Here is a 57,671-nt window from a genome sequence, read left to right as displayed (position 1 = left end):
CAAATTAGTTTGTACACATATAACCCCCGGTAAACGGATAGCGGCTTTGTTGCTGACCTCGTCTGGTTTGTTTTGTAAAAACAATAAATTAACTAACTTTACTGTTTCACGTATCGCATCATGACCAACTAATGTTTGTACTGAGATTTGTTCTATCTCATTATTCTCTTCACCTTTAATTACTGAAGGTAACTGGAAGACATGAGCTGTAAATGGAACTTGTTTTGATTGTTCCAATAACAACAGGCTAAATTGGTTTATTTGTGATTCCAATTCATTGAACGTATTAATTAAATCTTGTTTTTTCATAGCTTAGTTACAACATTCAAATGGATAATAAACAATAAATAACATAAACTCTCGTGTTTATCTATAAGAAAATCAGAGTCAAAAAGGGCAAGTGGGGCATTTTAACACTTGCCCCTTTCTTATATAAGCTTTCCTTTGACGTTAATTTATTTCTGTATCAATAACTTGATAAAACGCATTTTGCGTATCATCTATCGTCCAAATGGCTAAAATGACATGGTAACCTTTTTGCTTTTTTGGTAATACACACTTGTGCTCAACAGTCTCTTCTGGAAACTCTACGCGTTCAAATTTACAAAATGGCGTTAGTGTAAATTGATTACGAGATAGCAAGGCGTTTGGCTGCCAGTCTGGCTTAGTTATGAAATATTCCCATTTTGTCGTTTTATGTTTTGCCGTGATGCGCCATTTAAACCTAACATCAGGTGAATTTAAGATAACCCGTTGCCATCGATTCGCAGTTTGTATGTCTAAGGGAGAAAAAGCAGCAATACCGGCGCTAGCAATTTTTCCATCAACTGGGCCATATTGAGGAAAACCTTTTTGGCCTTCAATAGATTGCGGTTCATATTGCACAGCTCCGCAGTGGGTATTTACCCCTTGCTTGCAGTAATATGAACGACTTTCAGGGGATTCGACATAGCCATGGGACCAAACAAAAGAACTACAGCATAGGAGTAATGGGGCAATTAAAAATGGTTTTATAGAGAATGGTTTCATTGGGTTTCCTCGTAATTAATAGACTTTTTTATCATCTACTAATCACGAGAAGGTATGGTAGTTTAACCTTTATTAGTTCCTAATCTACTGGTTATAACAAATTGATTTCAAACGGTAAGCAATGACTATGCCGATAAATAATATTCCAGCAATAAATAGCGCAACGCCATTCCAGCCAAAGTGTTGCCAAAATAAGCCACCAACCGTACCTGCAATACTTGACCCAGCGTAATAACTAAATAAATACAGAGAAGACGCTTGTCCACGTGCTCGTTTAGCTCTGCGTCCCACCCAGCTACTCGCTACAGAGTGCGCTGCAAAAAAGCCCGTTGTTAGTATTGTCATTCCTAGCAGCACTAACCAAACATTTGAATATAGTGTGATTAAAATACCAACTAACATCATAGTAATAGACGCTATGAGCACTCGTCCAAGTCCATACTTGTGAATTAAACTTCCCGTTTTAGTCGCACTGTAAGTCCCTGTTAAATAAATAACGGATAACAAGCCAACAATAGACTGAGAAAAAGAGTAAGGCGCTTCAAGTAAACGATATCCAATGTAGTTGTACATTGTGACAAAACCACCCATCAAAACAAAGCCTTCAATAAATAGAAAAGGTAAGCCTTTGTCTCTAAAGTGTAGATGCAAATTAACCCATAGATTCTTAGGTTTTAAAGAACTCGCACGAAAATGCTGAGAAGGGGGCAATAAGCGCCAAAAACCAATAGCCGCGATCAAAGCTAACGAACCTAAAATCACAACGGCAACACGCCATGAATAAAAATCAGCAATCACTCCCGTCACCAAACGGCCGCTCATTCCACCCAATGAATTACCACTAATATATAACCCCATGGATAACGCAACATAACTTGGATGGATCTCTTCACTCAAATAAGTCATAGCGACAGCAGCAACGCCACTTAGCGATAAACCGACTAATGCCCTCGCAATTAAGATCCCTTGCCAACTCTGCATGACTGAACTGAGCAGAGTAAATAGTGCAGCACAAGCCAATGCAATAACCATCACATTTTTGCGGCCTATTGCATCTGAAATTGGCCCGGTAATCAGTAAACCTAATGCCATCAAGCCAGTACTCAGTGATAATGATAAGCTTGCAGTTGCAGGGGAAATATTAAAATCCTCTGACAGCATAGGTAATATTGGCTGAACAAAATATAGCAAAGCGAATGTGGCAAAGCCCACCGTAAAAAAAGATAAGGTTACACGTAAGTACAGCGCATCATCTCTTTGTATATAATGTTTTTTGGGTGTGGTATTTCCCTGCAAGGGTGTTCTTATTCCTTCATTAGGCCGCTCAGATGTGAGGCTATTTTGTGAGTGTTCCATGTTTATTCCTTGTCATACCAACACGTTTGATTTCGATCAAAGAATAGAAACTTTCTAGTTTTTTGTCTAATATATTAATTATTAATAATAATACTTTAAACATATTAATGGGTATTAACCAAAAGATGAGTATAGAACTTAGACATCTTCGATACTTTATTGCTGTCGCTGAAGAGCTTCATTTTGGCAAGGCAGCTGAACGTCTGCATATTTCACAGCCCCCTTTAAGCCAGCAAATACAAATGCTTGAAGAGAAAGTTAATGCAAAATTGTTAGAAAGGAATAATCGAAACGTTGCGTTAACGCCTGCGGGGGCAATGTTCTTAAAAGAGGCATATCAAATTTTAGCTCAAGTCGATGCGGCTGCGACAAAAGCAGCTCGCATGGAAAAAGGCGAACTTGGGGAGTTATCTATTGGATTTACGTCAACTACGCCATTTATGCACAAAGTTACCATGAGTTTACGGCAGTATCGGGAAGCTTACCCTGAAGTTTCTATTCATATGCATCAGATGAATACCAAACAACAGATAGCGCCATTAATTACGGGGCGAATTGATATTGGTATTATGAGAAATACGGTGTTACCAGAACAATTGGATTACCAACTATTATTTAAAGAACCATTTATGGTTGCCGTCTATGAAGGCCATCCATTATTAGAATTTATTGATGTTGGTGTTGATATTCAACAACTTGCTGATTATCCATTCATTTTCTTTGAACGTGATGTTGGTACCGCACTATATGATGAAATAAATCAATTGTTAACATCTGCGGGAGTGGTACCCACCATTTCTCAAGAAGCGGGGGAAGCCATGACCATTTTAGGATTAGTTTCCGCGGGAATGGGAATTTCTGTGATTACAGAATCATTCACACGAATGAAAATTGATGGTGTAAAATACTTAAAACTCACTAATATTAATGCTTCATCTGAAGTTTGGTTAGTCTACAATACTCGTAGAACATTACCTGCCGTAGCCAAAAAATTGACAAATCTTTTGATGGCCAACATTGTTGGCAACCAAGAGTGAGCTAGTTCACATTTTCAATGTAAACGAAATCATTCATACACAGATTAAGGCATAATAACTCATTGCTTTATAAAGGAATTGAATTATTACCATGGTGAATCAAACTGGTCACATTGACCAAATCAAACAGTTAAATACGGGTATTGTATATCGTATCATTGATCAACATGGTCCAATTTCGCGTATTGCCTTGTCAAAACAGGCTCAGCTTGCGCCTGCCAGTATCACTAAAATTACACGTGAACTTATGGATGCTCACTTAATCAAAGAGTTAGAGTTTCCAGTGCTTGGTTTACGTGGGCGTCCAGCTGTAGGGCTGGTAATTGAAAGTGAAGGGTGGCAATTTCTAGCGATCCGTATTGAAGGCCAGAAACTGATTATTTCCTTGAAAGAAATTAACGCAGTTACCTTGGCTCAAACAGAATATCCATTCACACCGTTAGGCAATAGTGAATTCATGGATTCGCTTACTGAATTAATCAGTCAATTTTTTGCTAGCAATCAAAAAATATTAGAAAGAGTCACTGCAATTAGCATTCTTATTGATGGTATATTAGATCCTCATACAGGTGTTATTTATCAGCATCCATCTTTTAAAATCCACCAACTGGCCATAGCGGAATCTCTTACCAAGCAAACCGGTTTACCAGTTTATTTACACCCTCCTGTGGATGCTTTAGCGTTAATGGATCATTTCTCTCATCAAGAGAAAAGAAAAGAAAAAAATATTATTTACTTACAGCTACAAGATGTTGTTAATGTCATGGTGCTAAGCCATGGAACAACATTAGATACAAATACCCATCGGCCTATTTTGTTCGGCCATACCCAATGTGAACCTTGTAACCATAACTTTTGCTATTGTGGTAGCGATGGTTGCTTGGAAACCCAAACTTCTATTCCTGCAATATTACACCTAGCTGAAAGTTTGCTAATAAACTACCCTGATTCGCATTTACATCAGAAAAATATCTCAATTGATAACATTTGCTCTGGAGCAATATCAAACGATAGCCTTTGTGTTTATCTTATTAATCAGGTTGCTCAACGGTTGGCAAAACCATTAGGATTGATGGTGAATTTATTGGGGAGCGAGCTAATTTTGGTAAACTCCCCATTGAATCAAGATTCTGAGTTATTTTTAGAATGTTTACATAATCATATAAACAAACATACGATCCCTCTATATTCATCTAATTTAGTAATAGAAAAATCCATATTTACCGTTAAGGATAGTGAAACGTCATTAATACAGAGAGCGTTATATGATGGTTCTCTACTACTACAACTATTACAAGGCTAAAACAATTCGATAATATTTATACTATCGTACACAAAATTGAGCTAACGCAAACTTCTCACTTACCCATTCCAATAAACTGAATCCATATCATTTTTGCAGCTTATTGCTGTATAAGTCTGTCACTTCAGGATAGAAAAAGACCATGATCAATCTATTTGTTACCGGGACAGATACAGATGTCGGGAAGACAGTATCGACGCTTGCCATCCTGCAAGCACTAAATAGCCAAGGAATTAAAGCCGTGGGCTATAAACCTATTGCGGATCAATGCATTGATACCCCTGAAGGAATCAGAAATAAAGATGCATTGCTAATCCACAGTGTTTCTCAAGACCTTGTTTCCTATGATGAAGTTAATCCTGTGCGTATCACAGATAATTACAGTCATGAAAATAGCATTGATTTTAATAAAATAAAGCATGGGTTAGACCATTTACATCATCAATGCGATATGGTTGTTATCGAAGGTAATGGGGGATGGCGCTATCTACTTGATGATAATACTTTTTATGTGGACTGGTTAAAAGATCAGCCGGTCGGTGTTATCTTAGTCGTCGGTATTCAACATGGCTGTGTTAATCATGCATTATTAACCGCTGATGCAATTCGAGCCGATGGGTTACCATTAATAGGTTGGATGGCAAACCGCATCAACCCAGGGTTGGCACACTACGCCCAAATAATTGACCGGTTGCAACATCATATTAAGGCTCCATTAATTGGAGAAATTCCATATTTATTGCGCCCTGAAGAAAAAGAGTTAGGGCATTACCTCAATACAGATAAACTGCAAGAACTTATCGCTATTCCTAACTAATTACTTAATAAGCAATAAAAGAAAAAGGGCGCCATCATCAAATAGCGCCCTTGATTCTATCTAAATTGTAACCTAGTGACGAGTATAAATGATTTTATAAGAATCATTTTGGCAGTGCCCGACAACTTGGCCTTTAGACGAGTCAACTTCATCATTAGGCACTGCAACCAAACTAAAGTTATCAGCAGGAACGCCATTATTGATAATCTTTTGTTTGATTTCCTCAATCACACTTTCACATGAAGCTTGGGCAAAAACTGGCACTAGCACCAGTGCAAATAAGGGTAACAACAATTTCTTTTTCATCTTCTCTCCTTGATCAACAGCTCCATAAGACAACCTATTATAAGGTTATGGATTATTAATTGGACGGCCATTACTTACATCAAGGCAACGTTTAGTGCTCGGTTCCCAGTAAGCATTTAGATTGAGGCTTTTTTCGCATTTATCTTTTGCATCAAAAGCCTGATCTACTTTATCAAACTCTTTTTCGGTACGAGTATTAACCTTTTTGCGCAACATACGGGTATCATCCCATTGTTCCTTTTCTTGACGCGCTTGCTCTTTATTAAGAGAGTCATCGCCTTTGCCCACAGAAACGCAAGTACTGCCTGCAGTGCATGATGTCGTGGATTGTGCCGCAGAAGACGATGTAGCCCAAAGTAAAGGGAGACATAAACAAATCGCAGTTAAGCCAGTTTTCAACATTTTGAGTGAACTCATGTAAATTCCTTACTAAACAGGACAGATAACCTGAGTATAGCTAAAAAAGTGTCAGTGCGTCTGTATAGAATAGTACTAAAAATTAAATCTGTTTATGTACTGTTAAACCTGCAAAAGTTTGGCAAACAGGCATCAATTCTAATGTATTTACATTCATATGTGCAGGTAATGTGGCAACCCAGTATACCGTTTCCGCGATATCTTCAGGGGTTAGAGCGTCAGCGCCTTGATAAGTACTAGCCGCTTTATCATCATCTCCTTTAAAGCGAATATTTGAAAATTCTGTTCCACCGACTAGGCCTGGTTCAATATCAGTCACTCGGATTTTTTTCCCCTGTAAATCAGCACGTAAACCAAGTGAAAACTGTTTAACAAAGGCTTTGGTTGCACCGTAAACATTGCCACCTTTGTAAGGCCAGCTCGCCGCCGTAGAGCCAATATTAATAATATGACCGTGATTGTTGGCAACCATGCCTTGCAATACTTCGTAGGTCATATTGATTAAACCTTTGGTATTCGTATTAATCATAACATCCCAATCATCAGGATTGGCGTCAAATGCAGGTTCTAAACCTAATGCTAAACCTGCATTATTCACTAAAACATCGATTTTTTTGAGGTGTGCAGGTAAATTTGCAATCGAATCATGGATGGCTTTTCTATCTTGGATATCTAAAGTTAACGGATAAAATTTATCACCTAACTCTTTATGGAGGGCTTCTAAACGTTCTGTTCTACGTCCTGTACCAATAACAGTGTAATTATGTTTGATAAATCGACGGGCAATTGATTCACCAAAACCAGAAGAAGCACCCGTTACTAAAATAATCATTGAAAACCTCATAGTTGTTATTGTCGTGTTAGCGTGATTTCATTTTAACGCTATCTATTGGGAACCACAAAAATTGTTACAACCCCAATATTTGTTTGTCTTTTGGGTAGCTCAATGTATAACTGAATGAGATTTGCTTTTCTTCATTAGGTTCTAAGGTAATATCCCATGTTACTTCACCGGTGCTTTTGTTGGTGACCGCATTTTTATCCTCTATTGCAGACACTTTTATATCGCTATCCTCACTCACTGGAATTTGGTCATAAACTGTTACTTCAACGGGTTTCGTATGCATATTCTTTACTTTAACCAAGTAACTTTCTGTTTGTTGGATTGTTGACCCCATAAAACTCGGTTTTTTCTTTATTTTTTCATTTGGTTCACGGGAAACCTGAATATTCTTATCGACCCCAAAAGGTACTACCAATGAGTCAACCAATTGATTAGCATTGACCATGAAATTGCCTATATAAGTATTTCCATAATATATATTAGCATTACCATTCAATAGGTTAAGTGATTGCCAATCTTCAATATTCGCTTGTAAGAACACTTCTTCAGTTAATTTTGGCGTGGCGGTATATTTATATTTAACATCAATATGTTGTTGTTTGATGGTGAGCGAATTCGGCTTGATCGTACTTTTTAGCGAGTAAGGCAGGGCGATTTGGTAATTTAAATTGATACCGTTATTAGACGTTGTAACAAAGTCTGCTATTCCTGAATTGATTGTCTTCTTTTTCTCACTAACATGACTTTCTTCATACATTGCTACTGGAGCTGCTGGCATTCTCATTCGAGCCTGACTCGCTATTTGAGCATTATTATCATAAACGGACAAACGCCAAGGTTGTAAGACAGAAGGCATGATATTTTTAGAGGGGTTAATCGTTGAAAGTGTTAAGTTAATTTTATCCCAATCAATGCCTGTATTTTGCACTATATCCGCTTTGTACGTTAAAACAATAGGGGATTGCGAATTTAAGCTACGGAGATCATAACTCGGAGACCAAGCAGCATCAGGTGTTAAATAAGAAACTTGCAACTCTGTGGTAACTGGCTTTTTCGCATCGATAGATAAGACAATTTGGCTTTGTTCGCCAATTGAAGAGGGCATATTTTCATCAATTTTTGCCTGCAATAACGCGGCTTTTTCTTGCAGTTCAACTAATTCCAACTGGTGTTCTTGTTGATCTTGTAAAATATTAGACATCTGCTGACGCATAAAATTTAATTTTTGGGCGGATTCTTCTAGTGTTTGCTCTGTATTTTCCCCAAAAAAGCGGTGATCTTTCAATAAGCTTAATTGTTCTTCACCTACTTTAATTGCAATATTCAATGTTTCTATTTGCTGACTTAATAGTTTTTTCTGTTCCAAAAGTTCAACAATAGCAATTGGATAATTAGCTTCAGTTGCTATTTTTTGAAGATTAACGGAGCGAATAACCACATCATCATGTTTAAGATTAATCGATAATGTACGCGGGTCAATATTATTCGCAATATTAGTGAGAACAACGGAACTCTCACCCTTATTAAGTGACAGTGTCACGGTGTTATCTAATTCGGCGCCACGTAAGAATACAGTTGCGTGGTTAAGTTCAACAGGTTGATTTAATAAGGTTTCTGCAAAAATATAATGAGAATTAAATAATGTAGCAACCAGCAGGCTACTTGCTAATCGAGCAGGTATCTTCATAGTTGAGCTCCAAGAACCAATTATTGGTATAAAATTGAAAATTGAGTTAAGTGGCATGGTATTGCATTTTAATATTTGTTGATAACAGATAAAGCTTAAAGTCGCTTTAAAAAATAGTCCCGTATATCCATTGGCTACTGCAGTTGATGACATTAGGGAATTTAGCCAGAAAACGGTGTCCGTTCATTACGTCAGCGGGGGCGGATATCGTTAAAAGGGTTTTGATTGCATATAACCTAAGTGAAATTTATAATGCATTAACAACTAAAAAATAAATCAAAAGGAAACAAAAATGGCAATGGAAGATTTTGATGAAGGATGGATATATCGCTCTAAAAATACTGAACAATGGATGCAGCTTACTGATGATGCGGCAGAATTAGGAGCAAGTGTTGTAAATGATATATATCAAGGTGTAAGTAGAGCATCGTTGAGAGAGTTCTCTATGAATCCATCTAAATTAAATCCCTTTCATTCTCGTTATTTTGAACATAATTTAATTCCGTTAAGAACAGCCCTAAGGCAGACAATGAATGAAGAAGAATTACAAATACTAATAATTTTATATCGAATTGTAACTTCACCATTTAAATATTATGATGTAATATCCGATTTAGTATCAACTATTTTTAATTCAATTATTGATATTTCATCCAATGAGAAATTAGAAGTCATATTAAAAGTTTTGGTAGATAATGGGCTAATTGAAGATAAAACCATATCACAGGAAATAAAGAATTATTTTAGAAGCAAGTTGTATTCAACTTTGTCAGGATTTATAAATAATGCAACAAATTTCAGCCCTTACTTTAATTATAAAAGTCCACAGAATATTTTAGAAAGATTTTCAGCAAAAATGCTAGTTAAAGATATATTGGTATATACACTATCTAATCTTATTGCAATTATTATTCTAAATAACTTATCTAAAGCGGCAGTCATTAGAGGTTCCTTAGGTACTCCTATTTTAGTTCTATCTGGGTATGGAATTGTTGAAAAAATGTCCGCTTCATCCAGAAGGCTGTATAGAAATCATCCGGTTGTTTTTAATAAGTTAAAAGAAAAAAACATTAATATGTTATATTATTTTGCTGAACCATTCTTTGAAAAGATATTAAATTTAATTTCTTCAGGGGATAACAAGCTGGTTTTAGATAATTTATACTTGGCTTTTAATGAGTTAATTAATAATGCTAGAACAGGTAAATAACATGCGTGATTTTCTTAGTGGTATTTTAGATTTGATTTTTTTAGAGTTATTTATTTGGGTAAACTTGTTTTTTTCAGCTACCATATCTGTATCGATCTATTTTTTCCTAAAAGATCTAGGGATTGAAAGTGAGGGGGGTACTTTAATTATTTTTCTGATTTTATTTATCGGGATGTTCATTCTGAAAAATATCATTTATAATAAGCTAAAATAAAGAAAAAGCTAATTTAAATAATAGGTTTTTATCTTTCAAAATTTCATGATGATAAAAACCTTATTACTATTAAAGGCTTTGTTCACAAATGCTATAACCTGATGTTCCTGCAGTTATATGATTATATGTAATATCCCTATATATAATTGAAAATGATTCTTCTGGTTGCATATCATTGCTATTGATTGAATGAGGTATTCTAACATTGCGATTGATAATGTAGGCTTCATTAATTTTAACAACTAAATACTTTTCTATGGTTCCATTTGTTGTCGTTTTATAAATACTCAATTCTAATTGAAGCTTTTCATTATTAGAGTTTGCCACTAAAAGCAGTGGGGTTGATTTATCAATCATCTTAATAAAATCAACAGGATGGTGAGTCATATTTTGCATACGCGATGTTGATTCAGAATACTGAGTAATAAATATTTCATCTTGATGATTTAATTGAAATTTATTCCCTATAGAATCCTCAGTTCCACAGCCTCTTGAAATTAAACCTTGTCGTTCACCAGTTAGCTTTAAATAAATTATATTAGACATTTATTTCAATAACCTATGTTGTTTTATGTAGACAGAATAGTAGCATATTGGTTAATCTTAAATCAAATTTCTCAACTTTTATGTCGATAGATATGTGAGGCGACACGCCGATTTTTCAAAGGAAATTAAATACCAATTCGCCGATACAATGGGGGGACATATTAAGTGCCACGAAACCGCGCTTGCGCCACTGGTTGACAGGGTTTTAATTGTTCGATCTAATAGCAATTTAATAGTTTAATGGTCGAAGACGAAAGAATCTTTCAGCGATAATTTATAGGGAATGAATTAGGTGAAAACTGTTTGGATTAGTGAAAAATCATTTTTGGCAATGGCTAAGTTCATGAACGACTATAACGAAGCTAAAAAGAACCAACACGGAATTAACCAGCCAAAACGCTGTATTTCTTCGTTTCACACTTATGTCAAGGCTAAGTTAAAATGTCCGCCTTTCAGCAAAGTTGAAATATCCTTTTTCTTTCCCCACGTCGAATAGACATTAGCATTGAGCCTCTACAACTTAGGTTCGCATAATGCATATTATGTTAAATAGAATATAGTGACTCAATAATGCCATAACATGGCTTACTCCAAGTACACATCTTCATCCCTATCGGTCCGATAGCCTATTTTAAAAATTGAATAACTTAATCTTCACAAATGTATCCTTGGCATCTAAAACCTTTCCATCTTTACTTACTGGTAATATCAATCCAATTTCTGAATGCGTCTCCTTATCTACTAATATGGAACGTGGCTTATTAGACTCAAAAATAGATAAAAGCGGCTAACAAAATTGTTGCCGCTTGGTCATGTAAAAATCTTTAATTCTCTATAAGAAAGTCTTTTCTCATCGGGACAAATATATCTAATATTTCCCCGCTCTCTAAACATTCACATTGGTGTTTTTCATTAGATGGAATATAAATAACATCACCACTATTAACTCTATTTTCTATTAAACCAACACGATAATTAAATGAGCCGGATATGATATAACTCATCTGTTCGTGTGGATGTTCGTGAAGTTCACCAATTGTTCCTGTAGTTAATGACACCTTTGCTATCGTCATGTTTTCACTGCCAAAAAATACCTTCCGTAATGTTCCAGGCGAAATATTCTTGGCATTTATAGTCTTATCGAAAATAAACATTATTTAAAATCCAATATTTTTGTTCTGCGGTTATTTATTTTATATTAACGCACTTGTTCTTCATTGTTTTCGATGGGTACAATTGGCTTAATATCTCTTAACATAATTAAATAAACCAATGCGCCTATAGCACAAGCAATTCCTGAAACAATTAAAGCCCATATAAATGATCCCGTTGCTGCAATAATATACCCTGTTACTATTGGGCCTAATATTCCACCGCAGTTAGATACAGCACTTTGCATGCCACCTAATACTGAAGTCATATTGCGTGGGGCGACATCTCCCGGTAAAGACCAAATAGCAGATGCGGCAAATGCAAGAGCAGCGTAAGATAAACATAATAATGTCATCATTAACGTCACTGATTCAACTAAGCCTGAAAATGCAATACTCGTAGCAATTAACATTCCTCCTACAATCGGGATTTTGCGAGCGAGGCTGACATTATTATATTTGATAAACAAATAGTCAGTAACCCAACCGCCCAACCACTGCCCAGCAATACCACATAGTGGAGGGAGCATTGCTGCAAACCCCATTTCTTCAAGGCTCATCCCCCGCTCCATCATTAAATAAGCAGGAAACCAAGTAATAAAGAAATAAATAGCATAATCCAACATGAAAAAACCAATACACATTGCTTGAACATTACGATAGCGAATTAACTGGTACCATTTCATTGGTTGGATATTATCGATGCCTTCTTTTTTAACTTGCCCTTCTCGAATATAAGCAAGTTCTTCGGCACTAATTTTAGGATGTTGTTCAGGATCGTGATAAACCTTAAGCCAAGCAAATACCCAAATAACGCCTAGGGCTCCACAAATAATAAATGCCGCTTCCCAGCCCCATTTAGCAATAATCCACACCACTAATGGCATAGCAAAAGCAGTACCAAATTTTGAGCCACTATCAAATAATGCAGTGATCCTACCGCGTTCTCTATCCGGGAACCATTTTGCTGCAATACCACTATTACACGGATAAGCCCCAGCCTCTCCCATTCCCATTAAAATACGCGTTGAAATAAAACTCAATGGTGTTTTAGCTAATGCTGTTGCTGCGGTAGCTAGTGACCACCATAATACAGACCCTGCCAATGTTCTTCTTTGTCCATATTTGTCTGCAATAAAGCCAGCAGGAATTTGGCAAAGAGCATAACTAAGAAAAAAGGCAGACATAATCCACCCCATCATCTCTGGGGATATTTGTAACTCTGCTGAGATCGTTGGTGCTGCTGCTGACATCACCGTTCTATCTAGATAATTAATAACAATTGCGAGTGTCATTAAAATTGCTATCGAAAATCTGACTTTTGTACCTTTATTTTTATATTTCATAGTAACCAGACCTTTATATAAATGGATGCCAGAAAGAGGCTTCTTTCTGGCTAATAACTTTAGTTACTTAAATAAACGTTCAGGATTTATCGTGAATTTAGCGAGCTTCTCGATATCCAACTCAATACCCAGACCTGGTGTATTTGGTATTGTAAGGTAACCTTGTTCGTCAACCTTGAAAGGCGTTTTAACGATGCCATCAATATATTGGCTACCACCAATAAATTCGACATAATCCACTTGTGGGAAAGCGGCTGCCATTTGTAAGTCAGCAGCAAGCCCCATTGCCGTATTCCAGCCATGGCCGACATATTTCACGCCAAACTCATCCGCTAGCCATGCGATTCGGCGTTGCTCAGAAATTCCACCGACTTTAGTCACATCCGGCTGAACAATATCAAATGCTCCTTGCGATAACCATGGCAAGAAAGCTTGACGGCGAGTTAACACTTCACCTCCTGCAATGGCTACAGGGCTCTCTTTACGCAGCACTTTGAAGTCTTCAATATCATCAGGTCGTAAAGCTTCTTCAAACCAACCTACCTGATATTCAGCTAACATGTGTGAGGTTTGGATTGCCCATTTTAAGCCATTCGGCCAATATGCATCGCTCGCTCCTGCATCAACAAATAGTTGGGAATCTTGCCCTGCTGCATCCCTTGCAGCTTCAACAATTGCGCGGTCTAATTGTTGGTCATTACAGCGGCCAAAAGGTCCCCAACCAATTTTGAATGCTTTAAATCCTAATGACTTATATTCTAGGATCACCTTGTGCATAACATCTGGCTTTTCCATCAGCAACGAACAATAAGGTTGAACTTTTGACCGGTAGTTCCCTCCTAATAGAGTGCTTACTGGTAGCCCTGTTGCTTTACCTAGAATATCCCACAGTGCAATGTCGATCCCACTAATTGTGTGTGTTAGTGTACCTCCACGTCCCATCCAAAAAGTATTTTGTCTTAACTTTTCAGATACTCGCTCCGGCTGCAATGCACTTTCACCAAGACACAAAGACGCTAATACTGGGATAGCAGCTTCAACCAAACGACCATCAGTAAATACACTGCCATAGCCTGTAATACCCGCATCAGTATGAACTGCAATGATGGCATGAATAGGATCTTCTGGCTTTATTTCATTTGACCAGCCCCCCTTAGGGCTTTCTCCAAATAGTGGAACGGCAACAATCTCAGTAATTTTTATCTCTTCCAATCGTTTATCCATCATTTTTTCCTTCACTCTTTCTTTCAATAACAGCTTATTAATTGGGTGCATTAAACTAGATTGTAAGATTGTATACAATATTCAATTGCTTTAATTGTGATCTAAATCGAGTTTGTTCGATATAGCTTCTGACTGCCATTCTTATGTTTTTGTGGTCTATGATTTGATGATGTGGTAGTTTTATTAGAGCAAATTTTGAATAACTAAAATCATTACTACTTGATTAATAAAAATTTTATAGGCATTCACGATGACTGATAGTAAAAAAAATCTTTTTTTAGATAAAACGGCAAAAGACGATTACTGGCAGCCTATTAAAGCAAGAACACTGACTGACGATGTAGTTGACAGGTTGGTTGAAGCTGCCACTCGTGGTTATATTTTGCCCGGTGATCGTATTGTTGAAAAAGAAATAGCTGAAAAAATGAACGTAAGCCGCGTTCCAGTTAGAGAAGCTCTTCGCGTTCTCGAAAGCCAAGGTATTGTTATCAACGAGCCTTTTAAAGGTATTCGCATGGCTCCCGTTTCTGAAGCGCGTCTTGATGAGCTTATAGAGGTAAGAGTTCTATTAGAATTACATGCCGTTAGACGATTTATTTATCAGAAAAAGCATTTAGATACGCAATGTGTCACTGAGTTAACAGAATGCATTAATCAAATGACCAAAGCGGCAACACTCGAAGATAGCTATCTTTTTTCTTTAAGCGATGTCCATTTTCATCGTACATTATGTGAACTAAGCGGTAATAAGACATTAACGTCTTTATGGGAAAATGTGGCAAAACAACTCACTATTATTATTGGAATATCAACATTCACTAAGCCAATGGAAGAAATTATCCAAGAACACCATGTGCTATTAGATAAAATTCGTACGGGTGATTTACCGCTATTAGAGAAAGAAATTAAAGAACATATCCGTAATCAGAATAAAAAAGTTAATTTCAATCTAGCCGTCAATAAAAAAAGAGAACAATAGAGCCACCAGCAATAACAATCGACAACTTATACTACCATGCTCTGTTTTTTTAGATGTTGAAGAAAGGGAAATGTGAATTATCCTATCAGGGTGATGAGGTTATTGAATAGAACCTCTTCACCCTCCCGAAGATAAATATCTTTTTCACGAATAACTTAAACAATTGTTTCTTAAAGAGTCCATTATTAATATTTAATGTCGTTTCATAATTTTGATTGAGCGAGTTTTTTGGCTATATCCTAGCGTATTGTGCGAACCGCCCATCTCTGTATGGTATTTTCCTGTATAATTATCGCCTTCGTAAAAACGGACAATCCAGCCGTCAGGGATAGTATAAGAGGCTATTTTATCTGAGAAATGGTGACGGGAAAGATACGGAATATCGTCAAATACTTCGATATAATCGCCCTTTTGCCACGATTTAGCGTAAACAATTAGGCTTTCTTCAATATATTGATCACCAAACGATAATTTACTGGTGCTGCATTTCGCATCTTGAGCTTTACAGAAAATACTGCCTTGCCCTTGCCCTAATTCACAGCGTCGAGAGGTTTTGTGTCGCGCTGTTTGTTCAGACATTGCAGCTTCTGCATAGAAATTAGAAAAAGGAGATAAAGCGCAAACATGCACAACAACAGAATCATTACGGGATGGTTTCCCATGATAATTAGATTTTGCGACAGTAAAACTACTGAATAACAATAATAATAACGCAATCTTTTTCATTTTTGAGGTCTTTTAATGATTTGAATAGCGTAAAATTACAATTACTTAATGCAAATCACTAGCGGAACACTCTGATTAAAAATTAGCGATACCCTCTTTTATGATTTTGAGAAGACCAACTGTAACTTGCATCGCTGGGAACTAACTTATCTTTTTTCTTTTCTGCACGTAATTTTTTCGTTTGCTTTTCGACTTCTTGAGATATTTCGGTAATGATTTGTTTTCTTACTTTGCTCTGCTCGGAATTTGTTAATTCACGGCCAAGTTTTTTCCTTTCTTGAGCAAGCCTTGTACGCACTTGGATTTTTTGAGTTTCGGTCATTTCTTGAATCGTTAACATCTTCATTGTATTACCCCTTACTCATATTAAAATACCTAACAACAATATATCATTATTAGGCAATAAAACACTAACCATTGTTTTAAGCCTAACATTAATGCCAAGCAATAGGATTAAGAGTATAGTAACCTCATTGCAACTTTAAAGAATCTCGCTGTTATTATGGAATTAACCTCGTCTTCGCAAAATATTCGCCAAATCTTAACTACTGACACACCACTCATCGATGTCAGAGCTCCTATCGAATTTCAACAAGGGTCGATGCCTAATGCGATTAACCTTCCGTTGATGAATGATGATGAACGTGCTGCCGTTGGTACATGCTATAAACAACAAGGTTCTACTAAAGCCGTTGAGTTAGGCCACCAACTTGTCAGTGGTGATATTAAAATTGCGCGGATCACAGCGTGGAAAGAAGCCTGCCAACAAAATACCCATGGTTATATTTGCTGTGCGCGTGGTGGAATGCGCTCCCATATCGTGCAATCGTGGCTAAAAGAGGTGGGAATTGAATACCCTCTTATTAACGGTGGTTATAAAGCATTGCGACAAACTGCAATTGATGCCGTCAATGAGCTGGTTCAGCGGCCTATCGTTTTAGTGGGCGGTTGTACCGGTAATGGTAAAACCACTTTAGTCCATCAACTCGCGAACGGAATTGATTTAGAAGGTCTCGCACATCACCGAGGTTCTTCTTTTGGCCGTACATTACAACAACAACACTCCCAAGCCACGTTTGAAAATTACTTAGCGGTCGCTTTATTGAAGAAAGCCCAATACTGTCAACATTGGGTACTGGAAGATGAGGGACGTGCCATTGGTGCAAATAGCCTACCTCTTGAACTACGCACACAAATGGAAAAAGCGCCAATCGCTATTATTGAAGACCCCTTTGAGCTACGTCTTGAGCGTTTAAAATATGAATATTTTGATCGTATGACGCAAGATTTTTTAGCAACTTTTGGTTTTGAGCGAGGCTGGCAGGAATATAGTGACTATCTGCACCATGGCCTATTAGCCATTCGCAAACGTTTAGGCTCACAGCGGACAATCGAATTAACCCATTTACTTGATCTTGCTTTAGCAGACCAAAAAACAACCGGTGATACCCAAACACATTTTTCGTGGTTAATTCCATTGTTGAATGAATACTATGACCCAATGTATTGCTATCAATTAAGTAAAAAGCAGCATCGCATCATTTTCCGTGGTAATTATAAAGAAGTTGAACATTGGCTAACTGATCAACAATGATGCATTTTCTTTCACCACAAATAGCCTCATCGTATGGAGTCTGAGGCTATTTTATATCGTAATGGCTTGAACATGATTATAAAACCTAGAATGGTGATTTTTTTACTACCAGCTCGCTAACCCCTTGGTAAATCAACCTTGTAGCCAATCCTCCAAGAATTAGCCCGACGCCTTTGCCGACAACTTTATGAACGCGTGAATAAGTTCTACGCACAGAGGTTAAAGAGAATGTTTGGCATAAAATTATCCGCCAAATTAGTGATGCAACAACAATTCCCATCCAAATAACTAACTTAGTCCATAATGGTGTTGATGGGGAAATAGTCGTTGAAAAAATACTCATAAAAAATAAAACGGTTTGTGGGTTTGATAAATCAGAAATCAAACCCCGCCTAAAGTAGACACCTGATGGAAAACTTTCCATGGTATTTTCGGTGGACAGATTGAGTTGTGTTTTGTTATTGAAAACACTCACTGCGTAATAAAGCAAATATAAACCACCCAGAATTTTAATGAGTGAGAATAATGAGCCGAATTCCGCCATTAATGTGACCAAACCAAATAAACCGAGACCTGAATAAATGGCATTGCCTAATACCACGCCATAGCCACAGGTTAACCCCGCTTTTTTACCTGAGCTTAATGTGGTTTGCACCACAATAAACAAATTTGCCCCAGGATTAAAAAAGGTCAGTATAAATAAGAATAGCGTGATGATAATGCTGTGTAATGGATCCATTATTTTTCTTCAAAAATTTAAGGTTAACCATTATAGTCACGGCATAGAGAGTAATTCTGTTTTACTATGCACATTTTCTGAGCTTAAATCAGAAAATGTGCTGGCTTATGATGACGCTAATGATTTTTTACGTTGCAACAACCATTTATCTAATTCATTAGCAAATTGCTGCCTGTCTTTCTGGTTTAAACTTGCAGGCCCACCCGTTTGGATGCCACTGGCTCTCATGGTATCCATAAAATCACGAATATTAAGGCGCTCACGAATGGTAGCTTCGCTATAGCGTTCTCCTCGAGGGTTTAATGCATTCGCGCCCTTTTCTATAACCTCTGCGGCTAATGGAATATCTGCTGTGATCACTAAATCATCTTTTTGGGCTCGCAACACAATTTCATTATCAGCCACATCAAACCCTGCAGGTACCTGTAAAGTTTTTAAAAAAGGTGAAGGAGGTACCGTTAAACGCTGGTTTGCAACAAATGTTATTTGCACTTTTTCTCTATCTGCTGCACGGTATAAAACCTCTTTAATTACTTTTGGACATGCATCCGCATCTACCCAAATTATCATTATGATTTCCCAAATAGTGATTATATATAATGAGATATGATACCAGACAACAAAATCACAGGCTTAAGAAAATACATTTTACAATTTCATCACCATTTCATGCCACGTCATTCCACCATGATCGGATTCTGACGGTTTAACATATTGGTAGCCAAAGTGCTTATACAGGTCAATATGGCGTTCTTTGCACATAAGATGAATTGTTTCTTTATTCTTCTCCTTCATGGAATTAATAAATGTTTTCATCAGTAAGGACGAATAACCTTTACCTTGATATTTGGGATGCACGACCACTGACATAATAACGACATTCGGTGCTTTTGGGTCATGTCCAATGAGCTCTTTAAATTCCTCATCAGACATCACAACCTCCCATGCACAACCCGCATTAATAAAACCAACCACTTCTCCAGCTAATTCCATACATAAAAAACCGTCTGGATATTGTTGGATACGCGTGGCTATTTTTTCTCTTGTTGCCGCTTCATCCCCTTCATAGGATTCGACTTCAATCGCATAACAGGAGTCAACATCACCGAGTGTGGCCGCTCGAAATACTGGAGAGTACATTAAGGTTACCTCATTAAATTATTTTTTATGATTTTATCACTACATGGTTTATTTTTTCGTTGTTTTTAATGGCCATTTTCGCATTCAACTGCTACTTTTTGTTGGGTTTTATCGCGTAAGTAACTCAACCATGTTGAAATTAAAACTAAAACACCGCCAGAGATAGCAACGGCGTAGCCTGCGTAAGAGCCGTAGGTATCCACCATTTTACCCGTTAACATTGCACCAATTGCAACACCGATATTTAACCCAGCAAGTAACCAGGTCATTCCTTCTGTTAATTTATTTTGTGGAACAATTTTCTCAACTAATGTCATCGCAATGATCATCGTCGGTGCAAAGAACAACCCGGAAATAAACACCACCACAGATAAAGAATAAACCCCTACGACCCACCACATTGGCACAATAGAAAGAAACGTCATTAAGCCGCTGAGGAAGAGTAAGCGTGGCAAAGGTGTGTTAAAGGTTAACCCTCCAAATACGATCCCCATTGCACATGAACCGACTGCATAGGCCGATAACACTAAACTGGCCATCGCCGGTTGCTGTTGTAATTGAGCCAAAGTGACACTCAAGATATCCACACTGCCAACAATCACACCTAAAGCAATCATCAAAACAATCAATAACTGCAATCCAACCATTGAAATAATTGATTTATTCGGGATTACAAGATAATCAGATACAACTACTTTAGGTTCAGTGCTGCGTTGTGAAATAAACAAAGCCATCCCCACAGCGAGTAGAATTGCTGCAACCAGTAAACCCGCTTGAGGAAATAAAGCAACACTGATCCCGACAGATAACGGTGGGCCAACAATAAAAGTCGCATCATCAAATACGGTTTCTAATGAATACGCCGTTTGTAATACGGGCTGATCTTTATACTGTGCTGTCCACCTTGCCCTTACCATGGCAGACATACTTGGCATTGCTCCCGTTAACAGTGCCCCGATAAATAAGCCGATATCGGGTAATGATAACCACGTAGTGATGATGATAATAAAAACACCGAGTACACTGACAGCAGTTACCACCGGCAAGACGCGAAATTGACCAAATTTATCCACTAAGCGGGAGACTTGTGGAGATAGCAACGCATAAGTTAATACAAAAGTTGCAGAAACAAGCCCTGCCAAGGTATAGCTCCCTTTCAATTGTGCTAACAGGGTAATGATCCCGATCCCCATCATTGGTAACGCTAAACGTGCCAATAACCCTGCTATCACAAAGTGCTGGTTTTCTTTTGCCTGAAATAACTGCTGATAGCGACCTATCATATGAACTCCAAAATGAAATTTAATTATACATACGATACGTATGTATAATTATGATATAATCATACACATTGAATGTAAATAATTATACGCCATGTATGTAAGAGGTTTTTAATGGCAAGAAGAACACAAGCGCAAATGGCGGAAACACGTGCAAATTTGCTAACTACAGCACGAGAGCACTTTAGCCGACTCGGCTATGCAGAAACTTCAATGGATGAAATTGCAGCAAGCGTTAATCTCACACGCGGTGCCCTTTACCACCACTTTGGCGACAAACAAGGCTTATTTACTGCCGTTGTTGAGCAAATCGACTCACAAATGAACGCACGGTTACAAGGAATTACTCGCCATACTGAAGACTTATGGAACAGTTTCTGTCAACGCTGTCATGCTTACTTAGAAATGGCATTAGAGCCCGAATACCAACAAATTATTTTGCGTGACGCGAAAGCTGTATTAGGCGATTTTTTAGCTAAATCAAACTTACAGTGTACCGAACAGATTGAACGCTTACTTTATGAGCTTGCCAAAAAAGGCATTATTAAAGATATTGATACCCATGCATTGGCTTTTTTAATTAATGGCGGTCTCGCTGAAGCAGCATATTGGATTTCACAAAGTGATAGTCAACAGCGATTAAAGAAAAGTATCGCTGCCATCGATATCATGTTATCAGGGTTGTTACTCACAAAAGGCTAACTTTGCGTGGCCTTTCGCTGGCGCTGATATTTTATCAGTGCAAACAATATACTTGCTGTAAAAAAAACAGGAACTAGTAGTGTTAGTTCTAAATATACAAAGCGATTGAAACTAAATACATCCCCTTTCATGGCTAATTTATAGGCAAATGGTAAGGAAATACATCCTGAAACAATGGCAATCTTGAGTAATGCCATTAACTTTTTCGCATACTCTTGCTGCTGAATTGCAGATTGCCGACGGTAGTACTGCGTGTATTTTATCAACAAGTACAACGCTCCCAATAAAGAGCCAAGGTGTTGCAGTAATTTATAAATAGCAATTTCTTGGCTATCCGTCATGTTAAATACGACAAGCTGCAAAAACTCAGCGTGCCGAACAAAAGCCCCTGACTGATGAGTAAAAGCATCCCAGATAATATGGCTTGCCGCACCGATATAAAAGGAAAGCACGACAATACAAAATTGTCGAAATGAACCTACACTCCTGTTTTTCAAGGGAAATGGCACAGCATAGTGGAGATAAAAAACACTTTTTTGTACAAAAATAGTGATGAGTAAACATAATGGTAAGCCAGTATATAACCAGCCTATCAAGTCATGAGCCGTAGTGGCTGCCGAGTACCACATCATTGAATAAAATAGATCTGGGCTTAGGCTACCTAAAATTAAGGCAGGTAAGCTTAAAAAATGCCCAAATCGACTTTGTTTTATCGGAAAAACGACTGCAGGATGGGAAAAAGTCCAAGGCATGGTAAATTGCTCATTAACGTCATCAATAAGCCACTATCATGATAAATAAAACCCAATAAATATAGGCGAAATATCGGAAATATTTACTGGGATGATAATTACCTAAAGTAAAGCTTGGAAAGTCTGCTTTAATTTGTCTACATCTTGCTGAGTTGTTGACCACGAGGTACAAAAACGAATACACGTGGTTTCCGGTGTCGGCTTACAAATTAAGCTTAACTGATAGTGTGTTAATAATTTATTCGCCAGTGCATTTGGGAAAATAACGAAAACTTGGTTTGACTCTACGGGCGCAAGAAATTGGAATCCCTTTTCAGCAAAAAATGAAGCGAGTTGTGATGCCATCTCATTAAGATGACTTCCCAATTTAAAATACAAATCATCATTAAACAGTGGTTCGAACTGGGCGGCGAGCAGCCAACCTTTTGCTTGTAGCCCACCTTTTTGCTTAATACTAAAACGGAAATCTGATTGCAATGCAGGGTTTACAAGCACCAAAATCTCCCCAGTTAATGCACCTATTTTCGTTCCACCGATGTAAAAAATATCGGTCAACTTCGCGACATCTTCAATGGTTAAATCACTATATTTCGACATTAAACCAGAAGACAAGCGAGCACCATCCATAAATAACAGTAAGTTATGAGCGTCACAAACCTCGCGTAGCGCAACTAACTCTTGTTTACGGTAAACAGTGCCAATTTCGGTTGAATTACTGATATAAACAAGCTTAGGCTGGACAGTATGTTCATCATTATGTTCAGACAGCACCTTGATGATATGCTCTGGTGCGAGTTTTCCTGATGGTGAGTCAACAGTAATAACTTTATGTCCTGTCGCTTCAATTGCCCCCGTTTCATGAACGGCGATATGCCCACTATCTACGGTGATAACCGCTTGGTGAGGTCGTAAAACGTGGGAAATCGTTGTCAGATTAGTAATTGTACCGCCATTAAAGAAATGAATATCAGCACTAGGTTGGCCAATTCTCAATCTAATTTGAGCTGCAACCCTGCTACAAACCTCATCAGTGCCATAACCTTTGAAACGTTTCCCTGATAAATCATTTAAAGTCTGCATAACTGCAGGGTGAGCTATTTCATTATAATCATTTAAAAAGCTATACATTCACTTACCTACCAATACCTAGTTATATTAATTTATAACCATCATTTATAGGTGCATCTAATTTATTATTCAATGATATTTTTTCTATATAAATACTAAATTTAACGATTAGTATTATTTAATCTACTGAGATGAAATATTAAGTCATTCATGGTCTATTTAATTGATAAATTGGAATATTGTAAAAGGCGAATTTAAGGTTGAGAACGCCTAAACGTCAAGTTATAGCGGTAAGGCCCTAACAACGGGTGTACACCTGATTTAATACGACGTACTCCATGATAATTTAACCGTGACCGACCGCCCCATACCAAGACATCCCCATGTTCTAAATAAACAGCGATTTTAGGCGCATCACGGGTTGCCCCACCAAAATCAAATATTGTGGGTAGCCCTAAAGAAAAAGAAACAATTGGATGAGTGAAATCAGCTTCGTCTTTGTCTTGGTGCAATGACATTGCAGCGCCAACTGCATACCGGTTAATTAAGCAAGCATCAGGGATAAAATGTTCGAAGCCAGCGGTACTCGCTGCTGAAGTTGCCAATTGAACAAACGAAATAGGCATAGGTTGCCACGGCTGATTCGTGACAGGGTCACGCTGACTGTAACGATAACCCTTTTTATCTGTCACCCAACCCCAGTCGCCGCAGTTAGTCATTGCTGCCGACATTTGATAACCATTGGGTGTTGCCATATGCCTTAATGGATTAGCAGTAATAACGTTGCTTAATGACTGCAATAATGCATCACTTTGCCCCAGTAAAAAACCTTTGAGTAAAAAAGCCTCTGGTGCAATTTGTACGATATTATCTTCATCAGGAAATAACATATTAGTCACTAGTCACTTTTTTATAATCCAAGTGAATACTCTAATGGATATTAACACAGGAAAAAAGGTTGCTTAGCACAACAAATAAGCAACCATCAAAATACCTTTAACGTTGATAAGCTAAAGTGACTTTTCTTGTTTCCGCTCGTTGGCTCGCCCACACACTGAGCAAAATGACAACCATACCAATAAATTGCAAGGTGCTAAGTTGTTGATTGAGATAAAACCACCCCAAAACCACTGCACTCACAGGGCTTAAGAAACCCAGTGACGCAACTGAACTTGGGCCTAATATTGCAAGCCCACGGAACCATAAGGCGTAAGTCAATGCTCCCCCAATAAGCGTTAGATACCCCAACCCGATTAAGTTTAAAGGGCTCAACGCTGGCAAAGCTGGTTCAAACATAATGGCAAATGGTAATAAAACTAAGCCTCCCGCCGTTAATTGCCATGAAGTAAAGGTTAAAGCGCTCACTGGTGGCTGCCAGCGGCGACTCAAAACCGTCCCTGCGGCCATTGAAAATGCGCCTGCTAACCCTGCAACGATGCCTAGAGGGTCTAAGGCGGCATTCGGTGTTAAAAGTAATATTGCCACCCCGAATACCCCCGCTATTGATGCGATAATGGATACTGCAGATAAGCGGTTATTTAACAACCAGCGGCTTAAAAATAGGACAATTAATGGCTGTACGGCGCCAACCGTTGCAGCTACACCACCAGGTAAGCGATACGCAGCAATAAACAGTAACCACCAAAATAAAGAAAAATTTAAAACACCTAATATCACCACACGTAACCACCAAATACCCTCGGGAAGTTTTCGCAGCACGAGTATCAATAGTAACCCTGCGGGTAAAGCGCGCAATACCGCCAATGTTAATGGTATCCCTGCGGGTAACATTTCCGTTGTCACTAAGTATGTGCTTCCCCATACAATCGGTGCCAATGCTGTCAATCCTAAAACTGTTATACGCCCCATATTTCTCTTCTCTTAATTTATCTTGACCTCAAGATATGTGCATTTTACCTTGACGTCAAGATAAATAGCCGCCATTATTTACCTATGGATAGAATAGATAAAATCACTCAACAGTGGGAAAGAGAACGCCCTGACCTCGATATTAGCCCAATGGGATTAATTGGCCGGTTGGGTAATGTCGCGTACCACTTAACTCGGGAAATGGAAAAGGTCTTCGCTCAATTTGGCCTTAACCGTTCAAGTTTTGATGTACTTGCAACTTTGCGCCGTGCAGGAGCTCCCTATACGCTAAGCCCAGGGGAAATGCTCTCAACGTTGATGGTCACATCGGGGACAATGACTAACCGAATAGACCAATTAGAAAAAGCGGGGTTAGTCAGCCGCCATACCAACCCGGATGATGGCCGTGGTTTTTTGGTTTCATTAACAACTGAAGGCTTAACGCTAATCAACCAACTTATTGAAGTACATACACAAAACCAAGCTCTCCTCGTTGCTAAATTGTCATCACAAGAGCAACAAGCATTGAATCAGTTATTGCGGACATTCTTAGCGTCATTTGAGCCTAATGAAAAATAACACGCTGTCTTGAGCATAATACGAGGGGAAATATCTCCCCCTCGTATTATTCATTGAATTGAAAAGGCAATGGCATTTGTAACCTTTCAAAACGGTCACATAAATAAACTAACTGTAATAGTACTTGGGGTTGTAAGTCACTGGAGGTAATCAATGGCTTAAACTGATTAGCCAACCAAAGAGCCCCCAAATCCTCAAGCGTTCTAATGACATACGCGATTTCATTTTGTTGAGTTTGGGATAAACATTGCCTTCCTGTACACGCTTGCGTTTCTAGTACTGAAAGTATCGGCCGAACAAGTTGGCTAGCTAACGTTAATTCAGGCACAAAAGCTTGGCTTTTTTGCTGTTTTTTCGCCATATATTCGATAATTTTATTAAAAAAACCGGAACGTTGCTTCTTACGTGGTGTACTTTCAAAGTCTAAGTAAAACAACTCAATGCCGTGTTCCTTTTTTAACCATAGCGTTTTAGGTACCAACTGAATCGCCTCTTGCGAATGATTTACCTGCACCGTAACAGCACAAATTGGCCATTGCTGTTTTGTAATAAAACGCAATTCTTCAATTTTATGGTCATCACTCCCTTGCCAGTTTAACCGTAAAAATGCTCGGTTTTTTTGTGAGTCAGTCACCGCCCATAAGACACATTGTTCTGTTTCATCCCAATAAAGCGGCTCATAGTCATCAATATGCAATAAAACGGGGGAAAACCTGTTGTCTTGTGTGAGTGTTGGCAACTCATTCGCCGCTAACTGCCAATCGGTATAACCAAATTCAGCTTTAATGTTAAGGTAATCATTGGTTGTTATCCCATTTTCTTGACTGCTAACGGCATAGCCTTCGCCACTAGCTGATAATTTCCCCTCCTCTGATACCCGTGGTGAATGCAATTTAAAGGGAGTTTTCATCAAACTCTCGGCGGTATGTTTCCATAACGCCAGTGTTTGCCAAACATTTTGTCGATTAAACGTTGGGTCAAGGTTATTACTACGACCTTGCGTGCATTGAATGATTTTTTTATTTTGTCGATCCCAAAAGCTCAATGTAGCACCAATCGCACCACTTTCGGTTTTCCACCAATTTGCATCGATAGGCAATAAATCAAATTCCATGGGGTGATTGCTATACTGCCGTCTTTGCAACCCTTTGAGCTCAATAAGCTGATGTTCATTTGCTACTAATAATTGATGCAAATAAGCTGATATTTCAGCTATCAACCTTAAAACTTGCCCTTCATCCATTGTAAAGTGCTTATCAGCTAACCGCCTGACTTGCTGGCTAAGGCGTCTCATATAATTGGCTAAGCGAGGCAACCCTTCCGCACGCGCTGACATATTCAGTAATTGCAACTGGCTAGCACTGCTTTGGCTAATATGCGATAACCCTTGTCGTAACATATCCTGAATGAATTGTTCTATTGAACTCATCACCATTTTATCATCTTGGCTAAGCGCCTGTTGATGAGTTTGACTTGCGGTTAATTCCTCAGGCCAATGCCACTCTTGGCCATGCTGAAGCATTAATTTTGCAATAATAGCGAGATGAACCGCATTTTTTTGTTTTTCGGGTAGTGACGAAATCATGCCCTGCAAACCACTACCACGCATATAAATAATTGGCTCATCATATTCTGGTAGAATAATTTTTAACTGATTCGATTGCGCTTCATAAACTAATTCTTTTTCTTGCCACTCCTGTATAAACCTAAACGCTAAACGCATATCAGGCTTAGAAGCTTGCTTGATTAGGCTTTCTGGTAACAATGCTAATAACTCACTTAGCACCGTTTCACTGGCTATCGGTTTCGCTGAATCAATTTCTGTGGTTGCATTCGATTGTACCCACAAAACGGCCGCTAAAATGTGTTTACAACACCCCGTTGCTGGGCAATCACAAGTAGCTTTTTGGATCCCTTGCGCATCTAAAGAAACACGTTGCCCATCACTCGTGAATGTTCCAGCGTCTAAGTCTGTTGGGTTAACCTTTTGGTTTTCAACGTCTTTACGTGCACGTCGAAGTAACCCCACATTCGCAAATACGGCTAATGCATCGTCGTCATACTGTAAGTAACTGTTTTGCCAACTCATTGCATGACCTCTGCTAACCATTGTGCAAAATGTTCCGGTGTTAATGCAGCAACATGCATCCCTCTATCTGCGAGTTTTTGGGCAATGTCTGGATCATAAACGGGCAGTGCCTCATCATCCAACGCCGCTAGACCCAATAACTTCACTTGTTGGCTATGTAGGCGTTGTGTGCAATTGAGTAAATGATTCAGTGCGCCACCCTCTTCAAAATCACTGATTAAGCTAATCACGGTACGTTTTGGGTTGCGGATTAAACTTTCGCAATATTGCATAGCTTTAGCGATATCCGTTCCGCCCCCCAATTGCACAGTCATTAACACTTCAACAGGATCATGAGCAAGATGGCTTAAATCAACCACTTGAGTATCAAAAATCACTAAAGATACACGTACTGTCGGTAATGCCGCTAATATACTCGCGCATACAGCCGCATACATAATAGAACTCGCCATTGAGCCACTCTGGTCCACACACAGGATCACATCCCACGGTAAGTGTTGTTGTTGACGAGAATTAAAGTGAGGCGTTTTTATCACTAACCGTTGATTTTGTTTATCATAATTCTTCAAGTTGGCAGCAATAGTTCCTCGCCAATCAAAATTACGGCTGTTTGGTACCAGTGAGCGTCGAAAACGGTTACGCCGCCCTGTTAATGCATGACGAAATTGGTTACGCATTTGACTCAAAATATCATCCACCACTTTGCGTATAATATTTTTGACGGCATCACGGGTTTCTTCGTTCATCTTCCCGCGTAGGCTTAACAACGCTTTTGCGAGAGATTTTGTTGGCTCCATGGCATTTAGCGCTTGTGGGTCCTTTAATAAGCTACTGATCTCATAACGTTCTAATGCTTGGGATTGCATTCGCTCAAAGGTACTATTGGGGAACAATTTACGCGCTTGGTTTAACCAATTAACCGCCGTTAATTGAGAAGCATCTAAGGAACCATGGCGCCCAGCTTCTTGCTTTAAACCTCGGCGTTGGTATTCCCGACGATATAAAAAGTCCAAAGAGCGTTCTATTTTTAACTCTTCAGCACTAAAGACGGCCTGACCAAGTGCATTATCGGCATATTGCCCAAGTATTAAACGCCAGCGCTTAGCCAATTGAAGCTGTTCAGGGGTTAATGTGACATTTTTCTGACTCATTATTTGCCTTCCTGAGTGCTAATAAGCCAATTTTGTAACCCTAATTCAGTGAGCTGGCTTTGTAATTGTTGTTCGAGTTGAATCACTTGCATCATTTGTTGTTCATTAAATTCTGTTTGGTGCAGTGTGAGCTCTTTTGCCTCAATCGCTAAGTCTTGTGCCACATATTGTGCCATTTGTGCATTTTGTTTAGGTGTTAGCTGGCTAAACGCAAACCGTAAATCAGGTAAAACCTGAATAAAACGCCCTTCATCCCATTCACTAAGTAACTGATTTAACATATCAATGAGTAATGGTATGCGTAAGACTAACTCGGGTGCAGTTCGCATCACACCAATAAAATAGCCAATTGCCATTTCGGGATCACTACCGGTGCTGAACGCGCGTTTAATTTCCTCTATCAAGATGGTTTCATCAATTTTCGCCCCAAGGTAACGCAAAGCATCAACGGCACCTTTTAAAAGAGGCGCATGGTTTAACTGCCCTTCACAGCGGTCTAATTCATGATAAAAATCGATGCTATAATCATGATTTTTATTAATTTCAGGCATAAAAGTGATTAATTCACGGCAAGCAAGTAATGCTGAAAAATGGTGTTCCTGCTGCTGTTCATCCCCTTGTGTAATTTGTGCAAAACAATAAAACGCTTGTTGCAACAGGGCATCTAAACGTGATTCGATAGCAAAACCATCTTCAATATCAAAGAATTGGCGCCCTCGCCACAGATGAACAAGCTTATGACCACAAGCTATCAAGGATTCAAACTTTGCATCCTGTTGAATATAGCCATCCAACAAAGAAAACAATGCAGGCATCCGTTGATGCAGCCCAATTAATGCAGCCTGCATAAGTAATGCGACCGCACTTTGGCTTGAACGACTAACGCCTTGCTGTTCTAGGTTTCTTTCCATTTCAAACAAACGGTTTAGCGCGATAGTTTTTAATTGTGTTCCTTGTTCCGATAAGGCAATCAATTCCCCTTCAACATTGGGCGTCCACGCGTATTGCCACTCTTCAAACAATAAATCCATTTGGTTACCAGACAAAAAGTTTGGCCCAGACAGATGCTTCGCAAAATGGATATCAAGAAATGCTAATAAATGTAGGAATCGGCTACGCGCACGATGTTGTTGATTACGATAGACATCTAAGCGACTCACTTTACTTAAGGTGTCATCAAGCTTGAAACGAAAACTTTTTGCTATTTCATAAGTTTCAGTGACCAACGGAGGCGTTGCTGTCCCTTTGGGGATTTTCCCGAGTAAAAAGCCAGAGAAACAGGTTTTTATTTCCTGCCAAAGCTCAATTTGGCTTTCATCTAAGCTACCTTTGATAAAAACACTTTGTAACCCATCTAACAGATCATATCGCCCAGGTCCGGCATGCCCACGAAAGGCAGCAAGACGAATGCTTTGCTCTGCGGCCAGTTTAACCGATAAAAAACCAGGAGCAGCTTCAAATTGCTTTTCACGTAAAACATGCGCAACTTTAGAAAGATAGGCAACACCTAGACGATTTCGATAAGCTTGCGTAGGCTGGTTATCTCCCGCCATCTGCGCTTGGCGTTGTTGTAACAATGACAACCATGATTGTTGGTAAAATGCAGGGGACGGCATTCCTGATGCATAGCCATTTAATGCATCGAGTTTGTCATAGCTATAGCGAATGAACCAAGCCTTGTCTTGTTCACCCAGTTTTTGCTGTTGGATAAACGTTTTTTGTTGTGCCGCAGAAAGCTTAAATTGTTGTTTGTGAGCCACTTCCAACCCTTCAAGAAGAGCAAGGGTATGGAAGCCCCCCGTTACCACCACAATTTTAGCCTGTGGATGTTGGGCTTTAATGGTTTGGATATGTGCTTGCATATATTGCTCACGCTGTATAGAACCTTCTGACTCAAGGACTTGGGGTTCATAATCAAGTCGTGCCAATGCACACCATATAAAGCTGTCCATAAAAAATGCAGGCCAATCTGCCAGTTGTTCAATCGTTCTTAATTCAAAAATTTGTTCCCATAATTCATCATGGTCACGGCAACCACTTTTCTTCGCAAGCTGGCTAATAAATAAGCTATGTACTAAGTAACGCTCTTTCTGCAAACTTTGAGATTGCATATCATTAGCTTCGTCTTCATTAACTTGCGCTGTCCATGGTAAGTCAATAAAACGTAGCTGGGCTTGGTATTGCTGACCTATTTGTAAAGCCTGCCATTCAGGGGAATACTCACAGAATGGGAAATAGGCAGAGCGAGTGACAGCGTCACTTTTATCATCTGTCTGTGTCGGTTTTAATTCTGTTTGCGCCATAATGGCGACGGGTGGCTGGGTATCATGATGTAATAAGCTCGTCAGTAGTTCATTAAAACTATCAGGTCCCTCGATTAAAACATAGTCAGGTTTGATTTGTTCAATCAAAGACAGCGTGCTGTATGCACATGCGGGACTATGATGCCGAATAGGTGCAAAGTAGATACCGGCTGATTCAAGTTGTTGCCTGTCGTGTAATGCATTTTCAATGCGTTCTGGTAAAGATATAGATAGCAAGCTCACCGCTGATTTCCCTAAGGGTTATTCGCCTTGAATGGCCTTTGCTGATTTAATCATCGTGACAATAAGTGGGTAGAACCATAGCGGCTCTACCCTTGTTATGAAAACTTATTGCCAAAATGCCCTCGATGCATCAAAAAAAGCTTTCCAGTCTTGGCTATGTTTTGCCCTTTCTCTCGCGACATTATCAATGTAATAACGCATCCGTTTAATATCATCAGGGTTATCTTTTAAAACCACACCGATGAGCTGCCGTGCAACTGCTCCTGCATTGAGCGTACCATCGCCTAAGTAATGAGCTTCAAGCGCACATGCATAAGCAATATTAACGGCCTCGGCTGTCGACATAACCGCGTCTGGCGTTTTAATATTGCCCCCATCTTTAGTATTTCCTGAGCGCAATTCTTGAAATGTCGTAACCAACAGTTCGATCACGTTGCTTGGGATTGCCACTTGGCCGTTCAGGTCAGCTAACTCTGTGGCTAATTGCTTATTAATCAGTTCAATTTCAAATGCAGGGTCTTGGATTGGCCGCACGGTTTCAAAATTAAATCGGCGTTTTAGTGCTGATGACATCTCATGAACACCGCGATCACGCAAGTTTGCTGTACCAATTAAATTAAAGCCTTGTTTCGCGCTGATCCGTGCATTGTCTTTCATTTCAGGGATCATCATTTGCTTTTCTGACATCAAGCTCACCAGCACATCTTGTATTTCAGGGGGGCAGCGTGTGATCTCTTCAAAACGCACAATTTTACCTTCTTGCATACCTTGGTATAACGGCGAACTAACCAGTGCTTTCTCCGTCGGGCCTTCCGCCAATAACAATGCATAATTCCATGAGTACTTAATGTGATCTTCTGTTGTGCCCGCGGTTCCTTGAATGGTTAAACCTGAATCACCACTAATTGCAGCAGCTAATAATTCAGATAACATGGATTTTGCCGTCCCGGGTTCCCCTACTAGCATTAGTCCTTGCTTACCTAATAACGTCACAATTGCACGGTCAACCAAAGCATCATCACCGAAAAACTTTGCAGAAATATTGAGTGATTCATCACCTAAAATAAATTGCCTAACGGCACGAGGTGAACGCAGCCACCCTTGTGGTTTCGGGTTTTGTTTATCCGCTTCGGTTAAACGTGCCAATTCATCGGCAAAACGAATTTCTGCGCTTTCACGCAGAACATTCCCTTGTGTTGTTTTATTTTTAGTCATTCCAAAATCCTACGTTAAACCCGCTTACCAAGGTGTTTTCTTTTCCCACTCAGGGTCAAAACCTGCACACGCATCCGCAACTTTTAAATAATCCGCATAGCTTTCAGCTAATAAAATAGGCGGGATATCTTTTAACTCGATATAGCTGCGGTTCCATGAGCTTTGTTGTGATTTTTCAAAGCTTAGTGAAAATAAGACGGCTGGGATATTTTCCTCTGGCACATAGCTACCACTAAACTCGATATAGACATAAAAACCTAAACTAGCGAAATGTTTTGCATAATGGGTAAAGCTTCCACCATCTTCCGCTTGCCCACGTTGGTAACCCATTTTCGTCAAGACGCCACGCAAGGTATAGGTGTCGGTTAACCAGCCTTTACGGTCTTCAATTTCGGTTAATTTCAGATCCAGTTCAGGAATTTTATGTTCCATCTGCGAAAATAAAAATTTCACTTTGTAATCTTTAAAATGCGCTATCCACGCTTTCCGTTCATCTTCACTGACCAATGCCGCATGGGCTAATTTGACATAAGAATCAGTGGATAACGTGATTTCATCGTCATCTAAATTTAATAAACTGCCATCGTCTGATGGACGAAATACATTTAGAATGTTGCTGTCTTTCGTTTCTATCCAAACTAATTTTTCGATAAGCCCACGCATCACCGGGTGTGCTTGAATATATTCCTGCCAGTCTGCGGTTGTCCAAAGGCGCTCTGCACACATCGCTTCGTACAAACGTGCAGTTTGTAGTTCAATCACTTGCTTGAGCTCTTTTTTACTCGCAGTAAATAGTTTTTTAGATTCTTTAGCTAATTCTTCATTGTCTGTTTTGCGTGCAGCAGGTAATGTTTTGATTTCTTTACCTTCAGGATTAAACAAGACGAGTTTTTGCTGAGTATCCAGTCTCGCAGTAAACGTACGGTCACCATATTCAAGTGCCAAGATACCTGTTTCATCCATTCCGGCTGTCGGTATCGTTCTATCTGCAAGTTCATCTGCGCTCCAACCATTACGTTCAGCAATTTGAGCAACAAGCCCGCGTGCTTTTTCCTGAACTGACGCGGTACGATAACGACGAGAAAGAGACAATAATAGTTGGATAATCAGTGGGTCATTACTCGTTGCAACCGCATCAATCATGGCTTCAATTTGTGCACGGCGCTGGTAGTGATCACGCATGTAGTTACGCAATGTGGTCACGGCAAGATGCCCTTCAATGCCACAGATCAGGGCTAACATTCCTTTATCACTAATAGCGGAACCTAAATAACGGCGCAGAACTTCATTTTTTATCTCATTAAATGTCTGTTCTAAAGTATAGTTTTCATACTGACTATAATATTCAGGCCAGCGTTTCACCCAATCTTGATAATTAGCTAAGCGTTTTGGCGCATCACGTTCTGCTTCCGCCATTGCCATTTCTAATGACGGCCCAGCAATATCTTGGCCGATAAAGCTATTTAAAATAAAACTGCCTAGTTTCTTTTGGCTCTCCACCGAAAGCAAACCAATATAACGTTGTAGCAGCCCATTCCCTGCTGGCATTTTTAATTTAACCGCTAGGATCACCCACCAGCGAATAATATCTGCTTCTACGGGTTTATTATTTTGCCAAGTTAATGCCGGCAAAGAATCTAGGTTAAACCATGCCATACTGGCAGGCGCTTTCGCTTTTAACCCTTTTTGCGCTTCAGCTAATAACACTTTAGGTGCAAGGTAACCAGAAATATCTTCCCCAAATTGTTCCAAAGCGGTTAATAAGGCCGCCCGCACAACTTCCCGTTTTTCTTTCTTTAATAAGGCGTAGAGTGGTTTTAATGAATCTGGATTATTTAAGCGTGCCAGCCATTCAATGGCAGTGACACGAATTTCTTGTTTGCCTGATTCTAACCCTTCTGCTGCATTAAGATGAATATTCGGTAATGTCTCTAGTAGTTTCTGCGCACTCAGACGATGGGTTTTATTTTCCCCTAGGGCCAACTCCATAATACGTGGAATAAATCGCGCAGGAATGGTCGGCAACATTGCAAGCACATCAATTCCACTCGCCGCATCATATTCTTGGTAATAGCGCTGAGTTTCTTGTTGAGGGATTAAACCCAATGCTTCTGCAATAAAATCTGGATGTTGAATGAAAAACGGCCAAACTTGTGCTGGCTGGTTAAAAATGGCTAACCCATTGGCATATGAGCGTAAGCAAAGGTCTGCAATCAATCGTGTTGCGTTTTTAAAATGACATTGTGTTAACGTTTTTTCTAATTGGCGCAATTCTATTTGCCCAAGAATTCTTGGTGGAACTTCCCGAGTAAGATGATAATGGGATAAATGTTCTTCATTTGTTCGGTTATGGCTAATCAGACGTAATGCATGGAATAACGTAAACTCAGGCAAGTTAGTAATACGTTCTTTAAATTTCACCACGCTATATTCATGGTCAGTAATAATTTCTTTACCTGAATTCAGTTTATCAATCACTTTGCAACAAGCTTGCGCATTGAGTTTTTGGAATTCTTTGTAATGGCGTTGCGCCCAATTGTAGCTGTGCTTCTGTTTCTTATTTTCTTCAATTTCATTTTCTGCATTTTCTTTTGCTTTTTGCAGCATTTCATTGAAATTATTAACTAAAATTTCTTTTGCACTTTCAGGCAGTGGTGTATCTTCTAATTCAACGAGTTCAGGTAACTCAGTCTCTTCAACTTGGCTGGCAGTATCCATGACTGAGAATCTCGAAATCGCACTTTCAATACTTTTAAGTACCGTTTTATTGGTTTCAGTTGTTAGTGCAGCTTCTAATATCTCACGGTGTTCCCCTATACGGGCAAATAAATCCGCGGCTTGGGTACGCTGTTTTGGTGTTCCCTCTGTTAGAATTTTTGTTAAATGTTGTGTGACCGATTGCGCAGGTAAAATTGCCATTGTCGGTTCCGCAGCCGCACGTACTGTTTTTAAAGAACTAGTAGCAAAAGCAACTAATATATCTGCGAAAAGCGTATAAAGCTCAACATCTTTCTTCAAAGTGTTGATTAATTGAATTTGCCCAGCAGCGGATAAATGATTGGCTAATGTATGCTTAATAAATGCTTGCTCTGCGATTAAATACGCTTTGAAACCTGGAATGGAAAATAGCCGATTTAAGTTATCATAATGATAATCGGATAAATGATGACGGTCGAAAATAATATATAAAATAGTGTTAGCCGGTTTATCAGTTTCTTTTGCGATGATTTCCGTTAATAGGTCAAAATGCCAATGTTTTCGATGTTCTAACTTAGTATCTCGCGAATTATCATAGGTTTTTGCAAAAGCATCGCCCATTAAATAACTCATCCATGACGGTAATTCAGGTGTTAATACTTTGATATTGATATCTTGGCATGCCGCCGCTAACACTTTAGCAAAACGGGCTATCTGTGATGCAGTAATGCCATCACCCACTTTTGAATATAATTTATGCCTTGCGTTTGCTCCTTGGCGAATTAATTTATTATATTGGCTCGAGTTAAAGTTATTTCCCCCCCACCACCAATCTACGGTGCCAGGTTTATCGAGTAAAATAACCGCTTTTTCGTTATCTAATTGGCTTAGTTGAACCAATACTTCTGGCGATTTTCCATCTAGCACATACTCTAAAACAGTTTTAGGCAATGCTTCATCTAATACTGACAAAGGCAAAAGCGCTTCTTGTAAATATTGTTCTGCAACAGGTGATTCTTTTTTCCCAAAAATTGAAAGAAGATTAAATGTGAACTTCGCCATGTGATATCCCTAAAAGTATTTATATAACAACTTCTTATCATTTTAATGATATCGTCACAATTTGATTATTCTTAATCATTTTTAATTAAGATATATCGCTCAATCTGCCCTGCCAATTTAAATTCTGCCTATAGGAATATCCCAGTAGATTTACCTTGATAATTAACTTTTGCCCAGTAAATAATTTAATTAACTGTCTTATATCTCTATTTTTCTTTTTATTATGTTGATGGCAATTTTGATAACAGTTTGTTGTTATTTACATCAAATTTATTTCGCGAAGAAAAGCGTTGACTAAACATATAATCTAATATTAGACTAAAAGTCCAATTAGGGTATTTTATGCATAATGAGGTAAATATGAGTCAACGGATTGAGTGTGTGAATGCACCGACACTCATTGCCCCCAAAGGGCATTATTCACACTGTGTTACTGCCAATGGTTTGGTTTTTATCTCAGGACAATTACCCGTTGATAAGCTCGGCAATGCGGTGATTGACGTGTCATTCCAAGAGCAAGCCTTGCTTGTGCTTGATAATTTACAAGCATGTTTAGATGCCGTTAACTGTAGTAAAGCACAGTTGGTTCAAGTCCGAGTTTATATCGCAGATATGGAAAATTGGCCGTTATTTAACCAAGTTTATGCTAATTGGATAGGTGACCATCGCCCAGCCCGTGCTGTCGCAGGTGTTGCTGAACTGCATTTTGGTGCAGCCTTAGAAATTGAAGCCGTTGCAGTGTCTGCTTAATCACTTATTATTCATTGGGGTTATATCATGTCAGAATTAATATTACCGACTTTTCAAGATGTGGAAGCAGCTGCACGACGCATTGCGGGTTTTGCGCATAAAACCCCTGTTCTTACCTCAACCACCGCAAATAAAGAATTTGGGGCCGAACTGTTTTTTAAATGCGAAAACTTCCAGCGTATGGGGGCTTTTAAATTTCGTGGAGCCTTTAATGCGTTGAGTTTGTTGAGTCCCGAGCAGAAAAAAGCAGGCGTTATTGCATTTTCTTCTGGTAACCATGCGCAAGGTATTGCTTTAGCGGCGCAACTTCTACACATTCCGGCCACCATTCTGATGCCCAATGATGCACCTGCCGTGAAAGTAGCAGCTACGCAAGGTTACGGGGCCACCGTTATCCGTTTTGATCGTTATAAAGAAGATAGAGAAGTACTTTGCCAGCAACTCGCAGCCCAACAGGGGTTAACCATTATTCCACCGTATGATCACCCTGATATCATAGCTGGCCAAGGCACAGCAGCCAAAGAATTGATTGAAGAAGTAGGTGAATTAGATGCCCTATTCGTTTGCTTAGGTGGAGGAGGCTTACTCTCAGGGTGTGCCATTGCAACCAGACAATTATCGCCTAATTGCCTAATTTATGGGGTTGAACCTTTAGCAGGCAATGATGCACAACAATCATTTCGTCGAGGGGAAATTGTACATATAGACACGCCAAAAACTATCGCAGACGGTGCCCAAACCCAACATCTAGGTAACTACACTTTTGCAGTTATCAAAAATAAGGTTGATGATATTTTCACTGTAACCGATGAACAGCTAATTGACCGCATGAAATTTTATGCAGAGCGCATGAAAATTATCGTTGAGCCGACAGGTTGCTTGTCCTATGCTGCTGCCCTTGCCCACAAAGAACAGTTCCAAGGTAAGCGCGTGGGGATCATTGTCAGCGGTGGAAATGTTGATATTCAGCACTTTGCACAATTAGTTTCATAAGTAGTTAACTAGTTTTATAAAGAATTAGTTTCATAATGATCACCCCCCTTCATCTATTAGCAATACGAAAAATAGGTTAAAATTAGGGATTAACGCTTGATAGATGAAGGGAAATTGCATGTCAGATCAAAAAAATAATTCATTACTGGCTCAAGTTGAAATTATTGCAAAAGGTCTTAGTGAAACATTCGCCCCTTTTTGTGAGGTTGTTGTACACGACCTTAAAAATCCAGAGCACTCAATCCTGTCGATTCATAATAACTTATCTGGTCGCCAAGTTGGTGAGCCGACTACCGAACTCGGCCATGCAAGAATTGAATCTGCAGATTTTCCGAACATCATAGCCAATTATACCAACCAATTTTCCGATGGGCGCCCAGTAAAAAGTACTTCGATTGGTATTAAAGATGAGTCAGGGAAATATATCGCAGCATTGTGCTTAAATCTGGATATGACGTTATTTAGAAGTATGCAAAGTATGTTATCGCAATTTATTGATGTGGGAAATAGCCCAATAAAAGAGCATATTGAGCCTAATGGGACCGAAGCGATTCGCATACGTATTGACCAATATGCAGCAGCCTTAGCAGCAACCCCACGCACATTGAAAGCGGACGAAAGAAAAAACTTAATTGAAGTGCTACGCAATGAAGGCCTGTTAGATGTAAAAAAATCCATGGAAACGGTGGCACAGCACTTAGGGATATCAAGGGCTTCAGTTTATTTGTATGCCAAAAAAGAAAGTTAACTATTTGCCTTTCTTAATATCTGTTTAATACTGATAGGGAGAAAATCATTCACATCTACGCCGACATTAATGGCTCGGGGCCCTAATACCGCTAAACGCTTAAACTGCTCAGGGTCTTTACCTGAATTATGAACATGTCCATATAAATGAATCGCATCACGGAAGAAGCCTTGCCATTCTAATATTGGGTAATGAAATAACACTAATTTCTGTTTTTGATATTCCAACTCATAATAGCTTTTAACCCATTCAAACAATGATTGGTCGAATTCAGGGTCGTCTAAAAATTTATCATGATTGCCGCGGATCAAATATTTTTTCCCCGCTAAACGGCGTAATATTTTATTGGCATCCGCACCACTACCCTTGTATAAAAAATCACCTAGTATGTAAATCTCATCATGATCAGTAACATACGCATTCCAGTTATGAATTAATGTATCATTCATGTGACTGGTGCTTTTAAACGGGCGATCACATAGGTTAATAATGTTCGAATGGCAAAAATGGGTATCTGAAATAAAGTAAATCATATAAAACCTAAAAATATATTAATAATTATTCTACTCAAGCAAACGATTTGCTTGCTAGTTATCATATCTCAATGCTTTTTAATTGCTTTACAGAATTGACTGAAAAACAGACTTATATTGCGTTGCCATGGTATATTTCAATTATATCATAGGTAATCATTGCTAATTTTTATGGCTCGCAATTGCAACGAAACTACGGCATATAAATAGTACTATTCATTAATAACGATTCCGGAAGAAAAATGACTAAAACCAATTCAGTTCCGCTTTTTTACGATTCATTTGGTACACCAAATAACCCCACTATTGTTCTGATCCCTGGCTTAGGTGGCCATAACATTAGTTGGACGTCAGACTTTTGTCAGGAAATTGCAGATGCCGGTTTTTACCTGTTACGTATAGATAATCGAGATGCGGGTTTATCTCATCATATCAATGAGTTCCCACCTATTGATTTAGAGGTATTGATTGAAAAAATGCAAAAAGGTGAACCTTTCGCTATTCCTTATACTTTATTCGATATGGCTGAGGATATTATCCACCTCTTGGATTCATTATCTATTGATAAAGCCCACGTTATAGGCCGTTCCATGGGCGGAATGATAGCACAAATAGTGGCTGCAAAGTTTCCTGAGCGTACACTCTCTCTTTGCGCGATCATGTCATCAACAGGAAACCCAGTACTGCCACAAAGCGCTCCCGATGTTATGCAAATGCTGATGAGCCCAAGTGCTAACCCAAAAGAAGATTTAGAAGGGTATTTATCAGGACAGCTTGCGTTTTATCGCCGGATCAGCTCAACGTTTGGCCCATTTGATGAAAGTTATTACCGTGAATATATACTGCAATCACTCGCACGCAATCATTCACCGGAAGGCACTAAGCGCCAAATTGTTGCTGTTGCCGTCACCGGAGATCTGCGTCCTTATATTCAGCAAATCAACGTCCCTGCATTGGTTATTCACGGTTCAATTGATCCGCTCTTCCCATTAGCCGCAGGGCAAGATATTGCTGACAATATTCCTAATGCAAAATTGGAAGTTATTGAAGGTATGGGCCATGAAACGCCACCAATGATTAATCCACTAATCGCTAAATTGATAATTAATCACTTAAATCAATAAATTAACGTACTAAGGCTCTAAAAATGAGCCTTAGTCACCCTTATAACCAACCTTGTTTCTTATGCTGTGCACAAATTGGGCAAGTATGGGTATTTTCTTCCCAAGAAGAAAAAGGTAAATGGCAGGTATGACACTGCGCATCATAATAATGGAAGATTTTCGGCACGTTATTTTTAGCTGTATAGCTTTGTACATGAATAGATTTAGGAAAACAAACGACTTGGCAACTCATACAACCAGTACAACGTTTTTCATCTATCAAAAATTGGTGATTTTCAATTTCTATCGCATGCTCATCACACATCTTGGCACAAGCACCACAAAGAATGCATTTTTCCGTGTCTAATTCGACCTTAAACCAGCTATCTTCAGGGTAAAATTGTTTTCTTGCATTTAATCCTGTTTTCACCTGGCCCTTATCTAACGGCTTTGAGTCCAATTTTTGACGAAATAGCATCATCCGACGACCGCTATCGACTTGTTCAGGCTGAACAATACGTAATTGCCAAATAGGTTCTTGTAATGTTTTGAGTTTTAAATTTAATGCCGCAATCGTTGGCAACCATTTATCAACCCAGGGTTCAGCAATTTGCATACCACGAATACCATATTGCCGGTGCCAAACAATCAGTTCGTCCGCATTAGCAATCGGCTCATCATGGTTTACTATCAAAAATTCCCCTTGATAACTACGTTCATGGGGTTTGATATTTTCAATGGCATCGACAGGGCAAGCAAATAAACAATTACCACATTGAAAACATAATTCATTATTAATTTCTGCATCCATATGGCTAAATGACACCGCACCAACAGGACAACTGGTGGCACAATTATCACAGATGCTATTTTTCAGGCGTTTTCTTACGCACTGACCGTTAATTATGGGTTCAGGAGGCAGCTCTAAACTAATAAAACGTCTCATTGCTCTACACTCTCCCGTTACAACAAAAATAACTTATTTAAAATTGTTATATTTAATAGTTAAATTCTAGCATTAATTTTTACACTATTTTAGTACTACACTCTGTAAATAAAGATGATTTGGGCTAAATAATTACTTAAAAACCACAAAACTCTCTGTATTTTGGAGCCTTGTGGTTTACGCCTCCTATCTAACTCGCTTTTTTCATATAATTATCAACAAGGTTGGCAGGCTCCCAATTCTTCTGCAAATGTTCAATATCCTGAATACCAATACATTTTTCTTCGTCTTGTAGGCGTAGTGCCGCTAACGTCTCCACTAAATGATTCAATTTTTGTTGGATGGAATGCTCATTTTGCCCCTCTAAAGACCGCACATGAACTACTGTGGGAGCTATCGTATTCGGATACTGAAATATTTTTACACTACGTCCCTGCTCTGAAGTATAAATATATCGAGTTGCATTACTTCGGTGGTCAGGCTCTTCTCGAATAACGTCCTTATTAAAATTAATGAGGTAAATCGTGTTTTCACCGCCAAGGCTATATAGTGAATTCCAGCCTACAATTTCGCCATTAATAATAAAACTATTTTTTCCGCTAGCGTCTGTTAACAACCCATTTGAACCATTAGAGATGAAGACATCATTCCCTTCACCACCATATAAATTGGTATCACTTGTTGATGCATAAAGAACATTATTTCCGTAAATACCATCTGGAATTGAAATGGCTCCAGTTACCGCTTGCGCTTTAAATACTCGCCCGAACCCACTTTTATCCCAAACTTTTTGTTCTGCTCCTCTTGTCCGAATAAACAAACGCCTAAATGGCGTATTTTCACTAATACGTATATTTTTTGTCTTTGTATCAAGAATTGATGGAAAACTTAACTCGTTAGAAAAACGTTTAAACTCATCCATAGGATGCCAAATCTGTTCTGGCGCTAATTCTTTTTTATATTGACGCTGTTCAGCAAGGTAGCGAACTAGATGTGCCATACCATCATTATGAATATGGGCGGGCATATGGGAGGGTAACCGCTGATGATGATGAACTTGATTATTGTTATTTTGGGGCATTTTTACTTTGACTGTACGCAAATTAGATTGCGATGTGTAAAGATGATAAGTATCTTCCCGTTCGTCTATGACTTCATACTGTGTTTTAAAATTAAATAAATGAATATTATTAAATCCAACTTGATCTAATATTTCTGTATTACCGCCCCCTTTACTTCCATCAATTAAATAGTGGTCATCCCCTCCTTGTCCATCAAGTTTGTCATTACCCAAGTCAGATAGAATTAAATCACTATTTTCACCACCATATACATAATCATCACCGTTACCTCCATACAAAACATTCCCTCCTCCATTTGTAATAATAATATCATTACCTTCCCCTGAATTTATGATATTTCCTATCATACTGTTGTCTTCAATTAAGTCATCACCATTATTTGTATCTAGAATAGGATAACGAAAATTATATCCCTTAGGAATTTTTATGTAATCATCATTTACTGTTGGTAATTCCAAACACTCAATTGGTTCAATGTTATGAGAATCCTGTCCCATTTTTATCCTAAACAAATTCGCATGGCCGTCTTTAATATAAATTTCTTTACTTATTGGATATGATAAATTAATGAAGCTAATTTCAATTTTTTCATTACTGAATTTATCATATAAAAACATTGATGTTCCCAATGTCTTGATATCAAACCCATTCTCATAAGGTAATAAAATGGTCATATCAAACTCATCTTCCATTTCTGGTTTAATATTTGAAAAATCAAAAATTATTTTACCTTGAAAAATCTGATCTGGGTTAACTTGATAAACATCTCTTCCTTTAGTAACCATGATATGACTGTTTCTACTGACCATTAAAAGGTGGTCATCATTACTCTTTCCTTTATATTCTAACTTACTCGCTAAACCATGAAATTTAAAATCTCCCCATAAAGGTTGACCATATATTTTATTATCAACTGAAATTGTTTTTTCACTCTCATCGATACTTATTGTAGAGCTAGCGCCTCCCTGATAAGTAATATTAAAAATATTTTCACTTATAATGTGTGAAGCACTTGAATCCAAATGGTTTAGCTTAGTATTTAATACAAATCCGTCCTTTGTATATAATTGATATCTATGAAATATTTCCCTACCATTATTATCTATTTTATACGTGTTTTTTAAAGTAACATTCAGTGTTAAAACTTTCGTTTCTGACTCTGCCGATTTTATTTCAATATTTAATATGAGATCATTACCAGAAATACTGGCATCCTTTATTTCGCTTAACATATACCCTAAATTTACTCGGCTTTGGCCTTGTGTATTTTCAATAATTACAGCTGATAATTCTAATAAATTATCATTTAATTCATCTTGATTATTGTGCCAATCAACACGACGTAGAAAATAACTATCATTACCTTCTCCACCATTGACTATCCCTGATTCAAATATTAATTGATCATCCCCCTCCATACCTTGAATAAATGCAGTCATTGCCCCTGCATCTAATGTGTTGGATTCTTTATTACCTAATAATTCTGCTGTCGTAGAGCTATCTCCAATTAGCATCACATCATTAACATTGCGTAAATGAATCTTCTTAACTTTATGATTAATGAAGGCCACCTCTGACGTTATATTGTTCAAATCGATATCTATTTTACTGTTGGATGGAATATCTTTAATGATTATACTATTATCCCCCCCATTGCCATCAAAATAAATTTCGTTACTTTCTTCAATGTTATTATCAAATAATAATGATAAGTTTATAATATCATCTTTTTCGCCGCCTACGAGAAATTTACTCCCTGCATTGATGTTAAATAAATTTTTTGAATTTTTTTTCCCAACGATAATATCTGTTCCATTCCCTGGGTTAAAACTAATGTTTTTTTGCTTTGCTTCATTTTCATATCGGTAACCAATATTTTGCATGCCTTCATAAATAACCCTAGGCTTCTCACTTAATAATTCTCTTGCAATATCAATAGGCTGGTTTAAAAATTCATTCCCTAGTCTATTCACTCTGATATCATTATTTATATCAGGGTGAATCGTATTGGTATAATTATTTCTGGCCTGGAATAGCCGTAGCTCTGATGCTGATAATGAACTTAGTTGTGTAGCAACCGACTGTTTTTTCTTTATGTTATAAAAAGTAGTTAGTTCGTTTTTATGTAAAAATTGTTTTAGTAATAAGCTATCATACTCAGGATTAAGTACAATAATGTCATTGGCAACCTCCTCGCCAATATTTTTATAAGCGATAGGAGCCGTTTTATTCACTAGTCTAAAACGATAATTAAAATTCAGTTCATTGACCCTCTGTGTTTGAAAGCTTTTTACCCAACGATTATCTTGAGAGTCATAATGATAATTTTCCCGAATAAAATTAATTTGCTCGATGGTATAGTAAGGCCCTATTTCATCACTATCAATATGACTAAGAGGTCCACGGTTATCCACATCAGCAAACTCTGCACTACTAATTATTTTTGAGTTATTTCTATAATAAATATAATGTTTGATATGTTCAACAAGGATCGGTTTACCAACCAATTGTAAGTGTTCATCAAAACCTTGATATAAAAATGACGACTTGAACGTATCTAAGTCTTGCTGCCAATTTATATTTTTGAAGTATGCTAAATGCTGTTTATAACTAAATCGATTTAATATATTGTCTGATGGAGGAAAACCAAGTGCAGCACGAATACCTTCTCTGGCTTTTTCATCCCAGCCTAGAGATTCACCGAGTTCCTCTTCAATTTTTTCTACTGCGCGAATACCTGTATATACCATCCCTCCAATTAATAAGGAACCCGCAACAATTAAACCAACGACAGGTATTGCCGATGAACCAATGATTATACCGATCATGGTTACACCCCCCACAATAATGTTAGCAATTGACAAAGAACCATTCACAATTAAGTCTTGGCGCTCTTTATCATTTGTAACCCTGTCTAGTTGTTCAAATGCTTCACAAGCTTGATAAATATCTAACCCCATTCCAATTAAATTAAATATAATTGTAATACGAGCTGTAATTTTTGATGATACATTAAACGATCCAGCTTGTTTATAAGCGAGCTTAAGTAGAATAGGTTGTAAGACCATATCCCCATAATTAAAGAATGCATTTGCGCAGGCTAGATCAAGGTTTTTCTGTATTTCTCGTCTTTCTTTTTCTGATAGATTAGGATTATCTAATTCATCTATTAACTGGTAAACAGAGTTGATTGTTAGAAATATCCCTGTAGAACCAATTCCTTGCCCAAAATAATTAGCTATTTTTGCATAAGTTGGTAATTTAATACCGATGCGTCGTAAATCTTCTATAGTCTTATTCATACCAACTGGATTATCGAGTTGTGATTTTTGAATAATTTGGAGCTGTTCTTGTAGTACGGCCCTTGGTTTGATCATTGAATTAACATCAATTCGTCTTGTTATATGATCATCTTGTAAACTCTTATTAATCATTTTAATTAAATTAATGTCTTTTTCATTTTCAGTTAAAAAGGTTAACTGAAATGCTAATTTATCAGGATTAAATTTAACATTATCCTCCCAGTTTGGAAGCTGAGTATGTTTAAAATCTAATGGTTCGCTATTTATTGTAGCCCCAATATCTCTAAGTTTTTTTAATGATGTTACCTGCTCGCCAAAAATAATTTCCGAGTCATTAGTCACTGATATTTCTGATGACTTGAAAAAGGTATCCAGCTCACTCATAATGCTTTGCCGCATACTGAGGTATGCTTCGCTCTCTGTATTTATGATTTGCACTTCACCAAACAGGGCTTCGCCTACTTTGTGTTTAAATCCCGCAATACTTCCTCTGGTTAATACTGAGCCATCCTCTTGCGTTATTTCTTGGTTAATATAATCATTAAAAACATTAGATAAGTGTTTCTTTGCTTGGCTAAATTCTGAATGACTAATAATAAGCTCAACACCAGTAGTATCGGATAAAGTTAAAAAGTACTTATCATTACGAGAATAGCTTGTAACTGTATATATTTCTTCATCACTTTGAAAAGTGATAATCTGATTATTCCCTATATTTTCAAATAATAATATGTGAGATTGCTCGTTTATTTCATTAGAAACAGCTCCTAATAAATCAAAATTCGATTGATATATTTCATCAAATCTAGTGAGAACTTCTTGTTCTTTATCAGTAACATTATCTATCTTTTGTTTTCGTGTTAGTTTGGTTAAAACTTCAAATTTTTCCTTAAGTTGTAAACTTTGTTCGTTAGTTAAATTACTATGCTGCAAAAGGCGTAAAAAGCAGATATTCTCAAATGAATGTATTTCAACTGGCAATTTATTTACTGTAACATCGAACCCCTCTTTATATGATAACTGAGATAATGCTGCATAATTAGATTTTAGTTTTTCATGTAAATCTAAAATTAATCTAAATTCTTTTTTTAATGACTTTTCGTTTCCAAATGGGGTTTCAATATCTATATAGAGCATTAATAAATCATCAATATATTGATTATATTCTCTTAATTTTATTGGATCTTGGACTAGTTTTAAAACTTCTGCATGATTAAAGCCTTGCCCACTAGGAAATAACGCACTCAAACGGTTTATAGACAGCTGACTTAGGTAGTTTAGTTTTTCAGGCTGGTGGCTCAAAAATTCTAAAATATCTTTTGCTTCAATGGCTTGCTGTTTAATTCTAGTGGTGTCATCATCAATAAATATTGAATTCCACATATGAGAGAAATCATTTTCATTCTCAGCGTCACAAACTTTATTAATTTTTTTACTGATAATGGGGTCATATGCTGCAATATTTAATTTGTTCTTATCGATACTTCCATCTTGGAATGTAAAATACCCTTTTAAATAAAGGTGTCTATTAATATCAATATTCTCTGCCTGTAAATTACCCATACTAATATCTTCAAGTAATGCTATTATTTTATATCTTGGTTCAAAATAATTCTCTAAAAAAACCTTAGTATATATTCCATTTATTTTCAACTTACTCGTTAGTTCCTCACTAAAAATCACCTTTTCTTCTTTTGTCAAAAGTGCCTTTTTATCGGTTAAATATAGAATAATATTTTCTGGCATTTTAAAATCATATCTTGTTTTTAATACATTTAATGAGTTTGCATAGTTTTGAATAAAACCAGGTTCAGAGTGAAGATTATCTATTAATATCCACTGTTGTTTAGTTGCTTTTAGTAAATGCTCTATGTCGCCATACTCTGAGAAAAATTCCATTGTATTCGGGTTTAATTGAAACAATAATGTGTTATTAGGAAGCTCATTAACGAGATCTTCAGAATATTTTTTTCCTACAATACCTCTTCCTGAGCGAATAATAATTTTTACAGTATCGTTGATTTTTTGTGGATTAGCATTCACATTAATTTTATTAATCATTAACCATAATGGTGTTTCTAATATTCCAATATTTTCATATTCACGAATTAGTTCTTTTCTAAAATCACTATTAAATTGAATATCTTTCGCATTTAACTTCTGTTTAAACATAGCGTATGCATCATGATTAAAAGCCACTTTTTTAATCAAATCAATATCAATTTTATACTCATTATTTGGATCCTTAAAAATATCCATAGCAGTAGAATGGTAATCTTTTATTAATTGCCAAACTTCTAGCTCACCACTTCTTAACTCATCGATAAAATATAAACTGGCATGTTTTCCATTAATATAAGCCTGTTGATTAGTTTGATTAATATTAATTTCTAATCGCCAATTTTCAGTAGATTGTTTCTCTTCTATTAAATTATATGGCCAAACTATTTTTTTACTCTCGTTCGTGACACTGATAGGCCTATTATAACCCACAACTGGAAGATATATTCCATGCTTAGCTAATTCGACACTTGCCCTAAACACAAAGTTTTCATTTACCCCCCCACAACCTAATTGGCAACCTGCCAAAACAATTTTATTGGGAGGGTATGCTTTCAGCACATGGCTTTTAAGGTATCTCAACCCTGCAATAAGTTGGTAAGCTTGGTACCCCTCAAAGAGACTTTGCTGGTTATGCCCGTTATACTGACCATGACCGATAACCGTCCAACGTATTTTTCCGTTAACTTTCGTTTGTAAATCACCATGTAGCACTTTCCACTGCTCACTCTCAATATCAAACTGTATAACAAGTGAATTACTAGGAAATTTTGCTAATAATCTCCCCGTTGATTTAGCTGCTGTGTCATCACCACCTATTTGGATTAAAACATGATAATTATATGTCGAGTCACTTGTAGGCCGACTCATTAAATGATGAAAAATTGTAAGCCTTGTGAATTCATCTATAGGATTAAACCAGTTAGATATATTTTTAAGTTCGGAGGACTGCTCCCCTACTAATGGCCTACCATCTATGTGTTCCGTTAAAAATATCAAATCATCATCTTTATTAATTATTTTATCATTAGTTTTCTTATCATTTACATTTATCATCTGAGTTTTCTTTCCATGTCAAATTAAAGCCCACCTTCAACTTAACAAGATTGCCATATCAGTAAAATATATAAAAAAACAATTAAGATTAACTACAATTAACAACGCTCAAGATAATTTCACTATTAAAATATAAACCATCAAATCGATATTATACACAATCATTTTAAGATTATATTATGTTTACTTGTAATTATATTATATGCATGTAATTATTTGGATTCATTTCTACTTTCTACGAAGGCCATATATGAACAATTTCGAATTTTATAACCCCACTCGTATCATGTTTGGTGAAGGTAAAATCAGTGAACTTGACCGAGTTGTCCCTAAAAATGCTAAGGTTCTTATTTTATTTGGCGGTGAAAGTGCAAGAAAAACAGGAACCTTAAATGAAGTTGAGCAAGCTTTAGGATCTCGAACATTCGATCATTTTGGTGGAATTGAGGCCAATCCTCGCTATGAAACATTGATAAAAGCTGTCGATAAAATTGAAAAAGAAGGTTTCGATTTCTTGCTGGCGGTGGGTGGTGGCTCCGTCATTGATGGTGTTAAATTTATCGCAGCCGCGGTAAATTACCCAGGCGATAAATGGGAGGTGGTCACAAATAGAGGCTCGACTATAAAAACTGCGCTGCCCTTCGGTACAGTGTTAACATTACCTGCTACTGGTTCCGAAATGAACAAGGGTTCTGTAATTACTCGTGAAGAACTGCATTCTAAACTTGCTTTTATGAGCGACCATGTATTTCCTCAATTCTCTATTCTTGACCCAGTAAAAACCTATACTTTACCGACTCGCCAAATAAGTAATGGTGTTGTTGACGCTTTCGTTCATGTTATTGAACAATATTTGACTTACCCAGTGAATGCTTACGTACAAGATGCATTCGCAGAAGGCTTATTGAAAACATTAATAGAGATTGGACCTAAAGCGCTTGAGACTCCAAAAGATTATGATATTAGAGCCAATTTAATGTGGACAGCCACCTTGGCTTTAAATGGTTTAATTGGTGTTGGGGTACCACAAGACTGGTCTACTCACATGTTAGGCCATGAAATCACTGTGCTGTATGGTTTGGATCATGCACAAACACTCGCTATTGTTCTACCATCCATGCTGACGGAAAAATTAGCCCAAAAACAGGCCAAATTAGTGCAATATGCAGAACGAGTTTGGGGAATTACGTCAGGTTCTGACCAAGAGAAAGCATTAAAAGCCATTGAGTTAACTCGAGAGTTTTTTGAAAAAATGCAAGTGGGCACTCGTTTTAGTGACTACCAATTGACCCAAGAGGTTATTGAACCATTAGTTAATAGTTTAGCTGCACATAATATGGTGAAATTAGGTGAGCACCAAGATATTAGCTTAGATATTAGTCGTCGAGTTTATACGGCCGCTTTATAATCTCCACCTCTCTCGAAAAGGTGCAAGTATGCACCTTTTTCTTTTTTATCACCCAAAGTCCTTTTCCTTATAACTCATTTAAATTTATCGGTTATTATAACAGCATATAACGTTTAATTGGCTAGATTGTATTTCATATTACCAGATTTTTAATTGAGAATGGCACATTAGCATCAGCAAAATATTGTTTTCAATTTTGAGCATTAATCACCATATCTCACCACTGTAAATTTAGGTATTTTATAGCTTACAGATAGTCCGAAACAAATATATAACAACAATTAATAAGTTAGGTTGTGAGCCATGTTATCTAAATTTAATATATCAAACAGTGCATTACTTGCATCGTCTCTGCTCTTAACGATTGGGCGTGGTGCAACATTGCCCTTCATGGCTATTTACCTAACCCGTGAATATGAAATGGCTATTGATATTGTCGGTGTTGCAATGTCAATGGCTATGGTGGTTGGTGTTTTATTTAGTATGGGCTTTGGTATGTTAGCAGACCGCGTTGATAAAAAACGCTGTATGCTATTCGCAGTTATCGCCTTTATTTGTGGGTTTATTGCGATACCTATCGTGAATAATGCTATTTTAGTCATTATTTTCTTTTCGTTAATAAATTGCTCTTATTCCGTATTCTCAACGGTACTAAAAGCCTATTTTGCAGATACCCTTACGGTTACATTAAAAGCAAAAATATTTTCCTTAAATTATACCTTCATTAATATAGGCTGGACTGTTGGCCCGCCCATTGGCACCTGGTTATTAATGTATAGTATTAACTTACCATTCTATTTAGCTGCAATTTCAGCCGCTTTTCCAATCTTTTTTATACAACGGTTTGTACAGAGCATAAAACCAACACCATTAGAAGAAGGCCAGACCCGCAAATGGAACCCTGTATCTATGCTACGAGACCAAGTGCTGGCATGGTTTATTTTATCAACTTTCTTAGGTTCATTAGTTTTTGGAACTTTTACCACTTGGATATCCCAATATGCCATCACCGTTGCTAACAGTGATTTTGCCCAAGTGGTTATCGGTGTTATTTTGCCCGTAAATGCTATTGTTGTAGTGACGTTACAATATACAGTCGGCAAACGTATCACTCCAGATAACTTAAGAAAATTGATGACATTAGGTAGTCTATTTTTTATTTTAGGGTTGGCAACCTTTATGTATGCCCATGAAAACTTATACCTATGGGCTCTTGGCGCCTTTATTTTCACTTTAGGTGAGTTAATCTACGCCCCTGGCGAATACATGTTAATTGATAGTATTGCTCCAGACGGAATGAAGGCCAGTTATTTTTCGGCTCAATCTTTAGGGCTACTTGGCGGTGCATTTAATCCGATGTTAACAGGAGTTGTATTAACTGAACTTCCCCCCTATTTTATTTTCATTATTCTTATGTTTATTACATTTTTAGCCTGGCTATCCATGTTAAATGGAATGCGTCTAAGAAAAAAACAATTATTAGTTACCTAATAGTACTCTTTTCTCCACTGAAAAACTTTTTCGGTGGAGAAAAATGATCTATCTACTACCTTTTTATTCTCTGCCTTGTAGGTAAAACTAAACAAATAGCTGAACTCAATAATACAATAGTCATGATTATAGAAACCTTAAGATAATTTTTCGAAAAGAGTAAAGAAAATATTGGTAATGCAGATAATAAAATCAAGTTGTTAACACTCTCAGATATAGACAAGACAAAACCTTTATTCTCTGCACTTTGCCTTGCTAACATTGCGGTGCTTATCGGAGAGGCCAATCCTAACATCCCACCAATAACAGTTAAGCATAATCCATGACCAATTAACGAAAGCCATCCACTAAGAAATAAGATAATCGTTACTATGATTATTAAAATAATAACCACGAGTTTTGTATTATTTGATACTTTAACTTTTTCAATTTTTGCAACTAAGCCATTGCCAAATAATAATCCCATCCCAAATAATCCCATTAAGCTACCAACCTCCGCACTTTCTAAGTGGGATCGTTGCCTTAATATTTCACCTGCAAGCAAAAACATACAAACTGATACCCCATTCCATAAACCTTTCGCTAATATGAGCCTGATAATGCCTACCGGTTTAATCGCTTTAAAAGATAATTTTTTTCTGACAGTTTTTTGAGAGTACGGTAGTATAAATAGCCCTATAATGAACACGACTAAGCACCCTATCGCGGTATAAATAAAAGGGGCGTACCAAGCAAAATACTGGACTAATATCCCTGCAATGATAGGCCCCGTAATAATACCGACAGTCATTCCCACCATAATACTCCCCATTGCTGTAGCTTGTTTACTTTCACTAATTACATCAGCAATAAGTGCGAAGATAACGGGAACAAGTGCAGCAGAAGCCAATCCTCCGAAGCCCCTTAAAACAAGTGCAGTCAATAGATTAGGTGAAAAAATAATGACTAAACTATCGAGTGATAATAGCAAAAGAGCCATAAGCACAATTTTTCGTCTATCAATTCTATCTGATAAAAAACCAATAATAGGAGCTGCCAAGGTATAGGCCAACGCATAAGCCGATACCAACCACGTAATTTGGTCAGCTTGAACATGAAATACCGTTGCTAACGGCGATAAAATAGCCGACAACATAAATTCTGCGGTACCAACAAGGTATACCGCTACTGCCGACAAAAGCAGTAAGTAATGAGTAGAAGTCATAGTTTTCTCGTTTTGATATATATTGCATTATCCAATCAGTGCTTATGATTGGTATCGATATGGTTTTATTTAAAAAAAATTAGGGGAGTTTTTTGGCAGTGAGTAGCTAGTTGTAAGTAACGTTTAAATACTGGAAGTATTGAGATGATTAATTAAGGTAACAAACTGAAAGATAAGAGCGAATAGAGGTCTATTAAATCTTAAACTTTAATTAAATTCAAGAGATTCCTGCAAAGTTAAATATATATTAACAAATATTCCATCTTCTTAAATTTAGCAAAAATAATTACTATCTGATTTCCTTGTTCCTATGCATTTAATACGTAATATTACCCATTCAAATACACTAATTCCTGCGATTAATCGACTATTAGCCACTTCTATGTCAAAAAAAACTCTCATTATCTATTTTATAATGTACAAACAATAACATGATAGTTGCTTCCATATTTGGTTATTAAATCAATAGAATAGTTTATTTAATAATCACATTAAAGCATGTTTAGGCTAACGGAAGGTATATAAACATGAATATTATCACTCGGCTTAAATTCGTTTCATTTCTACAATTTTTTATCTGGGGATCATGGCTAGTTACTTTTGCATCTTACCTATTCAATACATTACATTTCAAAGGCGGTGAAATCGGCTTAATTTTTAGTACATTAGGTATCTCAGCCTTATGCTCACCGATTATCATCGGATTTATTGCAGATAAAATTGATAACAGAAAACTTGTATACACTACATCACATATCATTTCTGCTGTATTTCTAATCGTAATGGCTCATAGTGATTCAATAACCCTACTATTTATTGTGACATTAGTTCATCTAATGTTTTATATTCCAACTATTTCTATTTGTAATAGTATTGTTCTTGAAATGTTGAGCGCTGAAAAGCTCGATTCTGATGTTTATTTTCCTAAAATACGCGTTTACGGTACCTTAGGCTTTATTGTCGCTATGTGGACAATTAGCTTATTAAAATTGGAAATGAGTTTTTATCAATTATATATTGGTGCTATTGCATCGATTGTACTCAGTATTTTTTCTATTTTCTTTATTTCAACACAGAGCTGTAAAATTGAGAGAAAAGAAGAAAAACCCAGTTTTAGTTGTCAAAATATTATTTTTCTCTTTAAAAAAGGACGAGTTGCAGTATTTCTATTCTTTGCCATGTTATTAGGCTCTGTTTTACAAATTACCAATACCTTTGGCGTTCCCTTTTTACAAGATATGGCATTAATGCCTGAAGCTAGAGGCTCGGTTTTTTCTGAATATCCCACAATCTTTTTATCAATATCGCAATTTTCAGAAATTATATTTATTTTGCTTTTACCGCTATTACTCAAAAAATTCAAAATTGAAGCTATCCTATTTATGAGTATGATCGCGTGGATTTTACGATTAGGTTTATTTGCTTACGGTGATTTCACTGTGATTGGTACTATCGCTTTATTTTTATCCATGGTTGTATACGGCTGTGCATTTGATTTCTTTAATATCGCGGGAGCACTATTCTTAGAAAAAGAAATTGCCCCCGAATTTCGTTCAACAGCACAAGGTGTATTCACCACATTAGTGAACGGTTTTGGCACATTTTTAGGCGCTGTATTATGTGGATGGGTTATCGAACTTAATACGGTCAATGGTGTGGTGGATTGGAAAACTTTCTGGATGATCTTTACCGGCTACACTGCGAGTTTTACACTTTTCTATGTCATTTACTTGTTCTATCCTAAAAATAGTCAACCGAAAACTGCCATTCAATGACTCGTATTCCCCTTATTCATGAGTCATATATACAGAATAAGGGGGTTATATTATTTCAAATGTGTGATTTTGAAATAGTCATATTAGGGTTACTCTTCATTTTTAGTGCAATTTAATTATTATCTGCCTTATACTTCGCCTCTTTTAGCAATAACGCTTGTTTTCGGTCAATACCCCAACGGTAACCAGAAAGATCACCATTACTCCTAACAACACGGTGGCACGGTATTGCTACCGCTAACATATTTGCACCACAGGCATTAGCTACCGCTCTGACTGCACTAGGCTGGCCAATTTTTTCTGCAATATCACTGTAACTCTTTGTTTCCCCAACTGGGATATTACGTAAAGCTTGCCAGACGCGTTGTTGAAATGCAGTACCTTGAATGTCTAATGGTAAATTTAAACCAATTTCAGGCGCCTCAATAAAACCCACCACTTGAGCGACTAGTTGTTCAAAGTCGTCATTTCCTCCAATGAGCTCTGCGTTCGGGAATTTATCCTGTAAATTATTCAATAACTGCTCAGGGTCATCCCCTAACAAAATGGCGCAAACCCCTATCGGACTTTGTGCAACTAATAATGTTCCCAACGAGCAAACCGCAAGAGCAAAATAAATTTTACTGCCTCTTCCTCCTGATTTCCATTCACTCGGCGTCATGCCTAGTCGTTGAGATGAGGCTTCATAAAAGCGACTATTTGATTGATAACCTGCATCATAAATAGCATCCGTAATTCGTTTTTTTTCTTGAAGCTGTTGCTGCAATGTTTTATGGCGAAATGCATCCGCATATGCCTTTGGTGTTAACCCTGTCTGTGCTTTAAATAAACGGTGTAAATGATAGCGACTCATACCAATATAATCAGCTAACTCTGCCAAGCTCACCGTTTGTTCCTGCTGCTCAATATAACGACAAGCCTTTTCAATTTGTTCTTGATAAAATTGGGTTAATTGTGACGTTTCTGTCCGAAAGCGTTTTCCAGCACAGTAGCCTTGTTCAATAGCTTGCTGTTCATTATCGAAAAACTCAACATTATCTCTATTTGGTAAACGCCCCGCCGCAGATGGATGGCAATAAATAGCAGAGGTTCTTACACCGTAAACAAAATGACCATCTGCGGATTTATTCCTTTCAACCACCGCTTGCCACCTCTGTTCTGGCGTTTTCCACAAATTTTTAGTTATCATCATGTCGCCCTTCGCTGGTTAATTACATTAATTATGACAAACTTCAGTCCTAAAAAACTCCGAACATTGCTTTTTAATTCTAGCTTTATCCGTCCAGCACAATGCCATAATTACATGAATTCCAATGTGTTATTGCGTTTATAAAAAGTACTCAACAAAAATTGAACCGCATTAGTATTATTTGTTTTTCAGCTCTTTTTGTGCAATGCGTTTTTTAAATCCTGTTAACGTCATTCCTGTATGCCGTTTAAAGTAACGGCATAAATAAGATGTATCTTCAAAATTTAATTCATCAGCAATTTGCTTAATGGATAAATTACCAATTTCTAATAATGCTTTTATTTCTAAAATAACTTGCCTATCTATTAATACTTTTGGTGGGTCATTAAAAAAATTTTGACTAATTTTGGACAAGTAGAATGGTGTAATAGACAATTGTTCAGCATAAAATTTCACTTCTTTATGCTGCTTACAGTGAGTTGTAATTAAGTCCCAAAAACGCCAACACAGCTGCTCTTGGCGGCTTTTATTTTCTGGTTTTATAGAAATGTGTTGTGCATGATTACTGATTTCTAAAAATAAATTTTGTAAATGGTTTTTTAATTGTAATACCCCATATTTACCCCAATTAGACACTATAGCTAAAAGAATGTATCTCCAGCTTTCAAACAGTGCAATTTTTTCTAATGGAATTGAAATAACAGGAAAATCATTAAAAAAAGCAAATAATTGATTTGGTAATACATAGGCAATTTCTGTTGCTAGCTTTTTATCAATCAACCAATATTCCAAACGAAATTTACGTGATTTGGCTTGCAGCATTGCAAAAGAATCATCGTATAAAATGATAATATCGTTTTTGCGTATCAGATGCCGTTTGAAATTAATATTGAAGACTCCATATCCTTGCTTGCATACACAAACCGCCACATAAGATGTTTTAATCGGTTTAAATTGCATCTCTTCCATATTACTTTCACCAATCCGAATGGCTTCAGGTAAATCAATTTGATAATTTTTTAAATGCTGCATGATTGTTGTGTTTTGATTTACTTCATATAACGCATATCATAACAAAAAAGTTGTCATAAGTACCCATAATGTACAAGTTATGCCCTTATTTTATTTTCATAAATACCTAAAATAGCCTTCAAATTAAGGGATACCATAACGGGGGAGATTAGAAAATGGTACTTGCAACAAATAGGTTAGTATTGCGTCCTTGGCAAGAAACAGATGCCGCTGATTTATATTTCTATGCAAAAGATGAAAGAATTGGCCCTATCGCAGGTTGGCCTGCTCACAAAAATGAAGAAGAGAGTCTTTCTATCATCAAGAATATTTTTATGCGAGAT

The 57,671-nt window shown here is 37.5% G+C and carries 48 protein-coding genes (2 of these 48 cut by a window edge); 16 read left to right on the top strand and 32 right to left on the bottom strand.

What is annotated here, in order from left to right:
* The 3 genes from tus to PSE83_RS03245 all read right to left on the bottom strand — a co-directional run.
* Nucleotides 1-309, bottom strand: partial view of a DNA replication terminus site-binding protein gene (gene tus / locus PSE83_RS03255; RefSeq protein WP_004254292.1) — the beginning only. The gene continues 606 nt to the left of window position 1, outside the view; the window shows 309 of its 915 coding nt (coding positions 1-309); the start codon lies at nucleotides 307-309; its stop codon lies beyond the left edge, outside the window.
* A 141-nt stretch (nucleotides 310-450) separates the two neighbouring features.
* Nucleotides 451-1,029 (bottom strand): lytic polysaccharide monooxygenase, encoded by a 579-nt coding sequence (locus PSE83_RS03250; protein ID WP_036957726.1) that lies wholly within the window; start codon nucleotides 1,027-1,029, stop codon nucleotides 451-453.
* A gap of 84 nt (nucleotides 1,030-1,113) precedes the next feature.
* Nucleotides 1,114-2,385 carry an MFS transporter gene (locus tag PSE83_RS03245; RefSeq protein WP_272660659.1) on the bottom strand — a complete coding sequence of 424 codons (1,272 nt, stop codon included), beginning with the start codon at nucleotides 2,383-2,385 and terminating at the stop codon, nucleotides 1,114-1,116.
* Between the two features lie 125 nt (nucleotides 2,386-2,510).
* On the opposite strand from PSE83_RS03245, the gene PSE83_RS03240 reads away from it, so the two are divergent.
* The 3 genes from PSE83_RS03240 to bioD all read left to right on the top strand — a co-directional run bounded on the left by PSE83_RS03240 (nucleotide 2,511) and on the right by bioD (nucleotide 5,542).
* A complete protein-coding gene (locus PSE83_RS03240) occupies nucleotides 2,511-3,422 on the top strand; it encodes a LysR family transcriptional regulator (protein WP_036957727.1) in 912 nt (303 codons plus the stop codon).
* Nucleotides 3,423-3,513: 91 nt separating this feature from the next.
* Nucleotides 3,514-4,725, top strand: coding sequence for an ROK family protein (locus PSE83_RS03235; RefSeq protein ID WP_004254305.1), 1,212 nt, complete (start codon nucleotides 3,514-3,516; stop codon nucleotides 4,723-4,725).
* Between the two features lie 142 nt (nucleotides 4,726-4,867).
* The gene (bioD, locus tag PSE83_RS03230) at nucleotides 4,868-5,542 is read left to right on the top strand and encodes a dethiobiotin synthase (protein ID WP_272660658.1); all 675 of its coding nucleotides are present in this window, start codon (nucleotides 4,868-4,870) and stop codon (nucleotides 5,540-5,542) included.
* A gap of 72 nt (nucleotides 5,543-5,614) precedes the next feature.
* Here bioD and PSE83_RS03225 read toward each other — a convergent pair whose 3' ends face one another.
* The 4 genes from PSE83_RS03225 to PSE83_RS03210 form a co-directional block, all read right to left on the bottom strand.
* A complete protein-coding gene (locus PSE83_RS03225) occupies nucleotides 5,615-5,848 on the bottom strand; it encodes a DUF1161 domain-containing protein (RefSeq protein WP_036957728.1) in 234 nt (77 codons plus the stop codon).
* A gap of 45 nt (nucleotides 5,849-5,893) precedes the next feature.
* A complete protein-coding gene (locus PSE83_RS03220; RefSeq protein WP_198633368.1) occupies nucleotides 5,894-6,265 on the bottom strand; it encodes a DUF1283 family protein in 372 nt (123 codons plus the stop codon).
* 82 nt (nucleotides 6,266-6,347) lie between these two features.
* The gene (ydfG, locus tag PSE83_RS03215; protein WP_004254317.1) at nucleotides 6,348-7,097 is read right to left on the bottom strand and encodes a bifunctional NADP-dependent 3-hydroxy acid dehydrogenase/3-hydroxypropionate dehydrogenase YdfG; all 750 of its coding nucleotides are present in this window, start codon (nucleotides 7,095-7,097) and stop codon (nucleotides 6,348-6,350) included.
* A 76-nt stretch (nucleotides 7,098-7,173) separates the two neighbouring features.
* Nucleotides 7,174-8,796, bottom strand: coding sequence for a DUF4139 domain-containing protein (locus PSE83_RS03210; protein WP_272660657.1), 1,623 nt, complete (start codon nucleotides 8,794-8,796; stop codon nucleotides 7,174-7,176).
* 292 nt (nucleotides 8,797-9,088) lie between these two features.
* On the opposite strand from PSE83_RS03210, the gene PSE83_RS03205 reads away from it, so the two are divergent.
* The gene (locus PSE83_RS03205; protein WP_164561005.1) at nucleotides 9,089-10,006 is read left to right on the top strand and encodes a hypothetical protein; all 918 of its coding nucleotides are present in this window, start codon (nucleotides 9,089-9,091) and stop codon (nucleotides 10,004-10,006) included.
* A 283-nt stretch (nucleotides 10,007-10,289) separates the two neighbouring features.
* On the opposite strand, the gene PSE83_RS03200 is transcribed toward PSE83_RS03205, so the two are convergent.
* From PSE83_RS03200 to PSE83_RS03185, 4 genes are all read right to left on the bottom strand, one after another.
* Nucleotides 10,290-10,766 (bottom strand): Hcp family type VI secretion system effector, encoded by a 477-nt coding sequence (locus PSE83_RS03200; protein ID WP_096863752.1) that lies wholly within the window; start codon nucleotides 10,764-10,766, stop codon nucleotides 10,290-10,292.
* An 824-nt stretch (nucleotides 10,767-11,590) separates the two neighbouring features.
* Nucleotides 11,591-11,920, bottom strand: a complete 330-nt coding sequence (locus PSE83_RS03195) for a cupin domain-containing protein (RefSeq protein WP_180311948.1) — start codon at nucleotides 11,918-11,920, stop codon at nucleotides 11,591-11,593.
* Nucleotides 11,921-11,964: 44 nt separating this feature from the next.
* Nucleotides 11,965-13,263 (bottom strand): MFS transporter, encoded by a 1,299-nt coding sequence (locus PSE83_RS03190; protein ID WP_198633371.1) that lies wholly within the window; start codon nucleotides 13,261-13,263, stop codon nucleotides 11,965-11,967.
* Between the two features lie 63 nt (nucleotides 13,264-13,326).
* Nucleotides 13,327-14,487 carry a mandelate racemase/muconate lactonizing enzyme family protein gene (locus PSE83_RS03185; protein ID WP_198633556.1) on the bottom strand — a complete coding sequence of 387 codons (1,161 nt, stop codon included), beginning with the start codon at nucleotides 14,485-14,487 and terminating at the stop codon, nucleotides 13,327-13,329.
* Nucleotides 14,488-14,737: 250 nt separating this feature from the next.
* Here PSE83_RS03185 and PSE83_RS03180 point away from each other — a divergent pair, with 250 nt between their 5' ends.
* Nucleotides 14,738-15,466: a GntR family transcriptional regulator gene (locus PSE83_RS03180; RefSeq protein ID WP_272660656.1), complete on the top strand. Its 729-nt coding sequence runs from the start codon at nucleotides 14,738-14,740 to the stop codon at nucleotides 15,464-15,466.
* A gap of 192 nt (nucleotides 15,467-15,658) precedes the next feature.
* Here PSE83_RS03180 and PSE83_RS03175 read toward each other — a convergent pair whose 3' ends face one another.
* A complete protein-coding gene (locus tag PSE83_RS03175) occupies nucleotides 15,659-16,192 on the bottom strand; it encodes a beta/gamma crystallin-related protein (protein WP_164565279.1) in 534 nt (177 codons plus the stop codon).
* Nucleotides 16,193-16,274: 82 nt separating this feature from the next.
* Complete coding sequence (locus PSE83_RS03170) at nucleotides 16,275-16,538, bottom strand: DUF3811 domain-containing protein (protein ID WP_004254327.1); 264 nt, start codon at nucleotides 16,536-16,538, stop codon at nucleotides 16,275-16,277.
* Between the two features lie 156 nt (nucleotides 16,539-16,694).
* Here PSE83_RS03170 and mnmH point away from each other — a divergent pair, with 156 nt between their 5' ends.
* The gene (gene mnmH / locus PSE83_RS03165) at nucleotides 16,695-17,786 is read left to right on the top strand and encodes a tRNA 2-selenouridine(34) synthase MnmH (protein ID WP_144140053.1); all 1,092 of its coding nucleotides are present in this window, start codon (nucleotides 16,695-16,697) and stop codon (nucleotides 17,784-17,786) included.
* A gap of 85 nt (nucleotides 17,787-17,871) precedes the next feature.
* Here mnmH and PSE83_RS03160 read toward each other — a convergent pair whose 3' ends face one another.
* The 4 genes from PSE83_RS03160 to PSE83_RS03145 all read right to left on the bottom strand — a co-directional run bounded on the left by PSE83_RS03160 (nucleotide 17,872) and on the right by PSE83_RS03145 (nucleotide 20,948).
* Nucleotides 17,872-18,525, bottom strand: a complete 654-nt coding sequence (locus PSE83_RS03160; protein ID WP_094960558.1) for a LysE family transporter — start codon at nucleotides 18,523-18,525, stop codon at nucleotides 17,872-17,874.
* A gap of 105 nt (nucleotides 18,526-18,630) precedes the next feature.
* Entirely contained in the window at nucleotides 18,631-19,095 is a 465-nt protein-coding gene (locus PSE83_RS03155) for a YaiI/YqxD family protein (RefSeq protein ID WP_004254330.1), read from the bottom strand.
* A gap of 78 nt (nucleotides 19,096-19,173) precedes the next feature.
* Nucleotides 19,174-19,665, bottom strand: coding sequence for a GNAT family N-acetyltransferase (locus tag PSE83_RS03150; protein ID WP_094960560.1), 492 nt, complete (start codon nucleotides 19,663-19,665; stop codon nucleotides 19,174-19,176).
* A 65-nt stretch (nucleotides 19,666-19,730) separates the two neighbouring features.
* Complete coding sequence (locus PSE83_RS03145) at nucleotides 19,731-20,948, bottom strand: MFS transporter (RefSeq protein WP_094960561.1); 1,218 nt, start codon at nucleotides 20,946-20,948, stop codon at nucleotides 19,731-19,733.
* Nucleotides 20,949-21,059: 111 nt separating this feature from the next.
* Here PSE83_RS03145 and PSE83_RS03140 point away from each other — a divergent pair, with 111 nt between their 5' ends.
* Nucleotides 21,060-21,647 (top strand): TetR/AcrR family transcriptional regulator, encoded by a 588-nt coding sequence (locus PSE83_RS03140; RefSeq protein ID WP_004254337.1) that lies wholly within the window; start codon nucleotides 21,060-21,062, stop codon nucleotides 21,645-21,647.
* Here the strand turns inward: PSE83_RS03140 and PSE83_RS03135 are convergent.
* The 4 genes from PSE83_RS03135 to PSE83_RS03120 form a co-directional block, all read right to left on the bottom strand.
* The gene (locus PSE83_RS03135; protein ID WP_004254341.1) at nucleotides 21,644-22,399 is read right to left on the bottom strand and encodes a DUF4184 family protein; all 756 of its coding nucleotides are present in this window, start codon (nucleotides 22,397-22,399) and stop codon (nucleotides 21,644-21,646) included. The genes PSE83_RS03140 and PSE83_RS03135 overlap by 4 nt on opposite strands.
* Nucleotides 22,400-22,501: 102 nt before the next feature.
* Nucleotides 22,502-23,527: a threonine aldolase family protein gene (locus PSE83_RS03130; protein WP_164561014.1), complete on the bottom strand. Its 1,026-nt coding sequence runs from the start codon at nucleotides 23,525-23,527 to the stop codon at nucleotides 22,502-22,504.
* Between the two features lie 194 nt (nucleotides 23,528-23,721).
* Entirely contained in the window at nucleotides 23,722-24,357 is a 636-nt protein-coding gene (gene alkB / locus PSE83_RS03125) for a DNA oxidative demethylase AlkB (RefSeq protein WP_080544462.1), read from the bottom strand.
* A 106-nt stretch (nucleotides 24,358-24,463) separates the two neighbouring features.
* Nucleotides 24,464-25,336, bottom strand: coding sequence for an EamA family transporter (locus tag PSE83_RS03120; protein WP_272660655.1), 873 nt, complete (start codon nucleotides 25,334-25,336; stop codon nucleotides 24,464-24,466).
* 84 nt (nucleotides 25,337-25,420) lie between these two features.
* Here PSE83_RS03120 and PSE83_RS03115 point away from each other — a divergent pair, with 84 nt between their 5' ends.
* On the top strand, nucleotides 25,421-25,915 hold the full coding sequence (locus PSE83_RS03115) for a MarR family winged helix-turn-helix transcriptional regulator (protein WP_272660654.1): 495 nt from the start codon (nucleotides 25,421-25,423) through the stop codon (nucleotides 25,913-25,915).
* A 46-nt stretch (nucleotides 25,916-25,961) separates the two neighbouring features.
* Here PSE83_RS03115 and PSE83_RS03110 read toward each other — a convergent pair whose 3' ends face one another.
* The 5 genes from PSE83_RS03110 to PSE83_RS03090 all read right to left on the bottom strand — a co-directional run bounded on the left by PSE83_RS03110 (nucleotide 25,962) and on the right by PSE83_RS03090 (nucleotide 36,675).
* Nucleotides 25,962-28,004, bottom strand: a complete 2,043-nt coding sequence (locus PSE83_RS03110) for an SWIM zinc finger family protein (protein WP_272660653.1) — start codon at nucleotides 28,002-28,004, stop codon at nucleotides 25,962-25,964.
* A complete protein-coding gene (locus PSE83_RS03105; protein WP_272660652.1) occupies nucleotides 28,001-29,155 on the bottom strand; it encodes a VWA domain-containing protein in 1,155 nt (384 codons plus the stop codon). The genes PSE83_RS03110 and PSE83_RS03105 overlap by 4 nt, the downstream gene beginning before the upstream one ends.
* On the bottom strand, nucleotides 29,155-31,701 hold the full coding sequence (locus PSE83_RS03100; protein ID WP_272660651.1) for a DUF5682 family protein: 2,547 nt from the start codon (nucleotides 31,699-31,701) through the stop codon (nucleotides 29,155-29,157). The genes PSE83_RS03105 and PSE83_RS03100 overlap by 1 nt, the downstream gene beginning before the upstream one ends.
* A 105-nt stretch (nucleotides 31,702-31,806) precedes the next feature.
* Nucleotides 31,807-32,916 carry an ATP-binding protein gene (locus PSE83_RS03095; RefSeq protein WP_094960567.1) on the bottom strand — a complete coding sequence of 370 codons (1,110 nt, stop codon included), beginning with the start codon at nucleotides 32,914-32,916 and terminating at the stop codon, nucleotides 31,807-31,809.
* A 24-nt stretch (nucleotides 32,917-32,940) separates the two neighbouring features.
* Nucleotides 32,941-36,675: a DUF4132 domain-containing protein gene (locus PSE83_RS03090; protein ID WP_272660650.1), complete on the bottom strand. Its 3,735-nt coding sequence runs from the start codon at nucleotides 36,673-36,675 to the stop codon at nucleotides 32,941-32,943.
* Nucleotides 36,676-37,035: 360 nt separating this feature from the next.
* On the opposite strand from PSE83_RS03090, the gene PSE83_RS03085 reads away from it, so the two are divergent.
* From PSE83_RS03085 to PSE83_RS03075, 3 genes are all read left to right on the top strand, one after another.
* Nucleotides 37,036-37,425: a RidA family protein gene (locus tag PSE83_RS03085; RefSeq protein WP_047757265.1), complete on the top strand. Its 390-nt coding sequence runs from the start codon at nucleotides 37,036-37,038 to the stop codon at nucleotides 37,423-37,425.
* 27 nt (nucleotides 37,426-37,452) lie between these two features.
* Nucleotides 37,453-38,418: a threo-3-hydroxy-L-aspartate ammonia-lyase gene (locus PSE83_RS03080; RefSeq protein ID WP_180311957.1), complete on the top strand. Its 966-nt coding sequence runs from the start codon at nucleotides 37,453-37,455 to the stop codon at nucleotides 38,416-38,418.
* Between the two features lie 118 nt (nucleotides 38,419-38,536).
* Nucleotides 38,537-39,166, top strand: a complete 630-nt coding sequence (locus tag PSE83_RS03075) for a helix-turn-helix transcriptional regulator (RefSeq protein WP_036957733.1) — start codon at nucleotides 38,537-38,539, stop codon at nucleotides 39,164-39,166.
* Here the strand turns inward: PSE83_RS03075 and PSE83_RS03070 are convergent.
* Complete coding sequence (locus PSE83_RS03070; RefSeq protein ID WP_036957734.1) at nucleotides 39,163-39,699, bottom strand: metallophosphoesterase; 537 nt, start codon at nucleotides 39,697-39,699, stop codon at nucleotides 39,163-39,165. The two genes, PSE83_RS03075 and PSE83_RS03070, sit on opposite strands and share 4 nt — an antisense overlap.
* A 242-nt stretch (nucleotides 39,700-39,941) precedes the next feature.
* Between PSE83_RS03070 and PSE83_RS03065 the strand changes: the two genes are divergently transcribed.
* A complete protein-coding gene (locus PSE83_RS03065) occupies nucleotides 39,942-40,823 on the top strand; it encodes an alpha/beta fold hydrolase (protein ID WP_004254390.1) in 882 nt (293 codons plus the stop codon).
* Between the two features lie 40 nt (nucleotides 40,824-40,863).
* Here PSE83_RS03065 and PSE83_RS03060 read toward each other — a convergent pair whose 3' ends face one another.
* Together PSE83_RS03060 and PSE83_RS03055 are read right to left on the bottom strand one after the other, a co-directional pair.
* Entirely contained in the window at nucleotides 40,864-41,748 is an 885-nt protein-coding gene (locus tag PSE83_RS03060) for a DUF362 domain-containing protein (protein WP_164565286.1), read from the bottom strand.
* A 190-nt stretch (nucleotides 41,749-41,938) separates the two neighbouring features.
* Entirely contained in the window at nucleotides 41,939-49,249 is a 7,311-nt protein-coding gene (locus PSE83_RS03055) for a C80 family cysteine peptidase (protein ID WP_272660649.1), read from the bottom strand.
* 250 nt (nucleotides 49,250-49,499) lie between these two features.
* Between PSE83_RS03055 and PSE83_RS03050 the strand changes: the two genes are divergently transcribed.
* The gene (locus PSE83_RS03050) at nucleotides 49,500-50,657 is read left to right on the top strand and encodes an iron-containing alcohol dehydrogenase (RefSeq protein ID WP_004254398.1); all 1,158 of its coding nucleotides are present in this window, start codon (nucleotides 49,500-49,502) and stop codon (nucleotides 50,655-50,657) included.
* Between the two features lie 303 nt (nucleotides 50,658-50,960).
* Nucleotides 50,961-52,148, top strand: coding sequence for an efflux MFS transporter YdeE (gene ydeE, locus PSE83_RS03045; protein ID WP_164565288.1), 1,188 nt, complete (start codon nucleotides 50,961-50,963; stop codon nucleotides 52,146-52,148).
* 55 nt (nucleotides 52,149-52,203) lie between these two features.
* On the opposite strand, the gene PSE83_RS03040 is transcribed toward ydeE, so the two are convergent.
* Nucleotides 52,204-53,352, bottom strand: a complete 1,149-nt coding sequence (locus tag PSE83_RS03040) for an MFS transporter (RefSeq protein WP_004254409.1) — start codon at nucleotides 53,350-53,352, stop codon at nucleotides 52,204-52,206.
* A 527-nt stretch (nucleotides 53,353-53,879) separates the two neighbouring features.
* Between PSE83_RS03040 and PSE83_RS03035 the strand changes: the two genes are divergently transcribed.
* On the top strand, nucleotides 53,880-55,127 hold the full coding sequence (locus PSE83_RS03035) for an MFS transporter (RefSeq protein WP_272660648.1): 1,248 nt from the start codon (nucleotides 53,880-53,882) through the stop codon (nucleotides 55,125-55,127).
* Between the two features lie 112 nt (nucleotides 55,128-55,239).
* Here PSE83_RS03035 and ada read toward each other — a convergent pair whose 3' ends face one another.
* Nucleotides 55,240-56,316: a bifunctional DNA-binding transcriptional regulator/O6-methylguanine-DNA methyltransferase Ada gene (gene ada, locus PSE83_RS03030; RefSeq protein WP_036957739.1), complete on the bottom strand. Its 1,077-nt coding sequence runs from the start codon at nucleotides 56,314-56,316 to the stop codon at nucleotides 55,240-55,242.
* Nucleotides 56,317-56,493: 177 nt separating this feature from the next.
* Nucleotides 56,494-57,348, bottom strand: coding sequence for a helix-turn-helix domain-containing protein (locus PSE83_RS03025; RefSeq protein ID WP_004254420.1), 855 nt, complete (start codon nucleotides 57,346-57,348; stop codon nucleotides 56,494-56,496).
* 155 nt (nucleotides 57,349-57,503) lie between these two features.
* Here PSE83_RS03025 and PSE83_RS03020 point away from each other — a divergent pair, with 155 nt between their 5' ends.
* Nucleotides 57,504-57,671, top strand: partial view of a GNAT family N-acetyltransferase gene (locus PSE83_RS03020; RefSeq protein WP_004254423.1) — the beginning only. 375 nt of this gene lie beyond the right edge of the window; only the first 168 of its 543 coding nucleotides appear in the window; it begins with the start codon at nucleotides 57,504-57,506; the stop codon falls past the right edge of the window.

This window comes from Providencia sp. PROV150, from assembly GCF_028481025.1.
GTDB lineage: Bacteria > Pseudomonadota > Gammaproteobacteria > Enterobacterales > Enterobacteriaceae > Providencia > Providencia hangzhouensis.
The sequence above is the reverse complement of the archived record's forward strand: the minus strand, read 5'-3'. Positions and strand labels throughout refer to the sequence as shown.

Coding starts and splice junctions, on each gene's coding strand:
- PSE83_RS03250 (WP_036957726.1), bottom strand. CDS start 1,029: ATGAAACCATTCTCTATAAAACCATTTTTAATTGCCCCATTACTCCTA.
- PSE83_RS03245 (WP_272660659.1), bottom strand. CDS start 2,385: ATGGAACACTCACAAAATAGCCTCACATCTGAGCGGCCTAATGAAGGA.
- PSE83_RS03240 (WP_036957727.1), top strand. CDS start 2,511: ATGAGTATAGAACTTAGACATCTTCGATACTTTATTGCTGTCGCTGAA.
- PSE83_RS03235 (WP_004254305.1), top strand. CDS start 3,514: ATGGTGAATCAAACTGGTCACATTGACCAAATCAAACAGTTAAATACG.
- bioD (WP_272660658.1), top strand. CDS start 4,868: ATGATCAATCTATTTGTTACCGGGACAGATACAGATGTCGGGAAGACA.
- PSE83_RS03225 (WP_036957728.1), bottom strand. CDS start 5,848: ATGAAAAAGAAATTGTTGTTACCCTTATTTGCACTGGTGCTAGTGCCA.
- PSE83_RS03220 (WP_198633368.1), bottom strand. CDS start 6,265: ATGAGTTCACTCAAAATGTTGAAAACTGGCTTAACTGCGATTTGTTTA.
- ydfG (WP_004254317.1), bottom strand. CDS start 7,097: ATGATTATTTTAGTAACGGGTGCTTCTTCTGGTTTTGGTGAATCAATT.
- PSE83_RS03210 (WP_272660657.1), bottom strand. CDS start 8,796: ATGAAGATACCTGCTCGATTAGCAAGTAGCCTGCTGGTTGCTACATTA.
- PSE83_RS03205 (WP_164561005.1), top strand. CDS start 9,089: ATGGCAATGGAAGATTTTGATGAAGGATGGATATATCGCTCTAAAAAT.
- PSE83_RS03200 (WP_096863752.1), bottom strand. CDS start 10,766: ATGTCTAATATAATTTATTTAAAGCTAACTGGTGAACGACAAGGTTTA.
- PSE83_RS03195 (WP_180311948.1), bottom strand. CDS start 11,920: ATGTTTATTTTCGATAAGACTATAAATGCCAAGAATATTTCGCCTGGA.
- PSE83_RS03190 (WP_198633371.1), bottom strand. CDS start 13,263: ATGAAATATAAAAATAAAGGTACAAAAGTCAGATTTTCGATAGCAATT.
- PSE83_RS03185 (WP_198633556.1), bottom strand. CDS start 14,487: ATGGATAAACGATTGGAAGAGATAAAAATTACTGAGATTGTTGCCGTT.
- PSE83_RS03180 (WP_272660656.1), top strand. CDS start 14,738: ATGACTGATAGTAAAAAAAATCTTTTTTTAGATAAAACGGCAAAAGAC.
- PSE83_RS03175 (WP_164565279.1), bottom strand. CDS start 16,192: ATGAAAAAGATTGCGTTATTATTATTGTTATTCAGTAGTTTTACTGTC.
- PSE83_RS03170 (WP_004254327.1), bottom strand. CDS start 16,538: ATGAAGATGTTAACGATTCAAGAAATGACCGAAACTCAAAAAATCCAA.
- mnmH (WP_144140053.1), top strand. CDS start 16,695: ATGGAATTAACCTCGTCTTCGCAAAATATTCGCCAAATCTTAACTACT.
- PSE83_RS03160 (WP_094960558.1), bottom strand. CDS start 18,525: ATGGATCCATTACACAGCATTATCATCACGCTATTCTTATTTATACTG.
- PSE83_RS03155 (WP_004254330.1), bottom strand. CDS start 19,095: ATGATAATTTGGGTAGATGCGGATGCATGTCCAAAAGTAATTAAAGAG.
- PSE83_RS03150 (WP_094960560.1), bottom strand. CDS start 19,665: ATGTACTCTCCAGTATTTCGAGCGGCCACACTCGGTGATGTTGACTCC.
- PSE83_RS03145 (WP_094960561.1), bottom strand. CDS start 20,948: ATGATAGGTCGCTATCAGCAGTTATTTCAGGCAAAAGAAAACCAGCAC.
- PSE83_RS03140 (WP_004254337.1), top strand. CDS start 21,060: ATGGCAAGAAGAACACAAGCGCAAATGGCGGAAACACGTGCAAATTTG.
- PSE83_RS03135 (WP_004254341.1), bottom strand. CDS start 22,399: ATGCCTTGGACTTTTTCCCATCCTGCAGTCGTTTTTCCGATAAAACAA.
- PSE83_RS03130 (WP_164561014.1), bottom strand. CDS start 23,527: ATGTATAGCTTTTTAAATGATTATAATGAAATAGCTCACCCTGCAGTT.
- alkB (WP_080544462.1), bottom strand. CDS start 24,357: ATGTTATTTCCTGATGAAGATAATATCGTACAAATTGCACCAGAGGCT.
- PSE83_RS03120 (WP_272660655.1), bottom strand. CDS start 25,336: ATGGGGCGTATAACAGTTTTAGGATTGACAGCATTGGCACCGATTGTA.
- PSE83_RS03115 (WP_272660654.1), top strand. CDS start 25,421: ATGGATAGAATAGATAAAATCACTCAACAGTGGGAAAGAGAACGCCCT.
- PSE83_RS03110 (WP_272660653.1), bottom strand. CDS start 28,004: ATGAGTTGGCAAAACAGTTACTTACAGTATGACGACGATGCATTAGCC.
- PSE83_RS03105 (WP_272660652.1), bottom strand. CDS start 29,155: ATGAGTCAGAAAAATGTCACATTAACCCCTGAACAGCTTCAATTGGCT.
- PSE83_RS03095 (WP_094960567.1), bottom strand. CDS start 32,916: ATGACTAAAAATAAAACAACACAAGGGAATGTTCTGCGTGAAAGCGCA.
- PSE83_RS03090 (WP_272660650.1), bottom strand. CDS start 36,675: ATGGCGAAGTTCACATTTAATCTTCTTTCAATTTTTGGGAAAAAAGAA.
- PSE83_RS03085 (WP_047757265.1), top strand. CDS start 37,036: ATGAGTCAACGGATTGAGTGTGTGAATGCACCGACACTCATTGCCCCC.
- PSE83_RS03080 (WP_180311957.1), top strand. CDS start 37,453: ATGTCAGAATTAATATTACCGACTTTTCAAGATGTGGAAGCAGCTGCA.
- PSE83_RS03075 (WP_036957733.1), top strand. CDS start 38,537: ATGTCAGATCAAAAAAATAATTCATTACTGGCTCAAGTTGAAATTATT.
- PSE83_RS03070 (WP_036957734.1), bottom strand. CDS start 39,699: ATGATTTACTTTATTTCAGATACCCATTTTTGCCATTCGAACATTATT.
- PSE83_RS03065 (WP_004254390.1), top strand. CDS start 39,942: ATGACTAAAACCAATTCAGTTCCGCTTTTTTACGATTCATTTGGTACA.
- PSE83_RS03060 (WP_164565286.1), bottom strand. CDS start 41,748: ATGAGACGTTTTATTAGTTTAGAGCTGCCTCCTGAACCCATAATTAAC.
- PSE83_RS03055 (WP_272660649.1), bottom strand. CDS start 49,249: ATGATAAATGTAAATGATAAGAAAACTAATGATAAAATAATTAATAAA.
- PSE83_RS03050 (WP_004254398.1), top strand. CDS start 49,500: ATGAACAATTTCGAATTTTATAACCCCACTCGTATCATGTTTGGTGAA.
- ydeE (WP_164565288.1), top strand. CDS start 50,961: ATGTTATCTAAATTTAATATATCAAACAGTGCATTACTTGCATCGTCT.
- PSE83_RS03040 (WP_004254409.1), bottom strand. CDS start 53,352: ATGACTTCTACTCATTACTTACTGCTTTTGTCGGCAGTAGCGGTATAC.
- PSE83_RS03035 (WP_272660648.1), top strand. CDS start 53,880: ATGAATATTATCACTCGGCTTAAATTCGTTTCATTTCTACAATTTTTT.
- ada (WP_036957739.1), bottom strand. CDS start 56,316: ATGATAACTAAAAATTTGTGGAAAACGCCAGAACAGAGGTGGCAAGCG.
- PSE83_RS03025 (WP_004254420.1), bottom strand. CDS start 57,348: ATGCAGCATTTAAAAAATTATCAAATTGATTTACCTGAAGCCATTCGG.